Origin of the sequence: Streptomyces sp. NPDC005962 (assembly GCF_040629205.1) — a bacterium.
In the GTDB taxonomy this organism is placed as follows: domain Bacteria; phylum Actinomycetota; class Actinomycetes; order Streptomycetales; family Streptomycetaceae; genus Streptomyces.
On record NZ_JBEXVE010000014.1, the window covers coordinates 1 to 57,671 of the forward strand.

Below are 57,671 nucleotides of genomic sequence, written 5' to 3' on the forward strand. Positions count from 1 at the left end.
TTTCTTGTCATATCACGACCAGCTACACCCCCCGGCCGGCCGCGACCCGGTCGCGGCCCCGCCCCCCCGCGGGGGGGGGGGGGCCCGCCCCCCCCCCCCCCCGACCCGGCGTCGCCGCGTTCGCATGCTCCTGGACGTGAATGGCTGACGTCTCCTGCGGTCCGTGCACGTTATGAACGGAACTCCCCGCTCAATGGTGTTGAGCGAACAGGCGTCCATAACATCGCAACGCCTGGCGCGAGGGAGCGCCACTTAAGGTCAGGAGCGTTGCTTTGAACAGCTCGGATCGGAACGCACCGTCCCCTCTGCGAAGCCTGGCGCGTGTGCGGCGCAGCGTGGCATCGGCCGTCGGTATCGCGGGCATCGTCGCGGGGACCCTGAGCTATGCCGGCCCGGTCCAGGCGGCCCAGGCGCGCCCCGCACCGGTCCCGTGCCCGGCGAGCGTGGGCGACAGGGCCACGTGCTACAGCGGCCAGGACAGCAACGGGGCGTACTACGCGATCGCCGTTCCCAAGAAGTGGAACGGATCGCTGGTCGTCCACGCTCACGGCGGTCCCGACCTGGGCGACGGGTCCGATCCCGAGCGGAGCGTCAGCGACCTGGACCGCTGGTCGGTGATGGTGTCCGAGGGCTATGCCTGGGCGGGGTCGTCCTACCGGCGGGGTGGCTACGGAACGCGCATGGCGGCTGCCGACACGGAGAATCTGCGCCGTCTGTTCGTGGATGACTTCGGCAAGCCCGAACGGACCTACGTACACGGCCAGTCCTGGGGCGGAAACGTCGCTGCCAAGGTGGTGGAGACGTACGGGAAGGAGAGCAACGGTCCCTACGACGGCGCCCTCCTCACCAGCGGTGTCCTGGGCGGCGGCTCCCGGGGCTATGACTACCGCGTCGATCTGAGGGTGGTCTACCAGTACTACTGCCGGAACCTGCCACGCCCCAGTGAGCCTCAGTACCCGCTGTGGCAGGGGCTGCGTCCCGGGTCGACCCTGACGACGACCGGGCTGCGCGCCCGCCTGCAGGAGTGCACCGGCTTCGCCTCCGCCCCTCAGGAACGCACCGCGCCGCAGCAGCGCAACCTCGATGACATCCTCGCCGTCACCCGCATTCCGGAGCGGACACTGGAGTCCCACCTGCGCTTCTCGGTGTTCACCTTCCGCGACATCGTGCACAGCCGGCTCGGCGACCGTAATCCCTTCGGCAACCGGGGCGTGTGGTACTCCGGTTCACACGACGACACCGCACTGAACGCGGGCGTCGAGCGTTTCTCCGCCACCCCCGACGCCCGGCGTGACCTCTCCTACGACAGCGACCTCACCGGGAGCGTTTCCCTCCCGGTGCTGACGATGCACGCCATCGACGACCCCACGGCGTTCGTCGAGCACGAGGCGGCGTACCGGGCGACCGTCGATGGCGCGCATCGCGGGAAGAACCTCGTGCAGACGTTCACCAAGGAGCGTGAACACAGCGAGCTGAGCAATGCGGAGTACGCCGATTCCATCGCCGCGCTGGACTCCTGGGTGCGCACAGGAAGCAAGCCCACACCGCGGTCCGTCGCATCCTCCTGCGCCACGTTCGACCGCGTCTATGGCACCGGGTGTTTCTACGACTCCGGCTTCCACCCCAAGCCCTACGCCTCTCATGTCCGGCCCCGGCCGGGAGGGCTGACCTGGCCGGTCATGACGTCCGCTCAGGAGAGGGCCTGGAGCCGGATCGACGGCGTGGGCATCGCCCCCTGAACACGGCGGCCACCCTCAGCGCTCCGGGACGGTGGGTGGCCGGGCCTCGGTGACCGTGGCGGAGCGGTGTGCGGATGTCGGGAGGGTGAGGGTCACCGAGAAGGCGCCGCCGTCGGCGGTGCTGTGGTCCAGGGTGCCGCTCATCGCCTCCGCGAGGTCGCGGGAGAGCCGCAGTGGCAGGCTGTCGGCCCGGGCGCCGGGCGGTCCCAGGGCGGTGCCGTCCGAGATGCGGACGTGCAGGCGGTCCGACTGGGCTTCGGCGGTGAGGGTCGGCGGTTCGCCGACCGGGCTGTGGCGCAGCGCGTCGGCGCCGAGCGCGGTGAGGATGCGGGTGAGGAGGGCGGCGTCGGCGATGACGTACGGCAGTTCTTCCGGCAGGCGCAAGGTGATGGCGCGCCCGCCGGTGCCGAGGTCGTCGAGGGCCGCGGTCAGCGCGTCGTCGAGGGCGACCGGGCGCAGGTAGAGGTCCAGGGCTCCGGCGTGCAGGCGGCTGAAATCGTCGAGGTCGGCGAGGAGCTGGGTGGCGCGGCGCACCGCCATGCGGGCTGTCGCGAGGCGCCGGGACCCGTTGGGCGGCATGGGAGGCAGGTCTGTGAGCGCGTCTTCGACCGTACGCAGTGGCGCCCGCAGATCGTGGCTCGCGGTGAGGAGCAGGGAGGCGCGGGTGCGTTCGGCGGCGACGAGGGTGTCGGTTTCGGCGGCGTGCCGGGTGAGTTCGCCGTGGGTGTGTGCGATGCCGATCTGTGCGGCGCACGCGGCGAGGATGCGCTGGTCGTCGTCGCTGAGCCGGTGGCCGCGGGCGGCCAGGGTGAGACGGTCGCCGAGGGGGGCCTCCACGTCGCCCTCGTGGGGGTGCTCGGGTGGACGTTCGCCGGTGCTGGCGATGATGTACCAGCGTGGTTCGGGGGCGTGGTCCGGCTCGTGTTCCAGCAGGCTGACGGAGGTCAGGGAGAAGTTCTCGCGTACCTGTTCGAGGAGGGTCGGCAGGTCCTGGCCGCGCATCATGGCAGCCGCCAGCCGGCTCAGTATCCGGGCTTCGGAGGTGGCCCGCCGGGCCTGACCGGTACGGCGGGCCGCGGCGCCGGCCAGGGTGCCGACCAGCCATGCGACGGCGAGGAAGACGGCCAGCGCGACGACGTCGATGGTCTGCACGACGGCCAGTGAACGCAGGGGCTGCGTGAAGTAGTAGTCGGCGAGGAGCCCCGCCGCGGCGGCGGTGACCAGCGCGGGCAGGGTTCCGCCGACGAGGGCGGTCATCACGACGGCGAGCATGTAGATCACCAGGGCGCCGGGGAGGCCCACCTGGTCACGCAGGGCGATCAGGAGCAGCGTCAGCAGGGGCAGCAGCACCGCGGCTCCGGCCACCGCGGACCACAGCCGCGCCTGGCCTGTGCCACGGGCCGGCTGCGGCAGCCGGAGGGTGGGGCCCTTCGCCGCCTGTTCATGGGTGACGATGTGCACGTCGATGGGCCCGGACCGGTGGATGGTCCGCTGCCCCACGCCCGCCCGCAGGAAGAGGGAGAACCGGCCGCGCCTGCTGGCGCCCAGCACGATCTGGGTGACGTTCTCGTCCTCGGCGAACCGCAGCAGCGCCTTGGGGATGTCCTCCCCGATCGTCTGGTGGTAGCTGCCGCCCAGCGACTCCACGAGGGCTCGCTGTCCGGTCATGACGGCCGGGCTGGCCGGTGGGGCGAGCCCGTCGCCGGGGATGACGTGCAGGGCCAGCAGCTCGCTGCCCGGTGTGCGTGCGGTGATGCGGGCGGCGCGGCGGATCAGCGTCTCGCCCTCGGGGCCGCCGGTGAGGCCGACCATGATGCGTTCCCGGGTCTCCCAGGGGGCGGTGATGCCGTGCTCGGCGCGGTAGCGCTGAAGCCCCTCCTCGACGCGGTCGGCGAGCCACAGCAGGGCCAGCTCACGCAGCGCGGTCAGATTGCCGAGCCGGAAGTAGTGGGTGAGGGCGCCCTCGACGCGGTCCTGCGGATAGACGTCGCCGTGCACCAGGCGGCGGCGCAGTGTCTCGGGCAGCAGGTCGACCAGTTCGATCTGGTCGGCGCGGCGTGCGACCTCATCGGGCAGGGTCTCGTGCTGGGTGACGCCGGTGATCTGCCGCACGACGTCGTTCAGCGACTCCAGGTGCTGGATGTTGAGCGTGGTGACGACGTCGATCCCGGCGTCGAGGAGTTCGTTCACGTCTTGCCAGCGCTTGGTGTTGCGCGACCCCGGGATGTTGGTGTGGGCCAGCTCGTCGACGAGGGCGATCTGAGGATGGCGGACCAGAACGGCGTCGAGGTCCATCTCGGGGAAGGACGCTCCGCGGTGGACCAGGGTGTGCCGGGGGACGGTCTCCAGCCCTTCGGCCAGGGCCGCGGTCAGCCGTCGCCCGTGCGCCTCGACCAGGCCGATCACCACGTCGGCGCCCTGTGTGCGCAGCCGCTGCCCCTCCTGCAGCATGACGTAGGTCTTCCCGACCCCGGGCGCCGCCCCGAGGTGGATTCGCAGCCGTCCACGTGCCATCGACGGCCTCCTCTGCGCACACTGCCCCGAGCATGCCGATCTCGCCTTTCGCCCTTCCATGGTGCGCCCCGCGGCGCGGAACGGGCGGCCGGACGGCGGCAGTGCCAGGGGCGGCGTCAATACTTGCCGTCCTCACGTCAGCGTCGTGTCAGGGACGGGGCTTCCTGCACCTCCTGGAGGAACGACATGACCGGTCGTCTGTACGGAGACGACCCCGAGCCCGAAGAACCCTTCCCGGCCGGGCGAACGCTGTACGTTCCCGTACACCGCGTGGCGGCCGTACCGCCGTGGGCTTTTCCACCCTCCGTCGGCTGATCGCTGCCCTCGGCGCCCGGCGGACGGCGGAAGCCGCGGCCCTTCCCGCAGACCACCGGCTCGACGTGCGCTCGGCCGGAGAATCCCCGGCCCGCGCTGTACGGAGTGCGCTACGCACCCCGTCTCGTCGGCCGCCGCTCCACGGCGCAGCTCAGCTCCGCCACGGTGGCCGGACGTCACTGCGAGGCCGGGGACGTGCTGGCGGGCGAGGCGGAGCCGCCCGGCGACATCCGCCGCCGCGACGTGGGGCTGTAGCCGCCCAGTGCCCTGCCCCCGCGGAGGGGCGCGTGAGCGCCCGCCCCTCCGCGGGGAGTCCGTGGCGTGCGGCGGAGAGAGCGGGGAGGGCGGAACGCGGTGTCCCCACGGGGACCGACGCGCACTCAGGTTGCGGTGCCGGGCACCGCGAACGCGCCGGACCGCGGTGTCAGCGGCGACGGTGCTGGTCATCGCGCTGATACCCCGCACCGCTGAGCGGCCGTTCCGCGGCTCTCTCCGCCGCGAGATCTCACTGTGGCACCGCGTCGGCCCCCGGGCCATGGCCGTTGTCGCGCTCCTGACGCCGCGCCGCCGGGGATTGACGTGGTCCTGACGGGGACCTGGGAGCGGCGTCAGAGGGGCGTCAAAACCACGGCGTGCGGTGCCAGGAATCCGATAAGGAGGCTCGGCCCCGCCCGGTGCACGGCCTGAAGCTGAGGACTCCGATGTGTTCCACCTGGAGGCGCGACGACATGACGAAGGTATTCCGTGGCGAGGACCCGGCCGCGGCCACGACCGGGGCCGATGAGGAGCCGCCTGATACCGGCGTACGCCCCGACGGCCCCGGCGAGCGGCACAAGCTCACCGCCACCCAGGGCCTGGCGGCGCTGTCGCTGGACGCGATGGCGTCCGTGGCGTACGGCCCGGAGGCCATCGTCCTGGTGCTGGCCGCAGCGGGGGCGCGCGGGCTCGGGTTCACGCTGCCGGTCACGCTCGCCATCGCCGGGCTGCTGGCGGTGCTGGTCGCCTCCTACCGGCAGGTCATCGCCGCCTTCCCGAACGGCGGCGGGGCGTACGCGGTGGCCAAGGCGCATCTGGGCAGACGGCCCGCGCTGGTGGCGGCCGCGTCGCTGGTCCTGGACTACGTCCTGAACGTGGCCGTGTCCGTGACCGCCGGAGTCGCCGCGCTCACCTCGGCCTTCCCGGCCCTGTACGCGGACCGGGTAGGGATCTGCCTGGCCGTGCTCGCACTGGTGACGGCCGTCAACCTGCGCGGCATCGTGGAGTCGGCTCGTGTGTTCATCGTCCCCACCGTGATCTTCGTGGGCTCCATCCTCACCATCATCGCCGTGGGTCTGTTCCGCTCCGCGCCGCTCAGCACCGCCACCGCCGACGGACATGCCACCGCACTTGGCCACAGCGCGACCACGGTCGGGGCGCTGCTCCTGCTGAAGGCGTTCGCGTCCGGCTGCTCGGCGCTGACCGGGGTCGAGGCCGTCGCCAACGCCGTACCGTCCTTCCGCGCCCCCGCCGCACGCCGCGCCCAGCGCACCGAGGTCGCCCTCGGCGCGCTGCTGGGCGTCATGCTGATCGGGCTGTCGGTGCTGATCGGCCGCTTCCATCTCCAGCCGGTCGAGGGCGTGACCGTCCTGGCCCAGCTCGCCGACGCTTCCCTCGGCCACAACTGGGCCTTCTACGTCGTGCAGTTCGCGACCATGGTGCTGCTCGCCCTGGCCGCCAACACCTCGTTCGGTGGGCTGCCCGTCCTGATGAGCCTGCTCGCCCGAGACAACCACCTGCCGCATGTCTTCGCTCTGAAGGCCGACCGCCAGGTACACCGTCATGGCGTGCTCGCCCTGGCCGCAGCCTCCGCCGTCCTGCTGATCGCGTCCGGCGGGGACACCAACACCCTCGTACCGCTCTTCGCCATCGGGGTCTTCGTCGGTTTCACCCTGTGCCAGACCGGCATGGTCCGCCACTGGCGCGAGCAGCGCACCCCCGGCTGGCAGGGCAAGGCCGTACTGAACGGCTTCGGCGCCCTGCTCAGCGGCGTCGCAGCGATCGTCGTCACCGCCACCAAGTTCACCGAGGGCGCCTGGCTCATCGTCATCGCCCTGCCGCTGCTCGTCCTCGTCTTCGGACGTATCCATCGCGCGTACGACCGGATCGGCCAGGCCCTGGAACTCGGCCGCATCCCCGACGCACCGCATCCCGGCCACTCGCTGGTCGTCGTCCCGGTCGCCGGGCTGTCCCGGCTCACCCGCGAGGCGCTGGGCGCCGCCGCCTCCCTCGGCGACCAGATCCACGCCGTCACCGTCGTCCATCCCGATCCGGAGGACCGGCGGGCCGCCGAAACGCTGCGCCGCGACTGGGAACTGTGGAACCCCGGCACCGACCTGATCGACGTACCCTCCACCAGCCGCTCGCTGGGCCGCCCGCTCGCCGCGTACGTACGCGAGCTGACCGCCCGGCACCCCGAGTCCCGGATCACCGTCCTCATCCCCGAAACCGAGCCCGCCCACCTGTGGCAGCGGCTCCTCCAGAACCAGCGAGGCGCCGTTGTCGCGCACGCGGTGCGCCGCGACACCGACGCGGTGATCTGCCGCCTGCGCTTCCGGCTGCCGATGATCTGACGACGTCCGCCGCTCAGGGTCTCGCCAAGCCCGGCCTCCTCGTGCTGGGCGTGGGCGTCGGTGAGCTGGTGTCCGGTGCTGCTGAGGATGACGCCGGTGACCACCACCGCGGTGACTCCCGAGGTGTGTGACCAGGGGGATCACCGTCTCCAGCACCGGATCGCGCGTGCGGCGGCGGATCAGGACCACGATGCTGGCGACCGAGATCGCCAGGCGGAACAGCACCAGCGAGGTCGCGTCGTTGAACAGGCTCTCGGCCTGTACGAGTGTCCGCACGCGCGGCGGCAGCGCGAGCCGCCGTCCCAGCGCGGTGACCGCGACCGGATCAGTGCTGGCCAGCACGGCGCCCAGAACGAAGGCCATGGCCAGCGGCAGCGGGGCGACGGCCGCAACTCCCGCCAGGACAGCTCCTCGGCGGAGGCGTACAGCAGCGGGGGCCCGATCGTCTACGGGACGCATTCGTCCCGTGCCGACCAGACTTCCCGGCGCACCTCTTTCACTCTATCGGCCCGATTCGCGTCAAGGCGTCGTCAACGTCTTCGTCCGACACGTCAGGGCCGCGCTAACAAGGGTCGTCGGCGGCCGTGTACCGCGCTTCGCTACGAAGGCCGGTCATGTGCCGACACCGCCCGCTCCAACGGGAGCGGGGACGTTCGTACGACTCGACGGGGTCCCGTTATGTCAGACGTGGTCTTCATCGTGGTGACCATCGCCACGTTCGCCCTCATCGGCCTGGCGGCCAAGGGGGTGGAACGGCTGTGAGCGTGGACAACGTCGTCGGACTCATCGTCGCCGTGGCCCTTCTGGGCTATCTGGTTCTGGCGCTGATTTTCCCGGAGAAGTTCTAGTGAACGACACTCTCGCGGGCTGGCTCCAGGTCCTTGCCTTGGTCGGCGCGCTGGCGCTGTCCTACCGCCCCCTGGGCGACTACATCGCCCACGTCCTCACCACGCCCAAGCACCTGCGCGCCGAGCGGCTGATCTACCGGCTGGGCGGGGTGGACGGCAACGCCGACCAGCGGTGGCCGGCGTATCTGCGCAGCGTGCTCGCGTTCGCCGTGGTGTCGGTCCTCTTCCTGTACGGATTCCTGCGGCTGCAGAACCATCTGCTGCTGTCGATCGGCATGAAGCCAGTGTCGCCGGACCAGTCCTTCAACACGGCGGCGTCCTTCGTCACCAACACCAACTGGCAGTCGTACTCGGGCGAGGCGACGATGGGCCATCTGGTGCAGATGGCCGGTCTCGCCGTGCAGAACTTCGTCTCCGCGGCGGTGGGCATCGCGGTCGTCGCCGCGCTGATCCGTGGCTTCACGCGCAAGAAGACCGACCGGGTCGGCAACTTCTGGGTGGACCTCACCCGCATCGTGCTGCGGGTGCTGCTGCCGATCGCGTTCGTCTTCGCGATCGTGCTCGTGGCGGGCGGTGTGATCCAGAACTTCCACGGCATCGAGTCGATCTCGACCATCGCCGGGGACCACCAGAGCCTCACCGGAGGCCCGGTGGCGTCCCAGGAGGTCATCAAGGAGTTGGGCACCAACGGTGGTGGCTTCTACAACGCCAACTCCGCCCACCCCTTCGAGAACCCCAACGCCTTCACCAACTGGCTGGAGATCTACCTGCTGCTGGTGATCGCGTTCGCGCTGCCGCGCACCTTCGGCCGGATGGTCGGGGACAACCGCCAGGGCTACGCGATCGTCGCCGTCATGGCCCTGATCTGGGCAGCATCGGTCGCCGTCGTGACGGTCAACGAACTCCACAGCGTCAGCAGCCAGGCAGGCCACGCGGCGGGCGGGATGATGGAGGGCAAGGAGCAGCGGTTCGGCATCTGGGCCTCGGCCCTGTTCGCCGTGTCCACCACGCTCACCTCCACCGGCGCGGTGAACTCATTCCACGATTCGTTCTCGCCGTTCGGCGGCGGTATGACGATCTTCAACATGATGCTGGGCGAGATCGCGCCCGGCGGCACCGGCTCCGGCCTGTACGGCATTCTCATCCTGGCGATCATCGCGGTCTTCGTGGCCGGGCTCATGGTCGGGCGTACGCCCGAGTACCTGGGGAAGAAGCTCGGCGGCCGGGAGATGAAGTTCGCCTCCCTGTACATCCTCACCACGCCCGCCGTCGTGCTGGCCGGTGCGGGTCTTGCGATGGCGCTGCCCGGTGAGCGCGCCGGGATGCTGAACAGCGGTCCGCACGGCTTCTCCGAGGTGCTGTACGCCTTCACCTCGGCCGCCAACAACAACGGCTCCGCGTTCGCCGGGCTGAGCGTGAACACCGAGTGGTACAACACCGCGCTCGGGATCGCCATGATCCTGGGCCGTTTCCTGCCGATGGTGTTCGTGCTGGCGTTGGCCGGTTCGCTCGCCAAGCAGGCGCCGGTGCCGGTCACGGCCGGGACGCTGCCCACGCACCGGCCTCAGTTCGTCGGTCTTCTGACCGCCGTGGTCGTCATCGTCGTCGGTCTCACGTACTTCCCCGCGCTGTCGCTGGGGCCGCTCGCGGAAGGTCTTCAGTGATGTCCTCCACCACCCTCGACCCCCGGGGCGTGCCCGGGGACGACCCGAACACCTCGCATCGCGTCTCCGGCGGGCTGCTGGATCCCAAGCAGCTCTGGGTGTCCCTGCCCGACGCGGTCAAAAAGCTCGATCCCCGGACCATGGTCAAGAACCCGGTCATGTTCGTCGTGGAGGTCGGCGCGGTCCTCACCACCCTCTCGGCGATCAAGGACCCGAGCGTCTTCGCCTGGGTGATCACCGTGTGGCTGTGGCTGACCGCGGTCTTCGCCAACCTCTCCGAGGCCGTGGCCGAGGGCCGTGGCAAGGCGCAGGCCGACACGCTGCGCAAGGCCAAGACCGAGACGGTCGCGCGCCGTCTGACGCAGGGGGCCGAGGAGCAGGTGCCGGGCACCATGCTCCGCGTCGGCGATCTGGTGGTCTGCGAGGCGGGGGACATCATCCCGGGCGACGGTGATGTCGTCGAGGGTGTGGCGTCGGTCGACGAGTCGGCCATCACCGGGGAATCGGCGCCGGTCATCCGCGAGTCCGGTGGTGACCGGTCGGCGGTGACCGGCGGTACGAAGGTGCTCTCGGACCGGATCGTCGTAAAGATCACCTCCAAGCCGGGGGAGACCTTCATCGACCGGATGATCGCCCTGGTCGAGGGCGCCGCCCGGCAGAAGACACCGAACGAGATCGCGTTGAACATCCTCCTGGCGTCGCTGACCATCGTCTTCCTGCTGGCGGTCGTCACGCTTCAGCCGTTCGCGATCTACGCGGGCGCCGAGCAGACCATCGTCGTCCTGGTCGCCCTCGTGGTCGCGCTCATCCCGACGACCATCGGGGCGCTGCTGTCCGCGATCGGCATCGCGGGCATGGACCGGCTCGTGCAGCGCAATGTCCTGGCGATGTCGGGGCGGGCGGTCGAGGCCGCGGGAGACGTCAACACCCTGCTGCTGGACAAGACCGGCACCATCACCTTCGGCAACCGTCAGGCCGCCGAGTTCCTGCCGGTCGGCGGGGTGGACGTCGATGAGCTCGCGGACGCCGCCCAGTTGTCGTCGCTGGCCGACGAGACCCCCGAGGGCCGCTCCGTCGTCGTCCTGGCGAAGGAGGAGTATGGGCTGCGGGCCCGGGACGAGGGCGAGCTGGGACACGCCGAGTTCGTGCCGTTCACCGCCCAGACCCGGATGAGCGGGGTGAACATCGACGGCTGGGAGGTCCGCAAGGGCGCCGCGACGGCGGTCGCCACCTGGGTGACCGAACACGGCGGGCAGTCGGACACCGAGGTCCAGTCGGTCGTGGACCGGATTTCGGAGGCGGGCGGCACCCCGCTCGTGGTCGCCGAGCGCAAGAACGCATCGGCTCGGGTGCTGGGCGTGATCCACCTCAAGGACGTCGTCAAGCACGGGATGCGGGAGCGGTTCGACGAGCTGCGCCGGATGGGCATCAAGACCGTGATGATCACGGGTGACAACCCGCTGACCGCCCGGGCCATCGCCGATGAGGCGGGGGTGGACGACTTCCTGGCGGAGGCCACGCCCGAGGACAAGATGGCGCTCATCAAGCGCGAGCAGGCGGGCGGCAAGCTGGTGGCGATGACCGGCGACGGCACGAACGACGCCCCGGCGCTCGCCCAGGCCGATGTCGGCGTGGCCATGAACACCGGCACCTCGGCCGCCAAGGAGGCCGGGAACATGGTCGACCTGGACTCCAACCCGACCAAGCTCATCGAGATCGTGGAGATCGGCAAACAGCTGCTGATCACCCGTGGCGCGCTGACCACCTTCTCGATCGCCAACGATGTCGCGAAGTACTTCGCGATCATCCCGGCCATGTTCACCGCCGCCTATCCGGGCCTGGACAAGCTCAACATCATGCAGCTGCACAGCCCGACCTCGGCCATCGCCTCGGCGATCGTGTTCAACGCGCTGATCATCGTCGCGCTGATCCCGCTCGCCCTGCGCGGGGTGCGCTACCGGCCCTCCTCGGCCGCGGCCCTGCTGAGCCGCAACATCTGGATCTACGGTCTCGGCGGGCTCGTCCTGCCGTTCATCGGCATCAAACTGATCGACCTGGTCGTCCAGTTCATCCCCGGACTCCGCTGACCCACGACACCGAAGAAGGCCCTCATCATGCCCAGCCACCTTCCCCCCGTGGTCCGGAGCCATCTGTCGGCGCTGCGGATGCTGCTCGTGTTCACCGCGCTTACCGGGGTCATCTATCCGCTCGCCGTCACCGGCGTGGCGCAGGCGGCGTTCTCGGACCAGGCGAACGGCTCGAAGATCGAGCGGCACGGCAAAACCGTCGGCTCCAGCCTGCTCGGCCAGAACTTCAACCTGCCCAAGAAGCACCCCGACGACCCGAACGAGGCGCCCAGGCCCGACCCGAAGTGGTTCCAGCCGCGCCCGTCCGCCGGCGGCTACGACCCGCTGGCCTCCGGCGCGTCCAACCTCGGCCCGAACGACAAGAGCCTCGTCAAGACGGTCAAGGAGCGGCGCGGCGCGGTCGCGAAGTTCGACGGCGTCAAGCCCGAGGACGTACCCGTCGACGCCGTCACCGCCTCCGGTTCCGGGCTCGACCCGCACATCTCCAAGGCGTACGCGTACGAGCAGGTCAACCGCGTCGCCAAGGCCCGCGGCCTGACGGCGGCGACGGTTCGCCACCTGGTCGCCGACCACGTCCAGGGCCGTGTTGTCGGCTTCCTGGGTGCGGAACGCGTGAACGTCGTCGAACTCAACGCCGCACTGGCCGACCGCTCGTGACGTCGAACAGCCCCGCCGGAATGCCGGGCAGACGGCCCGGCACGCTGAAGGTGTTTCTCGGGGCCGCGCCCGGGGTCGGCAAGACCTACCGGATGCTGGACGAAGGGCGGCGCCGGGCCCGCCGGGGCATGGACGTGGTGGTGGGCTTCGTCGAATGCCACAAGCGCCGGTACACCGAGGAGATGCTCGACGGCTTGGAGACCGTTCCCCGGGCCGCACGCGAATACCGCGGCACCACCTTCACCGACATGGACGTCGACGCGATCCTGGCCCGCGCACCGCGGGTGGCGCTCATCGACGAACTCGCCCACACCAACGTCCCCGGCGGCCGCAACACCAAGCGGTGGCGGGACATCGAGGAACTGCTCAAGGCCGGGATCGACGTCGTCACCACCGTCAACATCCAGCACCTCGAATCGCTCAACGACGTCGTGGAGAAGATCACCGGCGTACCGCAGCGCGAGACCGTGCCGGACGAGATCGTGCGCCGCGCCGACCAGATCGAGCTGGTCGACATGGCCGGTGAAGCGCTGCGCCGCCGCATGGCGCACGGAAACATCTACGCACCCGAGAAGGTGGACGCCGCGCTGGCCAACTACTTCCGCCTCGGCAACCTCACCGCCCTGCGCGAGCTGGCGCTGCTGTGGGTCGCGGGGCGGGTGGACGAGGCCCTGCAGAAGTACCGCTTCGAGCACGGGATAGGGGGCGTGTGGGAAACCCGCGAGCGGGTGGTCGTCGCCGTCACCGGCGGTCCGGAGGGCGAGACGCTGATCCGCCGCGCCGCCCGGATCGTCGACCGCTCGGCCGGCGGCGACCTGCTGGCCGTCCACATCGCCCGCAGCGACGGCCTGATGGACGCCTCCCCGGCAGCACTCACCAAGCAGCGGGAACTCGTGGAGTCCCTGGGCGGCAGCTTCCACTCCGTCGTCGGCGACCACATCCCCACCGCACTGCTGGACTTCGCCCGCGCCGAGGACGCCACCCAACTGGTCATGGGCACCAGCCGCCGCGGCCACCTGCTGCGCTTCCTCACCGGGCGCGGTGTCGGGGAGACCACCGTCGAACTCTCCGGCGACATCGACGTCCACATGATCACCCACGAACGGGCCGGGCGCGGCCGACTCCTGCCCACCCGCAGAAGCAGCCTGTCACGCGTCCGCAAGGTGGCCGGGCCGATCGCCGGGCTCGTCCTCCCGCCGCTCCTGACCGCCGTCCTCGCCACCAACCGCGGCGCACTCAACCTCACCAGCGAGGCACTGCTCTTCCTGCTCACCGTCGTCGGCGTCGCCTGCATCGGCGGCGTGGTCTCCGCGCTGCTCGCCTCGATCACGGCGTCGCTGCTGCTCAACTACTACTTCATCCCGCCCATCGGCCAGTTCACCATCAGCACGCTGAACAACGCGCTGGCGCTCGCCGCCTTCGCGGGGGTCGCTGTGACCGTCGCGACCATCGTCGACCGCTCCCTGCGGCTGTCCCGCCGCGCGGCTACCGCCACCGCCGAAGCGGAAACCCTCTCCTCCCTGGCGGGCGACGTGCTGCGAGGCGACCAGACGGTGCAGGGCCTCCTGGACCATACGCGGGAGGCGTTCGGCATGGACTCCGCCGAACTCACCTCCCGTACCGGCCCGGAGGGGGAAGCGGCGGCCGGAGAAGGCGCCCGGTCCGTCGCCGTTCCTGTGGGCCCCGACGACCTCCTCGTTCTGACCGGCCGCCGCCTCGACGCCTCCGAACGCCGGGTGCTCACCGCCTTCGCCGGACACGTGGCCGCCGCCCTGGAACGCGCCCGGCTGGCCGAGGCCGCCGCCGAGGTCGAGCCGGTCAAGGCCGCCGACCGGATGCGCACCGCCCTCCTCGCCGCCGTCAGCCACGACCTGCGCACCCCGATCGCCAGCGGCTGGGCCGCCATCAGCTCGCTGCGCAGCCGCGACGTGGAGTTCTCCGAAGAGGACCGCGACGAACTCCTGACCACCGCCGAAGAGTCGATGGCCAAGCTCAACCGGCTGGTGGACAACCTCCTCGACATGAGCCGCCTCCAGGCCGGTGCCCTCACCCTGCGCCTCCAGCCCACGGCCCTGTCCGAAATCACCCCGCTGGCACTGGACACGCTGCCCGACAGCCCCGTCCACATCACCACCCAGGGCCTGGAGGACGTCCCCGACATCCTCGCCGACCCTCCCCTCCTGGAGCGCGTCATCGCGAACCTGGTCACCAACGCCGTACGGCACACCCCCGAAGGCGCACAAGTACTGATCAACGCCAGCGTCCTGGCCTCCCGCGTCGAACTGCGGATCGTCGACCGAGGCCCCGGCCTGCCCCCATCCGACCGGGAGCGGATTTTCGAACCGTTCCAGCGGCTCGGGGACACCGACAACACCACCGGCCTCGGTCTCGGGCTCGCCCTCTCCCGTGGCCTGACCGAGGCCATGGACGGCCTCCTCATCCCCGAGGACACCCCCGGCGGCGGCCTGACGATGGTCGTATCCCTGCCCGTCGCCCCGTCCCTGGAAGCGAGGGCCGTGGCATGAGGAGCGCCCTCGTGGCCGAGGACGACCCGCAGCTCCTGCGGGCGCTGGCCATGATCCTGCGGGCCCAGCACTACGCCGTCACCACGGCACCGGACGGCAACACCGCCCTGCTGCGCGTCTCCCGTCGGCGCGCCGCGCTGCGCCGCCCGCCGGTCCTCCAGCAGCCGGAGACGGCGGACATCGCCTCCTGGCGGATCGGCCTCGGCGCGTATCTCATCGAGCCCAGATCGGGGGAGGACGACGTGGATCACTCCAGCCCGGACGCCTTGAGTACGGCGTGGGCCGTTCCGCCGTCGATCTGCTCGCCCAGCTGCCGCAGTGTGTCCTCTCCATGCCGCCAGATGCCGCGCTCGAGGGAGCGCCGGGCGCCGGTCTCCAGCTCGTGCCACAGCAAGGGGTCGGCGAGCAGGACGCGGGGGTCGAGCGCCACCGAGCAGCCGTACGCGTCCCGCAGCACGAGCCGGGTGGCGATCTTGCCGTCCTGCCGTATCGAGACCAGGGCGTCGGTGCGTACGCGGCGCTCGCAGAGCCATCCGCACACCGTCAGCCATCCCTCCTCCGCGGTCACGCGCGGTGGCCGCAATGTGGCGAAGACGAGGATCGCCAGCAGGGCCCATAGATCGGCGCGCGCGATGGTGAGCCCTCCCGAACCCCAGTCGAGCAGGGTCGTCAGCCCGGCGAAGGCCAGCGCGAGGAAACCCGCACACCGTACGTCCGCACGCCATCGGCGCCGGCCGGCGGAGTGTCTCGTCGGACGTCCGATGGGCCGGCCGTTTCGCCGTTCCATGCTCTCGACGCTAGACGGATGGCGTCGGGGGTGACATCGGGCCTGACGTCCCTCATACGCTGCCCGTGCGCATTTTTAGCGGTTTGCCTACGCTCAGCCGACGTGGACGTGGGGGCGGCGCGCCCGGTCGGGTTCGGCCTCGCGGAGGACTTCGCGGGTGACGGGGGCGACCTCGCCCTGGCCGAACAGGAAGAACCGCAGGAACTGGGCGAAGGGGCTGCCCTCGGTCCACTCGAAGTAGATGTGCGGCCTGCATCCGGTCTCGTCGCGTACGTGCAGCAGCAGGGCGGCCAGCGAGTTGGGGATGCTGGAGCCGTCGAGGGTCAGGACGCGGTAGCGGCCGTGCAGCACTTCGCCCCGTACCCGCACCGCGGATTCGAAGTCGGAGGGGTCGCGGACGGTGACCTCGACGAAGATGAGGTCTTCTTCCGCCGGGATGTCGTTGTCGGCCCGCATCTGCTGGATCTTGTCGCGGTACTCGGCCGCGTCTCGGTTGTCGGGCTCGTTGGCGATGAACCGTATCCGGCGGGTGGCACTGTCGCGGACGAAGCGCGCGGCCATGTCGTCCAGCTCCATGTCGGTGACCCGCAGCTCGAAGGCGCGGGCGAGGCGGGAGAGCAGGGACACGGCGATGATGCCCGCGATGAAACACGCGCCGATCTTGACGCCGTCGGGGCGCTCCACGACGTTGACCGCCGTGGTGTAGACGAAGACCACGGAGATGGTCCCGAAGGCGATGGTCCAGCCGCGCTGCCCGGCGCGGCGGGCGGCGATGGTGACGGCGACGGCGGCGGAGGTCATCAGGACCAGCACCCCGGTGGCGTAGGCGCCGCCCTGGGCGTCCACATCGGCGTCGAAGATCCAGGTGACCAGGAAGCCGATCAGGGTGAAGACGAGCACCATGGGGCGGACCGCGCGGGCCCAGTGCGGTGCCATGCCGTACCGGGGCAGATAGCGCGGCATGAGGTTGAGCAGGCCGGCCATGGCGGAGGCGCCCGCGAACCACAGGATGCCGATGGTCGCGGCGTCGTAGACGGTGCCGAATGCCGAGCCCAGGTACTGATGGGAGAGATAGGCAAGGGCGCGTCCGTTGGCCGGGCCGCCCGCCTTGAACGCGTCCTGCGGTATGAGCAGGGTGGTGATGAAGCTGGTGCAGATCAGGAAGCCGCTCATGATCACCGCGGCGGTGGTGAGGAGCTTGCGGGTATCCCTGATACGGCCGGTGGGCCGCTCCTCGGTGTCGCCGGGGTCGCCCTGGACGTGGGGCATGACCGCCACACCGGTCTCGAACCCGGACAGGCCGAGGGCGAGCTTGGGGAAGACCACCAGCGCCAGACCGACCATGATCAGCGGATTGCTGTGCTGGGCGGTCAGCGCCTGCGACCAGTCGGTGACCACGTGGGAGGCGGTGGCCACATGCCACAGCCCGACGATCACCACGACCACGTTGAGCGCCAGATACACACCCACCAGGACCACCGCCACACCGATGGCCTCGGTGAACCCCTTGAGGAAGACCGCTCCCAGCAGCGCGACCAGGCCCATGGTGATGGCGACCTCATGGCCGTGCAGGACGCTGGTGAAGTGCGGGTTCTCCACCAGGTGGGTGGAGGCGTCGGCCGCCGAGAGGGTGATCGTGATCAGGAAGTCCGTCGCGGCGAAGCCCAGCAGCGTCAGTACGAAGAGCTTGCCCTGCCAGAACGACAGCAGCCGCTCCAGCATCGCGATCGACCCCTCGCCGTGCGGGCTCTCCTTCGCCACCCGCCGGTACACCGGCAGCGCCCCGGCCAGGGTGACGGCCACCAGGACGAGCGTGGCGATGGGGGAGAGCAGCCCGGCGGCGAGGGCGGCGATACCGGGCTGGTAGCCGAGCGTGGAGAAGTAGTCCACACCGGTCAGACACATCACCCGCCACCAGCGCTGTCCCCGGTGCTCCGGGGAGGGCTGGGCGTGCGGCCCCGGCTGGCGCTTGGCCATGTCGGACAGGCCCTCCAGCATCCAGGACCGCAGGCGGCCACCGGAACGGTTCTCCGGAGGGGTCTCCACATCGGCGGAGGTGGCCATCGTGCACTCCTGTCACATCACGGACAAACGTCGCTGAACGAGCGACCGGGCCAGCGTAAGCGCCGATGCCCGGCCCTCTGGAGGCCAGGGGGCCGGGAGCCCCGCCGTGACAATCGCCGAAGGGGAGTGCGGGCCGGGTGACCGGCTGCCCCCGGCACGGGACCTCGCCCGGGCATTGGGGGTGAACGCCGACACGGTCTTGCGAGGACTTCGGGCCCTTCGCGACGAGGGGGCGCTGGAGTTCCGGCGGGGGCGGGGGCGTGACGGTGGCCGACGGGGCGGAACAGCGCTCCGTACTGCTGGACCGTGTCCGCGATCTGGTAGCCGACGCCGCGCATCTGGGTTACAGCAAGAGCGACCTCATCGACATGATCAGGGAGATGCCGTGCCATGGCCGCACGTTCAGCCGCACGCTTCAGGCCGACCAGGCCACCGGTCGGGCGCTGTCCGGCTGTGGGCCGGGCAGCCGCGGCCAGGTCAGGGCCTGGGTGGGTTCGGTTGGACGAGGCCGGTCTGGTAGGCGATGACGACGAGTTGGGCGCGGTCGCGGGCGTGGAGTTTGGCCATGGCGTGGTGGATGTGGGTGCGTACGGTCAGAGGGCTGATGTACAGCTTCTCCGCGATCTGGGCGTTGGTGAGTCCGTCGGCGGCCAGAGCCATGACTTCGCGTTCGCGGTCGGTGAGGTCGGCCAGGCTTTTCCTGGCCGCGGGGTGGGTGCCGGGCTGGGGCGCGGTGAGGAAGCGGGTGATGAGGTTGCGCGTGGCCTGGGGGGAGAGCAGGGCGTCGCCGGCGACGACGGTGCGGATACCGGCGACGAGGCCCTCGGCGCCGACGTCCTTGCCCAGGAATCCGCTGGCTCCGGCGTGCAGGGCTTTGGCGACGTGTTCCTCGGTCTCGAACGTGGTGAGGATGAGGACACGGGTGGTGGCGAGGTCGGGGTCGGCGCAGATCGAGGCGGTGGCGGTGAGGCCGTCGGTGCCGGGCATGCGGATGTCCATGACGACGATGTCCGGGTGATGGGCACGGGTGAGGGCGATGGCTTCGTCGCCGTCGGCGGCTTCGCCTACCGCTTCCATGTCGGGGCGGGAGTCGATGAGGATCCGGAAGGTCTCGCGCAGCAGGGCCTGGTCGTCGGCGAGCAGCACGCGAATGGTCATGGGGCGCTGTCCTTGTCGGGAGTGTAGGGGCGGAGGGGGAGTTCGGTGTTGACTTCGAAGCCGCCGGTGGGGCGGTGCCCGGCGCGTAGTTGTCCGCCGATGGACAGGGCGCGTTCGCGCATGCCTACGAGGCCGTAGCCGCTGCCGGGGGTCGGGTTGGCGGAGGGGCCGGTTCCGTGGTCGGTGACACTGATGGCCAGCCGGTCGTGGTGATAGGTGAGGTCCACTTTCGCGGCGCTGGTGTGGGCGTGCTTGGTGACGTTGGTCAGGGCTTCCTGCACGATGCGGTAGGCGGTGAGGTCCGCTCCGGGGGAGAGCGGCCGCGGCTGCCCGTGGGTGGTGAGGGTGACGGTGAGTCCGGCGGAGGTGTGCGCGGCGACCAGTTCGGGGAGCCGGGCGAGACCCGGTGCGGGCTGCAGCGAGTCCTCGGTCGCGTCGCTCCGGCGCAGCAGTCCGACGGTGGCTTTCATCTCGCGCAGGGCCGCGGCGGTGGCGTCGCCGAGGGCGTTGACCATCTTCTCGGCCTGGGCGGGATGGCTGCGGATGAGCAGTGCGGCGGTGGTGGCCTGGGCGTTGGCCAGCGCGAGGTGGTGAGCGGCGACGTCGTGGAGTTCACGGGCGAAGCGCATGCGTTCCTCGGCGACCCGGTGCCGGGCTTCCTCGTCCCGGGTCCGCTCGGCGTATTCGGCGCGGGCCTGCACGGAGTCCAGGTACGCCCTGCGGAACCGGGCCGTGGAACCCAGGGCGGCCGGCAGCAGCAGCCAGGCAATGGGGCCGATCACGTTGAGCGCCACCGAATCCCCGGCGGAGTCGGCGATCAGGGCGGCGCCGACGACGAGGATCACGGCGGCGAGGGTGAAGTTCCAGGCCGTCGTACGTTCGGTGCGCGCGGCCAGCGAGTACAGCGCCACCATGAGCGGCGCCAGCAGCAGAACGGTCATCACATAGCCGGTCAGGGCCATGCCGGTGGCACACGGAAGCACGACGGCGGTGGCGAGGCCGGGCCGGGTGCGGCGCCACAGCAGCGCGGCGCAGGAGATGCCGGCCAGCAGCACGCCGGGCCACCAGCGGGCGGGGGCAGCCACGTCGGAGACGCTGTACTGGCTGCCGGGGAAGGCCAGGACGAAGAGCAGCAGCGCCACCGCGGAGTCAACCGTACGGGGATGACTGTGCGGGTAACGCTGCCAGGTTGTGATCATCGTGCTTCCTGTCGAGTGTGGTGATCGTGGTGGATGGCGGCCGGCACAACGCTCGCGGGGCCGCCCGCCTCCAGCACACGGGCGGCTCCAGGCTGCCACTAGTGGACGGCGAGGCCCCGTTGCTCCGCCTCGTTGGTCGTTGCGGCAGCGATGGCCGCATCGCGGGTCAGGGCGTGGCCCTCGACGTCGACATGGGGCACGACCCGCTCCAGCCGGCGGGGCATCGTCCAGGCACGCTCACCCAGCAGCGCGAGGACGGCGGGCACGATCGTCATCCGCACGATGAACGCGTCGAACAGCACGGCGATGGCCATACCGAACCCGATCATCTTGATCAGCGTTTCGCTGACCCCGATGAATCCGGAGAACACCGAGATCATGATCACGGCGGCGGCGACCACCACGCGAGCGCTGTGGCGGAAACCTGAGACGATCGCCTGCCCGGGACGTTCTCCCTGGAGGTGGGCCTCCCGGATGCGCGTGACGAGGAAGACCTCGTAGTCCATGGCGAGGCCGAAGACGATACCGACCATGACGATCGGCATGGTGTTCATGATCGGGCCGGTCTGGTTCACGCCCAACAGGCCGGCGAGCCATCCCCACTGGAAGACGGCGACGACCGCACCGAGGGCTGCCAGCACTGAGAGCAGGAATCCCAGGGCCGCCTTGAGCGGAACCAGCACGGAGCGGAACACGATCAGCAGCAACAGGAACGCCAGGCCCACCACGAGCCCGAGGTAGGGCACCAAAGCGCCCTGGATCTTCTGGTCACTGTCGATGTTGCCCGCAGTGCTGCCGCTGACCATGAACGTCGCGTCGGTGGCCTTCTCAATTGCCGGGCGGCCGCCGCGCAGAGTGTGGATCAGATCAATGGTCCGCTCATCATCGGGAGCGGTGGTCGGCGTGGCGGAGAAGATCGCGGTATCTCCCACGGTGTTGAAGCGCGCCGCTGATACGGACACGACACCGTCGACGGCGCCGATCCTCCGGGCGGTCGCGTTCACGGCAGCCTTGGGGTCCCGGGCCGTTTTGGCGTCCACGACGATGGTCAGCGGACCGTTGAACCCGGGGCCGAAGCCCTCGGCCAGCGCGTCGTACGCGCGGCGCTCGGTGGTCGAGGTCGGCTTGGATTCGTCCCCGGCCGTGCCCAGGTGCAACTTCGCCGCGGGCAGGGCGATCACGCCCAGGGCCGCCACCGCCACGAGCATCGCGGCCAGCGGTCGACGGACAATTAGGCGGGCCCACCGGCTGCCCATATTCGGCTTGTCTCCGTCGGCACCGACGCGTGCGGCTCGGCGTGCCGAGCGCGCCAGGACGGCCCGGGGAAAGATCCCGAGCATGGCCGGGATCAGGGTCACCGCGACCAGCACCGACAGGGCCACGGTGCCGGCCGCGGCCAGTCCCATCTGGGTCAGCGTCGGTATCCCCACGACCGACAGGCCGGCCAGACCGATCACGACGGTCAGGCCCGCGAACACCACCGACGACCCGGCGGTGCCCACGGCCACTCCCGCCGCGGCCTGCGGCGCAAGGCCCCGGGCGCATTCCTCCCGGTAGCGGGAGACGATGAACATCGCGTAGTCGATACCGACCGCCAGCCCCAGCATCAGCGCCAGCGTGCTGGTGGCGCTGGACAGGCCCAGCGCGCTGCTCAGGGCGAGGATCGTCGCGGTGCCGATCCCGACACCGACCAGCGCGGTCAGCAGCGGCAGCCCGGCAGCGGCCAGCGAACCGAACGTGATCAGCAGGACGACGGCGGCCACCACGACGCCGACCATCTCGGTCACGCCGCCCGACGGCTGGGACGCCAGGACCGAACCGCTCACCTCGACCGTCAGCCCCGCGCCCCGGCCCTCTTCAACGGCCTCTTCCAGGTCCTGCTTCGCGGCGTCGCCGACATCCTTGGCCTTCACCTCGAACGTGACCGTCGCATACGCCGTCGATCCGTCCTCACTCACCGCGTCCGCCTGGAACGGACCGGTCGCCCGGCCGACCTGATCGACCTTGCCGACCTGGTCCACGACCTCGTCGACGACCGTCCGGTTCCGCCGCTCGGTGACCTGCTGCCCGTCGGGCGCCACGAACACGATCTTCGCGCTCGCGCCCTCAGAGCTTGCGCTCCCGATGCTGTTGCCGGGGAAGCGCTGCTCGATGAGATCGAACGCCCGCTGCGATTCCGTACCCGGCATCGAGTAGGTGCCGTCCGGTGCGGCCGGCGCCATCGCCGATGCCGTTCCCGCGGCGACGAGCGCCACCACCCACATCAACAGGACGCGCCAGCGCCGCCGGAAGGCCAACCGGCCCAGTCGATCAAGAAAGACAGCCACAGGAATGGTCTCCACATCCGAACTCGGGGAACCCGTCCAGCCTGTCCGGGCAGCCCCCGCCCGTCTTCGTGTGGCCGCCGATAGGGCCCTACTGCATGTGCAGTAGACGCTCCTTCGCGAAAGCAAGCCGTGCGGGGCGGGTCCTGGGGCCGAAGATTGCCAGGGCGATCGCCCCCAATATCCAGGTGCCGGCGATGAAGAAGAAGACGACCTGGTAGCCCGTCTTGTTGTAGAGGGCCGCGATGATCAGGGGGCCTGCGGCGTTCGACAGCCGGCCCAGACCGTAGGAGATACCGGTCCCCAGTGAACGGCTACGGGTGTCGAAGAGCTCGGGGGAGTAGGCGTAGGCCAAGGCCGTATAACCGCGTTCGAACAGGTTCACGAGGAAGCCGAAGACGACGATCAGGACCGGTTCGAAGGTGAGTCCGTAGAAGAGGCCGCACAGCGCGATGGCCGAGCCGAAGGCCACCAGGCACCACTTGCGCTCGAACCGGTCGGTGACCAGGGAGGCCAGGAAGGAGCCGAGTGGTGCGCCGACCGTCGTGAGAGCAACGTAGAAGACCGACTTCTCGACGCTGAAGCCTTCCTTGGCCAGCAGAGTGGGTGCCCAGCTCGAATAGCCGAAGAAGCCGATGGTCTGCGTCACCCACAGAACCGTGAGCAGGAGTGTCGGCGCGAGGTACTTCTTCTGGAGCAGGAGGCGCAGCGGGGCCTTGGTGGACGGTGCCTCGTCGACCGGAGGCGCGGGCTCGGGAAGGGGGCCCATTTCGGCGGCGACTTGGAATTCGATCTCGTTGAGGACCGCGTCCGCCTTGACGTAGTCGCCTCTGCTTTCGTGCCAGCGGGGCGACTCTTTGATGTGGCGTGCGAAGAAGACGAAGACAATGCCGAGGGAACCAAAGAGGAATACCAGCCGCCACGACCAGTCGGTGAGCGGCACGACCGCGCTGGCGATGAGGTTGGTGGCCGGCGTGCCGCAGATGCCGATGGCGATGGCGTACGCCTGGAACTTGCCACGGACGGCGGCGGGGTAGATCTCGTTGACATAGATGACCGCCACGACGGTCATGGCAGACAGCCCGGCTGAGGTGAGGACCCGGAACACGCCGAGCGAGACGACGTCCCAGGAGAAGACTGAGGCGAAGGAGAAGACCCCGAAAAACAGCGTGGTCAGGGTCAGCGCTCTCTTGCGTCCCCACCGGTCGGCGATGCCGCCGGCGATCACGGACCCGAAGAACATTCCGACGAACGACAGCGAGGTGACATAGGCCACCTGGTCGATCGTGACTCCCCACACGTCGATGAGCTTGGGGGCGGTGGTGGCGAAAGTGTTGATGTCCGCGAACTCGAAGAAGTAGGCGAAAGACACGGTCAGCAGGGTGATCTTGTGGAATCGGGAGATCGGCAGTCGGTCAAGCCGGTTCACCGCATTGGAGTGCCGCATGGAATGGCTACCTTGTCCGAGAAGTGCAATGGGGACGTGGGTCAGACCGCTTCGCCTGGCCAATAGAGCCGCATCGGGTTGCCGACGAGCAGCTTGTGCTGTTGCTCCGTGGTGACCGCCACCTGTGGGACGTGGTCGACCAGAAGCCCGTCGTCGGGCATGTGGTCGGTGAGGTTGGGATGGGGCCAGTCGGTACCCCACAGCACGAGATCCGGGAATTCTTCGACGGCTCGGCGAGCGAAGGGCACGACGTCGGCGTAGGCGTGCCGTTGGCCGTCGAGAGCCGGCGGTCCGGTGACGCTGAGGCGCTCGGGGCAGGTCACCTTCACCCATACGTCGTTGCGTTCGACGAATCGCAGGAAGTGGGCGAACTGAGGTCCGTCCACCGGTTCGGTGACGTCCGGCCGCCCCATGTGGTCCACCACCAGTGGGGTGGGCAGCGAGCCGAAATAGCCTTCCAGCTCTGGCAGGTCGGCGCTTTCGAAGTAGAGAACGACGTGCCAGCCCAGTGGCGCGACCTTCTCCGCGATGGTGGTCAGATCGTCCTTGGGCGTGGTGTTGACCAAGCGCCTCAGGAAGTTGAAGCGCACACCGCGCACGCCCGCCGCGTCGAGCCTGCGCAACTCGGCGCTGGTGATGTCCGGACGGACGGTGGCGATCCCCCGTGCCCTGCCGCCGGATGCCTCGACGGCATCGACCATGGCGCTGTTGTCCGCTCCGTGGCACGTGGCCTGGACGACGACATTGCGGCTGATGCCCAGGTGGTCGCGGAGCGTGAAAAGTTGCTCCCTGCCTCCGTCACAGGGCGTGTACTTCCGTTCCGGAGCGAAGGGGAACTCGGCCTGTGGGCCGAATACGTGGCAATGGGTGTCGATGGTCCCCGGCGGTAGCCTGAAGGCGGGCTCGGACGGGTTCTGGTACCAGTCCAGCCAGCCTGGGGACTTGGGGGAGTGTGCGCTCATGGGATCTCCTCAGGGGCCGACCGCACGCCCCGTTGCGTGGCCTTGCGGCGGCAAGGAGGGCGGCTTTCTGGTCGAGCGGCAGCCACATGGTGCACGGTCGACGACGGGCGGTGCGCCACCGCCTGGGCGTTGCGGGCGGACCGGTCTGACAGGGTCGGCCTTGCGTCATCGACGTGTGCGTGTTGCTCAGTACTCAGTCGATGTATCGCAGGCCGGCGGTCTTGAGCGGTTCGCGCATCGCGTACATGTCGAGGCCGAGTTCCCCCGCGGCGAACCGCCGGCGCTTGTCCTCTTCGTTGGTCTCACGGCGATGGGCCGCTTCCGCGATTGCGCCGACGCGCTCGGCGGGTACGACGACCACGCCGTCAGTGTCCGCGGCTATCACATCACCAGGGCGGACCATCGCGTTGGCGCAGACAACGGGAACGTTGACCGATCCCAGGGTGGCCTTGACGGTCCCCTTGGAGTTGATCGCTCGGCTGAAGACGGGGAAGTCCATCTCCTCGAGGGCTGCCACGTCGCGGCAGCCACCGTCGATGACCAGGCCTACGCCGCCACGGGCGCGTATCGACGTGGCCAGGAGTTCACCGAAGAATCCGTCCTCGCACTCAGTGGTGCAGGCTGCCACGAGGACGTCGCCCGGCTGCAGCTGTTCCGCCGCCACGTGCAGCATCCAGTTGTCCCCCGGCTGCAGCAGCACGGTGACTGCTGAACCGCAGAGCTTCGCGCCGGGGTAGACGGGCCGGATGTAGGGGCGCATCAAACCGCAGCGTCCCATGGCCTCGTGGAGGGTACTGACGCCGAAGGGTGCGAGCGCCTCGACGTCCGGGCGGGGTGGGCGGGTGATGTTGCGGTAGACGACTCCGAGTTCGTGCATGGTCTTGCCGTTCCTTCCGAGAGGTCAGCGTCCCTGCTGTTTCAGTAGTGCGTTCAGGCGTGGGTAGACGGTGCGGGCGTTGCGCTCGTGAATGTCGGCCAGATCGTCGGCGGACAGCCCGGCGTTCTCCGCATAGCGACGGGTGTCGTCGAAGTGGTGGCCGGTTCGCGGATCGATGTCGCGGACGGCGCCGACCATCTCCGATGCGAAGAGGATGTTCCGGGCAGGTATGACATCGAACAAGAGATCTATGCCTGGCTGGTGGTAGACACACGTGTCGAAGAAGACGTTGCCCAGCACATGCTCTTCCAGCGGCGGCTTCTCAAGGGCCATCGCCAGGCCACGGAAGCGGCCCCAGTGATAGGGAACGGCGCCACCGCCGTGGGGGATGATCAGGCGCAAGGTGGGGAAGTCGGCGAACAGGTCACCCTGTATGAGCTGCATGAACACCGTGGTGTCGGCGTTGAGATAGTGCGCGCCGGTGGTGTGGAAGGCCGGGTTGACGCTGGTACTCACGTGGACCATCGCCGGGATGTCGTACTCGACCATCTTCTCGTAGACGGGATACCACGACCGGTCGGTCAGTGGCGGGGCCGTCCAGTGACCGCCCGATGGATCGGGATTCAGGTTCAGTGCGACAGCCCCGAGGTCCTCGACGCACCTGGTGAGTTCCGGGATGCAGGTGGCCGGGTCGACGCCCGGTGACTGAGGAAGCATCGCAGCGGGAACGAAGCGCTCCGGGTACAGCTCGCTGACGCGGAAGCAGAGCTCGTTGCAGATGGCGGACCATCGGGAGGAGGTACTGAAGTCACCGATGTGGTGGGCCATGAAGGACGCCCGGGGCGAGAAGAGCGTCACGTCGATGCCGCGTTCGTCCATCAGGCGCAACTGGTTCGCCTCGATGCTCTGGCGCAGGTCGTCATCGCTGATGCGCAGATCGGCGCGGCTGGGTGCGACGGCCGGGTCGGTGAGCCCGGCGATCTGCTGGTCGCGCCATGTCCCCAGGGCCGGCGGTGCGGTGGTGTAGTGGCCGTGGCAGTCGATGATCACCGCTGTCCCTCCTCGCGCCAGACGGGGAGGGGAACCAAAACGTCGCCAGCCATGATCAGCCGTGCGGTGCGGACCAGGGCCGACTTCGTGACGTGCGGGGCGCCGGTCGGGCTCAGGCCGAGTGCGACGGTGAACTCACCGGCCGGGTGCTCCACCGAGACAGTGACGTCACTACCGTCGGCAACGGTGGCCATCTCGTGGGCGACCGTGCCGTCGAGCACACAGGCCGTGGCCGCGGTGACGGCGGCGAGGACGCCGATCGACTCGTGGCAGACATGCGGGATGAAGCTGCGGGTGTTGATCGTGCCGCCGCGGGCCGGCGGGGAGACGAGCGTCATCTTGGGATAGTTCTTCGCGGTCACGTCGCCGAGCCCCATCAGCTCGCCGCAGATGAGGCGTAGCGCTTCCACCTGGTCCCTGAGTTCCTTGTCGATGTTCAGAGCGGCAACGGACTCGTGGCCAGTGCGGTTGAGGTCGGAAGCGTCGACGATCACCAGTGGCTGCCCGTTGTCGATGCAGGTGACTTCGATGGGCCCGATGCCCGCGACCTCGACGCGGTCGCGGGTGTGGCCGGTGGGCAGCAGGGCCGAGCAGACGGAGCCCGCGGTGTCGAGGAAGTTGATCGTGATGGGCGCCGCCGTACCGCGAACGCCGTCGATATGGGTGTCGCCCGCGTAGTCGACGTAACGGCCCGACTCGCCTTCCGGCGTACGGACGGTGATCTCGGCGACCAGGCCGGTGGTGAGGGTGAGTACGCGTGCCGTGGTCGTGTCGCTTTCCGGGACGAGCAGACCGGACTCGATGGCGAAGGGCACGACGGCCGCCAGCATGTTGCCGCAGTTGGGCGTGGTGTCGACGATATCGCTGTCGGGCTGAAGCTGCGCGAACTGGAACTCGAGATCCGTGTCCGCTCGACTGCTGGGTCCGACGATGCCGGCCTTGCTGGTCAACGGGGTCGCGCCGCCCAGGCCGTCAAGCTGGCGAGGATCGGGTGATCCCATGGCCGCCAACAGCACCGCGTCACGCGCGGTGCGATCCGACGGCATGTCGCCGGCGCGGAAGAACGGCCCTCGAGAAGTGCCGCCACGCATGAACCAGCAAGGAACGGCCACCTGGCTGCCTCGCAGTCGCGGAGGCGGACTCCCGACCGGCGTCGCCGTCGTGGGCTGCACGATTGCTCTCCTCTCGGTGGGATGTTGCCCGTCAACTTAACTGTCGGCGAAATTGTTAACAATATGGCTGACGAAAAAATTTTGGTCGCAGAGCCAGCCGGAGGCGATGCGGCCAGGGCAGACATGGTGATGGCCGGTGACCGGTGATCGGAATCCGCGGCCGACTCCCGCGAAGCCGGGCCAGCCGTGCGTCGGTGAAGGGAAGTGCGTCGCCTGGCTGAGCGCCTCCGCCAGCCGTACCTCTCTCTGAGGATGTCTACCCCCTCGGGGTATATTGGCCGCGGATTCACAGGAGGTGAAGGTGGTAGCGGTGACGGCGCGGGACGCCCGGTGTGCCCACGCCCGCAGCGGGGCCGGCCGCTGGGCGTGCACAGTCGTCATCGCCCTGTGCGCCACCCTGGCTCTGCTGGTCCACCACGAGACCGCAGCGGCCGGCCTCGGTTCGATGTCCTCGCACGCCATGCGGGGGATGTCCGGTGAGGCCATGGGCTCGGCCCATGCGCCGAGTGAAGTGGCCGCGCGTTCGACGCATGGGCAAGCGGTGCGTCCGGCCGCGTACGACGTGGATGACACCGCGTGCTCCGGTAGCGGCATGGCTCACTGCTCCACCGCGAGCGTCGATACGGTGAAGCTCGCCCCGCCGCCCGCGTCCTTCGTCGGGCGTGACCGTCGCCCGTACGAGACAGCCACTGCCAGGCCGGAAGCCGCTGGAACGGTGCCCAGAGCACCGCCAGACCTGTCTGTTCTCTCTCGACTCCGCATTTAGGCCGTGCCCAACGGCGCCCCTCGCGTTCACGTGAGGAGCGGCCGTACCGCACCGACCTCATGGGCACATCGAGAAGAGGACCATTCGTGAACAGCATCAACCGCCGCTCCCTGCTTCTTGCCGGGCTCGGCGCCGCGGGCGCCGGCGCGCTCGCTGCCTGCAGCGGCAACTCCAACGGCAATGCCGCCGCCCTCGTCAGCCCCTCCGGCTCCGAGGTCGTCCGAACAGAGAAGAAGCGCACCGGCACCGGCAAGGTGCACGGTCTCACCCTGACCGCCGCGCCCGTCACGCTCGGACTGGGCGGCGGCATCACGGCGAAGACCTGGGGCTTCAACGGCCAGGCCCCCGGCAAGGAGATCAGGGTCTCCGCCGGGGACACGCTGGCCGCCGAGCTGTCCAACCAGCTCCCGGACAAGACCGCGACGTCCATCCACTGGCACGGCCTGGCCCTGCGCAACGACATGGACGGCGTGCCGCCGACCACCCAGCGAGCGGTGCGGGCCGGCAGCAACTTCACCTACCGCTTCATCGCCGACACTCCCGGAACGTACTTCTTCCACCCGCATGTCGGTGTCCAGCTCGACCGCGGCCTGTACGCCCCGTTGATCATCGAGGACCCCAAGGAGCCGCTGTCCTACGACGACGAGTGGGTCGTCGTGCTCGACGACTGGGTCGACGGCGTCACCGGCACCCCTGATGAGGTCTTCGCAGAGCTCAAGCAGGGCATGGCGGGCATGGGCGGCGGCGCCGGTCATGGCGGGTCGTCCGGCCACGACATGGAGGGCATGGGCGGCATGGACATGAGCGGCGGAAACAAGCACGGGATGCACGACTCGCCTTCCCCGTCGGAGTCCTCCGGTGGCATGTCGATGAAGTTCATGATGATGAATGCCACCAGCAAGCTGCTCGGGGGCGACGCCGGGGATGTGAAGTACCCGCACCACCTGGTCAACGGCAAGGTGGCGGCCGACCCGGACGTCTTCAAGAGCAAGCCGGGCAAACGAGTGCGGCTGCGGATCATCAATGCCGGTTCCGATACCGCGTACCGGGTGGCGCTCGGCGGCCACAAGCTCACCATCACCCACACCGACGGCTACCCCGTCGAGCACGAGCAGGCCGACGCCCTGCTGATCGGCATGGGCGAGCGCTACGACGTGCTGGTCACCCTCGGCGATGGTGTCTTTCAGTTGGTCGCGCTCGCCGAGGGGAAGGGACAGGCCGGTATGGCGTTGGTGCGTACCGGATCGGGGGACGCGCCCGCGCGGACCGTCCGGCCGAAGGAACTGAGCGGGAGGATCATGACCGCGTCCCAGCTGCGTGCCTCCGATGACGTACGGCTGCCGTCGAAGAAGGCGGACCGGGTGCACCGCGTCACGCTGACAGGCGGCATGGGTGCGTACGACTGGGGCATCAACGGCAAGAGGCTCGACATGAACGAGCTGGCGGCGAACCCGTTGCGGGTCGAGGCGGGGCAGCGGGTGCGGCTGGACTTCGTCAACGACACCGAGATGTGGCACCCGATGCATCTGCACGGCCACACCTACCAACTCGGCGGCGCGGGCCCGCGCAAGGACACCGCGATCGTGCTGCCCAGGAAGAAGCTGTCCGTCTTCTTCGACGCGGACAATCCGGGCCAGTGGCTGCTGCACTGCCACAACGCCTACCACGGTGAGGCGGGAATGATGGCGCTCGTGGCCTACCAGCGCTGACACATCGCGAGTTCCAAGCCCGGAACGGGCCGTTGTCATCCGAGGCCGAGCCCACGGGTTCGGCGCGGCCTCCATCTGGGTGTGGGCTGGGCGTGGGCTTGCCCCGTGGGGTTCTTCTTTCCGCGTTGGTGAACGGTCGCCGGGCCCGCCACGTACTAAGGACTCTAGTAGCCAGTGGGCGGCCCGGATGGCGCTGTCCGGCGCGTCGGCACGTGGCCGCGCCACGCCAACAGGACCGTTGATTCGAGAGGGTGGCAGCGAGTGGCAATGGGAAATACGGCATTGAGTACGGCCATAGCGGTGATCGCGGTGTTTGTGGCCGCCGTCAGCCTGGTCCGGCTGGCCACGTCCAGCGGTGGGACACGGTTCGCGGCCTCCGGCGATCTGCTGATGGGTCTGTGCATGGCCTTCATGGCCCTTCCCGCGACGGCGGCTTGGTATGGGGCGCACGGCATGTGGTGGGCCTTCCTGTTCGCCGTCCTCGGACTGGGAGGCACGGTGATGGCCGTCCGCCACACGAGGACAGGCGGCTGGAAGCACGGCCGCCATTGGACGCATCTCATCATCGGCAGCGCCGGCATGGTGATCATGACCCTCGCCATGACGAGTACTCCTTCCGGCCCTGTGGTCGCCCTGGGCAGCTCCATGGCAGGCATGCCCGGCATGGAGAACACGCACGGCACGGAGGCGATGCCTGGGATGGAAGGAATGGGAGGGATGGAAGGGATGAGCATGCCGGACATGACGGGTGCCTCAGTCGACGCCGCCTCCTCGGCGGGATCCTCTTCCGTGTGGCGGGGCGTTGTCATGGCGCTCGCCGTGTACTTCCTGCTGTCCATCGCCGCGTCCGTGTGGACGCGAGTCCACGGCACCGAACGGTCGACGCACGCGGCGGGCCGCGAAGCCGGCCGGCCTCGCTCCTGGACCCGCTGGTTGCTGGCCATGCCGGACGCGATTGTCGTCTTCCTCGCTTCACTGACCCTCTCCGTCTGGGACAAGGCACGGCTCGCCCGCAGGACCGGCTCTGCCGCAGACGATGAAAGCCGGCACCGACCCCAGCGCCGACGCCGCCGTATCGGCGCCTCACCGGATGCGGCGCTGGCCGCTCACCTCGGCATGGGAGCGACCATGTCGGCCATGCTGCTGATGATGGCCGTATGACGGGGGCGCGCGTGATCAGGGCGATGAGCCGGGTCTGGAATTGGCACCCGGACCGCCCTCGCGGGCGGCCAACGATGACGGCACCTTCGCATCGGAAGAGGCGCTGTCGAGCGTCGGTGCGCCCCGGCCGACCGCATCGCGGCGGGGCAGCAACCGCAGACGCCAGTCCTAGGTATGGCTTAGCCGTCCGTGGCGCGCCGCGTGCACCCGCGGCATCGATGCCCCCGATTGGCCCGGCGCCACGCCTGCGTCGCAGGAGTGCCCGGGCGATGGCCACACGTTGGCGTTCGCCGTCGGACAGGGTCGTGCCACGGTGACCGACGGGCGTATTCAGCCCCCTCGGCAGCCGGTCGAGGAGCGGGCTACGTGGCGCGATCACCAAAGTCTCCTGCAGCGACGATGGCGGGGGCGGGCTTCACCTTTGGGTCAGCGGCTGTGTCCGCCTGCTGCCTTCGGTATCAAGGAGATGCGGCACCGCTTGGTGGTGATGGTGTAGGCGGTCTCGCTGGTGGGGCAGTCGGTCGAGGATGCCGGCGATGACTCGAGAATCGTTGCGGGCCGGCGTGCCCTTGTCTGATCTGTCGGCGGCGATTGCGGTCTTGAGGGCGCGGTGGTTGGAGGGGGCGTAGGTACGGGGCTTTGGGAGGGGTGGTTGCGGGGCATTGTTGGGGTGGGGTGTCGGGGTGCGGATACTGGGGCGTATGCGTATCGACTTTGATCCTGAGACCCTCGGCCGGAACCCCTTCTACAAGCTGCTGACCTCGGTCATCGTGCCTCGGCCCATCGCTTGGGTGTCCACCATCAACCCGGACACGCAGTCCGCGAACCTGGCGCCGCACTCCTTCTTCACGGTCGCCTGCGTGTCGCCGCCCGTCGTGCAGTTCACCTCCGTCGGGCGGAAGGACTCGCTGCGGAATGTGGAGGAGACCGGGGAGTTCGTGGTGAACCTCGCGTCGGAGCGGATGTTCGAGACGATCAATGGGACGGCCACGGACTTTCCGCGCGGAGTGAGCGAGTTCGAGGCCGTGGGGGTGGCGCGGGAGGACAGTGTGCGGGTGAGGCCGCCGCGGGTGGCGGAGTCGCCGGTGGCGTTGGAGTGTGAGCTGCACAGCACCGTGCTGTTGGGGGACTCGACCGTGGTGTTCGGGCGGGTCGTGCATGCCGCCGTCGACGACGCGGTGATGGTCGACGGGCATCCCGAGGTGGGGCGGCTGCGGCCGCTGGCGCGGCTGGGGAAGAACGAGTGGGGGACGGTCGGCGAGGTGCTGGAGATCGAGCGGGTGCGGTACGCGGACTGGGCGGGGGAGAAGGGGTAGCGGCGTGATCGATGTGGTGGCCTTCGACGTCGGGTCCACACTGGTGCGGGAGGACCGCTACTGGGCGGCGTGGGCCGACTGGCTCGGCGTGCCACGGCATACGCTGTCCGCCCTGGTGGGGGCCGTGGTCGCGCGGGGGCGGGCCGACTGGGAGGCCATCCGGCTGGTCAAGCCGGGGGTCGATGTCGCCGCGGAGCTGCGGGCGTGGGACGCGTCGGCGCGGGCGGAGTGGCTGGAGGAGCGCGATCTGTATCCGGACGTGCGGCCCGCGCTCGGGGCGCTGCGTGCGCTGGGGGTACGGATCGTGGTGGCCGGGAACCAGCCGGTGCGCACGGGGGAGCGCCTGCGCGGGCTGGGGCTGCCGGTGGACGCCGTCGCGACGTCCGGTGAGTGGGGGGTGGCCAAGCCCGATCCGGGGTTCTTCGAGCGGGTCGTCGCGCTGGGCGGGGCCGCGCCGGACCGGACGGTGTACGTGGGCGACCATCCGGTGTTCGACGTCCGGGCGGCGCGGGCTGCCGGGCTGCGGGCCGCGCACATCCGCCGGGGGCCGTGGGGGCACCTGTGGGCTGCCACTGACGACGTGGCGCGGGCGGACTGGCGGATCTCGGAGCTGGGGGAGCTGGTCGAGCTGATGGGAGAGGGAGGGCCCAGTTCGGGGGTGAGGTCGTACGGAGTGTGATGCGTTCACACCCCGTGTGATGAGAGTGCTTGCATATATCTATCGCACACCCTCCCGCGGCGCGCCCTGAAGCGGTTGACTCTTCCCATACCGCTCAGGGGGCGCCAGACCTGGGCGAAGGGGCCGCCGGACCTCCTCCCTCCTCGGCCGGCGGCCCATCTCTCATCCGCCCGCCGACTCCGCCGCGTGTGCGCTCAGCACACCGAAGCCGATCAGGGCGAACAGGACCAGGCCCAGCACGATCCGGTAGATCACGAACGGCATGAAGCTCTTGCTGGAGATGAATTTCATGAACCAGGCGATGACGGCATAGCCGACGACGAAGGCGATGACGGTCGCGAAGATCGTCGGCCCCCACTCGGTGTGCCCCTCGGACGCGTCCTTCAGCTCGAAGGCCCCGGAGGCCAGCACCGCCGGGACGGCGAGGAGGAAGGAGTAGCGGGCCGCGGCCTCGCGGGTGTAGCCCATGAGCAGACCACCGCTGATGGTCGCGCCGGACCGGGAGACACCGGGGACGAGCGCCATCGCCTGGCATATACCGAAGATCAGGCCGTCCCGGACGCTCAGCTCCTGCAGCGACTTGCGCTGCTTGGCGACGCGGTGCTTGCCGCCGGTCTCGTCGCGCGAGGCCCGCAGGTCCGCGTAGCCGAGGACGACGCCCATGACGACGAGGGTGGTGGCGATGAGCCGCAGATCGCGGAACGGGCCCTCGATCGCGTCTTGAAGGGTCAGGCCGAGCACGCCGATCGGGATCGAGCCGACGATCACCAGCCAGCCCATCTGGGCATCGTGGTCGCCGCGCCACTCCTTGTTGAACAGGGAGCGGAACCAGGCGCTCACGATCCGGGCTATGTCCTTGCGGAAGTAGATGAGCACCGCCAGCTCGGTGCCTATCTGGGTGATCGCGGTGAAGGCGGGACCAGGGTCGCTCCAACCCGCGAAGGCGGCGGTGAGGCGCAGATGGGCGCTGGAGGAAATCGGAAGAAACTCGGTCAGCCCCTGGACCAGCCCGAGGATGAATGATTCAAACCACGACATTGCGTCTACGCTATCCAAAGGCTGATCATGCGCTGCTCCGGGGCATGCCGGAACAGGCGGGCGGCGGAGGAGAACGCCGATGGCCGGGGAACCGGCAACCGGTTGTGGTGGCAGCGTAGCGCCCCCGGGCGAACGGCCTGCCAAGGGCCCGGTCCGAAGGCCGGTTTACCCATATGAACAGGGGTACTCGGCGGTCCTTCCGCATGTGTTCGCCGAGCAGCCGCCGAGGAGCCTCATGACCGCCAGCGGGCCCCGCAGCAACCCCGGGCCGGACGCGCCGCGGCCACCCCGGGCAGGGGACGCCCCGCTCGTCACCACCAAGGTCCCGGCCCGGCTGGACCGGCTGCCCTGGTCCGGCTGGCACTGGATGATCGTCGTCGGTCTGGGCACCGTATGGATTCTGGACGGCCTGGAAGTGACCGTCGTCGGCAACATCGCCAGTCGCCTCTCCGAGCCCGGCAGCGGGCTGCCCATCACCGACGCCCAGGTGACCGGCATGGCGGCGGCGCTGTACGTCACCGGAGCCTGCGCCGGGGCGCTGTTCTTCGGCTGGCTCACCGACCGGTACGGCCGCAAGAAGCTCTTCCTCATCACCCTCGGCGTCTATCTCGTCGCCACCGCGCTGACCGCCGTGTCCTTCTCCGTCTGGTGGTTCTTCCTCTTCCGCTTCCTCACCGGCTTCGGCATCGGCGGGGAGTACGCGGCCATCAACTCCGCGATCGACGAGCTGATTCCCAGCCGCTACCGGGGCCGCGTCGACATCGTCATCAACGGAAGCTTCTGGCTCGGCGCCGTGGGCGGCTCGCTGTTGTCCGTGCTGATGCTCAACACCCGTTTCTTCCCGGCGGACATCGGCTGGCGGCTCACCTTCGCGTTCGGCGTCGTCCTCGGGCTCGCGATCCTCCTGGTGCGCCGCCATGTCCCCGAGAGCCCGCGCTGGATGTTCATCCACGGCCGGGCGGAGGGCGCCGAGGAACTGGTCGGGGCGATCGAGCGGCGGGTCGAGGAGGAGCGGGGCGTGACGCTTCCGGAACCGTCCGAGGCCATCACCATCCGGCCCCGGAAGAGCACCGGCTTCGTGGACATCGCCCGTACGCTCTTCCGCGCGTACCCCCGGCGCGCCGTGCTGGGCCTCGCCCTCTTCATCGGGCAGGCGTTCCTGTACAACGCCATCACCTTCGGCTTCGGCTCGATCCTGGTGACATTCTTCGCTGTGCCCAGCGGCAACACCGGCTACTACTTCGCCGTCATCGCGGGCGGCAACTTCCTCGGGCCGCTGTTGCTCTGCCGGCTCTTCGACACCCTGGGACGGCGGCCGATGATCGCGGGGACGTATGTGCTCTCCGGTGTGCTGCTCTTCGTCACCGCCTGGATGTTCGACCGGGGCTGGCTCAACGCGGCGACCATGACGGCCTGTTGGTGCGTGGTCCTCTTCTTCGCCTCGGCGGGCGCGAGTTCCGCCTATCTGACGGCCAGCGAGGTCTTCCCGATGGAGACGCGCGCCCTGGCCATCGCCTTCTTCTACGCCATCGGCACGGCGGCCGGGGGGATCAGCGGCCCGCTGATCTTCGCCGAGCTGACGCGGAGCGGGGTCGTCGGCGATACGGCCCTGGCCTTCTGTATCGGGGCGTCGCTCATGGTCGCGTCCGGGCTGGTGGCCGCGTTCCTGGCCGTACCGGCGGAACGGCGCTCGCTGGAGGACATCGCCGAACCGCTGTCCGCACGCGCCGCGGTGGACGCGCCCTGACGGCCCGGCGGCGGCCCGCTCACGCCCCGGCTGAAGCCCGCGCCCCCGGCTGCGGGCCGCTCACGCGCCGCGCAGCCGTCCGCGCTTGCGCCAGGCCATGACGAGCCCGGCGAGGGCGGGTACGGCGATACAGGCCAGCGCGATGAGGAAGACGGGCGAGGTGGGCGTGGCGGCGTGGCCGCCCGCCACCACGTACGCCGCCGTGTTCGGCACACAGCCGAGCCCGGTCGCCAGCAGGAACGCGGGCCAGCCCATCCGCGACACCGCCGCGCAGTAGTTCGCAGCGGCGAACGGAATGCCCGGGAAGAGCCGGATCGCCAGCATCGAGCGGAAGCCGTGATGGCTCAGCTGCCGGTCGGCCGCGCCCAGCCAGCGGCCGCGCAGCAGCGGGCGCAGCGCGTCCTGCCCCAGCAGTCTGCCCAGGCCGAACGAGACCCCGGCGCCGAGCACCGTACCGGCGACGGCCGCGGCGAGACCGGCCTGGGCACCGAGGAGCACGCCCGCCGCCAGGTTCAGCAGCGGCCGGGGCACCAGCGCGGCGGTGCACAGCCCGTACGCGGCCGCGAACAGCACCACGGCCGCCGCGCCCGGCACCTGCGGCGGCCAGCCGTCGGCCAGCAGCCGGTGCGGCTGCCACACCCACACCGCGGTCGCGGCCCCGGCCAGCAGCGCGGCGAGCAGCCCCAGCCGTGACCACGGCGAGAGCAGCGCGGTGCGGGCACGGCCCACGGCCGGTTCCGGGGAGGGGTCCACGGCCGGTTCCGGGGACGGGTCCACGGCCGGTTTCGGGGAGGGGACGGCGACGTCGAGCATCGGGGGAGCGTAACCGACCGGGACGCGGGCACGCTGTGATGTCGCCCGCCCGTCGGCTGGTTGTCGTCCGGCCGATACGTGGGACGGCCCGGACGATCGCCTCCCGGACACCAGGGGTTCGTCCGCGCCGCACCGGCCCCGCGCACCCCGAAAACCATTCGACGGAGACCGAAGGGTGCGCAATGATCACGGCATGTTCCGGTATGCCTTCCCGATGACGGCGTCCGCGGTCGCGGACGCTTCGAAGGCTGCCTTTTTCTTCTTCGATGCCACCACCGCCGCCGCGCTCGCCGCCGCCGTGGCCGTGACAGCAGCCCACCTCGACGGCGCCCGACGCTGACCCTCCTCGGACCACTCCGACGGACCCCGCCAGGGGAGGGTCGGCCCGGCTCCGGGGTCCGCGCTTCCCTTGTCGTTCCGAGGAGGAACAGCCGCATGTCCGCCACGTCCAAGATGCCCAAGGTCCTTTCCAAGCAGGCCTACGTGCGCACCAAGCCGCATCTGAACATCGGCACCATGGGCCACGTCGACCACGGCAAGACCACGCTCACCGCCGCCATCACCAAAGTGCTCAGCGAGCGCGGCTCCGGCGGCACCTATGTGCCGTTCGACCGCATCGACCGGGCGCCGGAGGAGGCCGCGCGCGGCATCACCATCAACATCGCGCACGTCGAGTACGAGACCGACACCCGGCACTACGCCCACGTCGACATGCCCGGCCACGCCGACTTCATCAAGAACATGGTGACCGGCGCGGCCCAGCTCGACGGCGCCATCCTCGTCGTCTCCGCGCTCGACGGCGTCATGCCGCAGACCGCCGAACACGTGCTGCTCGCCCGTCAGGTGGGGGTCGACCACATCGTCGTCGCCCTCAACAAGGCCGACGCGGGCGACCCCGAACTCACCGACCTGGTCGAACTGGAGGTGCGCGAGCTGCTGTCCGCGCACGGCTACCCCGGCGAGACCACGCCCGTCGTACGGGTCTCCGGGCTGCGCGCGCTGGACGGCGACCCGCGCTGGACCGGCGCGATCGAGGCGCTGCTCGACGCCGTCGACATCTACGTACCGACGCCGGTGCGCTACACCGACGCCCCGTTCCTGCTGCCGGTGGAGAACGTGCTGACCATCACCGGCCGCGGCACGGTCGTCACCGGCGCCATCGAGCGCGGCACGGTGCGCGTCGGCGACCGCGTCGAGGTGCTCGGCGCGGATGTGACGACGGTCGTCACGGGCGTCGAGACCTTCGGCAAACCCATGGAGTCCGCCGAGGCGGGCGACAACGTGGCGCTGCTGCTGCGCGGGGTGGCCCGGGACGCGGTGCGCCGCGGCGATGTGGCCGCGGCGCCCGGCAGCGTCGTACCCCGGCGGCGCTTCACCGCGAGGGTGTACGTGCTGTCGGCGGCCGAGGGCGGCCGTCGTACCCCGGTGGTCACCGGCTACCGGCCGCAGTTCTACCTCCGCACGGCCGATGTGGCCGGCGAGGTGGACCTCGGGGCCGCCGGGGTGGCCCGCCCCGGTGACACCGTGACCCTGACGGTGGAACTGGGCCGCGCGGTGCCGCTGGAGCCGGGGCTCGGCTTCGCGATCCGCGAGGGCGGTCGCACGGTGGGCGCGGGCACGGTGCTCACCGTCGAGCCGTAGGCGCCTTTGACCGAGTGCGGGCTCCCGCTCGCCCACCCCACCGGGGGCGAGCGGGAGCCGCTGCCTGTCCGGGACGGCGCAAGGGGACGGAACAACGGGACGGTGTGATGGGACGGCACAATGGGACGGTGAACGAGCCGATACCCGTGACCCGGACCGTGGACCACGGCACCGCCAAGCTGATGCCGGACGTGGACCGTCCGCGCGCCTGGCTGCTCACGGTGGACGGCGCGCCCCAGTCGTACGTCGACCTGGACGACCCCGGCCACCTGGAGTTCGAGTACGCGCGACGGCTCGCCCACGTCCTCGACGAGACCGGCGAGCCCGGCGCGCCGCTGGACGTCCTGCACCTGGGCGGCGGGGCGCTGACCCTGCCCCGCTATCTGGCCGCCACCCGGCCCGGCTCTCGGCAGCAGGTCGTCGAGGCCGACGGCGGGCTGCTGGAGCTGGTCGCCGAGCAGCTGCCGCTGCCGCCGGGCGGCGCGGGCATCGCGGTGCGCCGGGCGGACGCCCGCGCCGCGCTGGAGGCCGCGCCCGAGGCGTCCGCCGATGTCATCGTGGCCGATGTGTTCGGCGGTTCGCGGGTGCCCGCGCATCTGACGTCGGTCGCCTACGCGCGCGCCGCGGCCCGGGTGCTGCGCCCCGGGGGCACGTACGCGGCCAACCTCGCCGACGGCGCGCCGTTCACCTTCCTCCGCTCCCAACTGGCTACGTTCCGCACGGCGTTCGCGCACCTGTGCCTGATCGCGGAACCCGCTGTGCTGCGCGGCCGCCGGTTCGGCAACACGGTGCTGGTGGCCTCCCAGGGCGAGCTGCCGGTCGGGGCGCTGGCGCGGCGTACCGCGGCCGACGCGTTCCCGGCGCGGGTGGAGCACGGGGCGGCGCTGGAGCGGTTCACCGGCCACGCGGCGCCGGTGCGGGACGAGGACGCGGTGCCGTCGCCGGAGCCGCCGGGCGGCGCGTTCAGCATCGGCTGACGGCACGGCACGCCACGTACGGCGGCGGCTCTCAGAGCTTTTCCGGGGCCGCCACCGGCTCGGTCACGGGCGTCCCCTTCGCGACCGGTTCCGATTCGCGGCGCCGCAGCCTCCGTACGTCCGGTACGCACAGCACGGCCACGGTCAGCAGCAGGATCAGCGACGAGCTGCCCCACAGCGCGGCCGACCGCCCGAAGGCGTTCTCGGCCGGGCCCGCGAGGGCGGTGGCGAGGGGGACCATGGCGATGGAGCCCATCCAGTCGTACGCCGCCACCCGGGACAGCTTGTCCTCGGGGATCTCCTGGTGCAGCGCGGTCATCCAGGACACCCCGAACACCTCGACCGACGCCCCGGCGACGAACATCACCGCGCACAGCACGGGCGCGGACACCGGAACGGCGAGCGCCGCCGTCGGCAGGGCGAACGGCAGCACGCACAGGGAGCCCGCGAACAGCAGCCGACGGGGTCTCCAGCGCGTCATCGTCAGCCCGCCGACGACCGTGCCCGCGCCGAACGCCGCGAGCGCGAACCCCCAGGGCCGCGCCCCGCCCAACTGCTCCTCGGAGACCAGCGGCCCGTACACCGCCTCGGCCGCGGCCACCACCGCGTTGACGACCGAGAACTGCAGCACGATGGTCCACAGCCAGGGCCGCCCCGTGAACTCGCGCCAGCCCTCGCGCAGATCGCGCAGCATGCCGCCGCCGGGTTCGCGCGGTGCGATGTGGCTGACGTCGAGCAGCGCGCGCAGCGCCCCGGCGGCCGCGAACGCGGCGGCGTCGATGGCCAGCACCCAGCCCGGGCCGACGATCGCCACCAGCGCGCCGCCCAGCGCGGCACCGCAGATCTGTGCGCCGTTGGTGCCGACGCGGAACAACGCGAAGGCGCGGGCGGACTGTTCGGCGTCCACGCTGGAGAGCAGCATGCCCTCGGCGGCGGGGCCGAAGAACGCCTGCCCGGTGCCGCTGAGCGCGGCGAGCACGGCCATCTGCCACAGCCGCGCCTCACCCGTGAGCACGAGCACCGCGAAGAGGCCTTGCGAGGCGCAGTTGAGGGCGTTGGCCGCGACCATCACCCGGTGCCGCGGCAGCCGGTCCGCCAACGCGCCGCCGATCAGCAGGAAGGCGACGAGCGGGAGGGTACGGGCCGCGGCCACGAGCCCGACGTCACCGCCGTCCCCGCCCGCGTCCAGGACCGCGAACGCCGCCGCGATGAGGGCCCCGGCGTTTCCGAGACCCGTCACCACCGCGGCGGCGGTCAGCAGTGTGTAGTTGCGGCCCGCCCAGGCGGGGCGGGGTGATCGGGGACGCGGGGCCGGGGGAGTGGTCACGCAGCGGACTATCCCCGGGGGCGGGCCCCGGCGTCCAACCCGATTCCGGCCGCTTCGGTCAGCTGGTCAGGAGCCCTCGGATGGTCAGGAGCCCTCGGCTTGCACCGGACGCAGCGAACTCATGATCTTCTTGATGGTGGCGTCCGGGACCTCGTCCTTGACGCCCTTGGCGGAGTAGAGCACCCAGGTCGCGAAGTCGCCGTTGACGTCCGTGTAGGTGACGGTGACCGCCTTGCCGTCCGTGACGCACTTGTCGGTCTTCTTGACGCCGGTGACCGTCGCCGTGGAGGTGTAACCCTTGAGCCCGTGGTCGCTCTTGAACGGCTTGGCGTCGGTGACCTTGCGGGTGCCGGTCTGCTTCTGGTCGAAGGCGGCGTAGACCCAGTTCTCGGCCTCGATCTTGGCGGCGGAGGCCTCGGTCTTGGCGCCCTGCGCGCCCTTGGTGCCGGTCCCGGCGATGCCGCTGGTCTCCTCCTCGCCGTCCTTGCCCTTGACCGAGCAGGCGTTTTCCTTGAACTTGGCCGGGGCGGACATGATGACGAGCGGGTTGCCCTTGTCGTCCTCGAAGCCGATGCTCAGGTCCGGCTTCTTCACCGACCAGTTCGCGGGCACGTCGAACGCGTCGTGTCGCTTGGGGCTGACGACCGTCTGCCAGCCCGGGATCACCGGCTTCACCTGGGCCGTGTCACCCCCGGCGCGCGGGTTGTCCTCGCCGCCCGCGGAGGGGGCCCCGGCCGGGGCCGAGGTGGTGGCGGAGGGTGAGGGGGCGGTGGACTTCTTCTCGTGCTTCGCCTGCTCGTCCTTGCTGTCGTCCTGGTTCAAGACGACGACGCCGGTGATCACGGCCGCCGCGACGACCGCCACCGCGGCGACGATCGCGATGGTCGCCGTGCGCTTCTTCTTGTCCTGCGGCGACTGGGGTGCCCCGGCCGGTCCGGAGGGCGAATTCCAGCCGTGTGCGGGCTGGTTCTGCGGATGCCCGTAACCCGGCTGCTGCCCCGGCTGCTGTCCCGGCTGGCCGGGGTAGCCCTGCTGTGGCTGCTGATACGGATTCGGTTGCTGATAACCCGGCTGCTGGTACGGGTTCGGCTGTTGGTATCCCGGTTGCTGATAGGGATTCTGATCCTGCGGGTTCTGCTCGCCCCCGGGCGGCTGCTGTCCTGGCCACATGGCCGGTAACGATAGATGGGGCCACCGACGGCGGCTACGGCCGCCCCTTCCCCGAAATTGCTACCCGGTGGTAACTTCCCCGGTATGTCAGAGACACTGCCGTCCATCGGCGACACGCTCGCGGCCACCGTGCCCATGGTGCGCACCCTGAACCTGGAGTTCGTCGAGACGTCGGCGGAACGTGCCGTGGTGCGGCTGCCCGACCAGTCCGACTTCCACAACCACGTCGGCGGACCGCACGCGGGGGCGATGTTCACTCTGGCCGAGTCCGCGTCCGGCGCGGTCGTGCTCGCGGCCTTCGGCGACCAGCTCGGGCGGGCCGTGCCGCTGGCCGTGCGTGCCGAGATCGACTACAAGAAGCTCGCCAAGGGCCCGGTCACCGCGACCGCCCGGCTCGGCCGCCCGGTGGCCGATGTGGTGGCCGGACTCGACGCGGGCGAGCGGCCCGAATTCCCCGTCCGGATCGAGATCACGCGCGAGGACGGAGCGGTCACCGGGGAGATGTCCATCACCTGGACGCTGCGGCCCCAGGGCTGAGAAGCGGTCCCCGCCCCCCTGAACGGCGCCCTCCCCCCTCGTACGGGGCCGTCCGGCGAGCCGATGTGGCCGGGAGCCCGCATCGTGGAATGTGGTGGCCGCGCCGATTGAGTACGCTTCCCGAGTGCGCTCGATCGGGCGCGCGCCGACACAGGGATCGGCATACGGGAGGGAACCGGCGTTGCACATCGAGGAATGGCTCGAGACCGTACCCGCGATCAGTGTCTATCTGCTCGTCGGCCTGGTCATCGGCCTCGAAAGCCTGGGCATCCCGCTCCCCGGAGAGATCGTTCTCGTCAGCGCCTCGCTGCTGGCGGCGTCCCAGGACCACATCAACCCCTACGTCCTGGGCGCCAGCGCCATCGCGGGCGCCGTGATCGGCGATTCGATCGGCTATCTGATCGGCCGCAGGGGCGGTAAGCCCCTGCTCGCCTGGCTGGGCCGTAAATTCCCCAAGCACTTCGGCGCCGAGCATGTGGCGTCCGCCGAGCGGTCCTTCCAGAAGTGGGGCATGTGGGCGGTCTTCGTGGGCCGCTTCATTGCGCTGCTGCGCATCTTCGCGGGCCCGCTCGCCGGGGTGCTGCGCATGCCGTACTGGAAGTTCGCCATCGCCAACGTGCTCGGCGGCATCGTCTGGGCGGGCGGCACCACCGCGGTCATCTACTCGGTCGGGAAGGTCGCCGAGGACTGGCTCAAGCGCTTCTCCTGGCTCGGGCTCGTCCTCGCCCTGTGCTTCGGCCTGGGCTCGATGCTGGTGATGAAGTGGCGCACGAAGAAGGCCGGCCAGCAGAAGGCGGCCCGGCAGGAGGCGGCCGCCCGGCAGGGGACCGCCACCCAGCAGGAGGCGGCCGAGCCGGAGCCCGTCCCGGCCGCCGAGTAGTCCGTACGGCTCAGGCCTGGCTGGCCCGCTCCTCCGCCGCCGCGCGGTGGTGGCGGGCCAGTTCCACATAGCCCTCGGCGTTGAGCCGGACGTGCTCCCGCTCCTCCTCGGTCAGCTCGCGCCTGACCTTCCCCGGAACCCCCGCGACCAGCGAGCCCGGCGGCACCCGCATCCCCTGCGGGACCAGCGCCTGGGCCGCGATCAGCGAGCCCGCGCCGATGTGCGCGCCGTTCAGCACGGTGGCACCCATGCCGACCAGGACGTCGTCCTCGACGGTGCAGCCGTGCAGCACCGCGTTGTGGCCCACCGTGACCCGCTCGCCGACGGTGGCCGGGAAACCGGGGTCGGCGTGCACGGTGCAGTTGTCCTGGATGTTGCTGTGCGCGCCCACGCTGATCGACGCGGCGTCTCCGCGCAGCACGGCGTGGTACCAGACGCTCGCCCCCGCGGCCACCGACACATCGCCGATCACCACGGAGGTCGGGGCGGTGAACGCCTCCGGATCGACCTTCGGCTCCTTGCCGCCCACTCCCGCGATCAGTGCCCGCTCCGCCACTGCCGTCTCCTTCGGTCCGTCGTTGCCGGTCCCGGGCACGTTAGCCCGTCGTCAGCAGCACGCTGCCCACCAGGGCGAGCCCGGCGCCGGTCGCCTGCACCGCGCGCAGCCGCTCGCCCAGAACCACGCGGGCGGCGAGCGAGGTCACCACCGGGTACAGCGAGGCGAGGACGGCGGCGATGGTGACCGGGCCGTGGTGGGCGGCCAGGTTGTAGGTGCCGTTGGCGGCGACGTCGGCCAGCCCCACGCAGGCGAGCGCGGGCAGCGACGCCGCGACGACGCGCAGGCCGCCCTCGGGCAGCGCGCGGGCGCCGCGCCGCACGGAGATCAGCAGCGCGCTGCCGCCGACCGCCACATTGCACACCCGCTGCACGAACAGCGCCAGGAAGAGCCCGGTCAGCGTGCTGGAGGCCTCGGCGATCAGCGCCATCACGGACCCGAAGCCCAGCGCGGCGACCAGGGTGAGCAGCAGGGTCTGCCGCTGGACGGGGTTTCCGCCGGTCTGCGGCCCGCCCGCGAGCACCACCCCGGCCACCGCGACCACGATCCCGGCCAGCTGGAGCAGCCCGGGCCGCTCGCCGAGCACGACCGCGACCGCGAGCGGCACCATGACCCCGCCCAGCGCGCCGAGCGGGGAGACGACGCCCATCGGGCCGAGCGCGAGAGCCCGGTAGAAGCTGAGCATGGCGGCCGGGCCCACCACGCCCGCGGCCGCCGCGAACCACAGCTGCGGCCCGGCCTCGGACCATCCGCCGGTGGCCACGACGATCGCGCCGAGCACGGTCACCGCGATGATCTGCGAGACGACGACCACCGTGAGCGCGGGGGTGCGCCGGGTGAGCAGCCCTCCGCCGAAGTCGGCCAGCCCCCACATGAGGCTGGTGGCAAGAGCGAAGAGTGCGGACATGGAAGAACCTCGCCGTACAGTGTGATGGACGCTGGAGTACACCCCACCGTAGTTCAATTTGTTTGACTCTGCCATTCACGATAGTGGACGGCCCAGGATTTTGGACGGGATGCCCGTGACGGACCTCGATCAGCTCACGCAGTCGCTCGCCCGCAACCTCAAGCGCTGGCGCAACGAACGCGGGTACACCCTCGACGCGCTCGCCGCCCGCGCCGGGGTCAGCCGGGGGATGATCATCCAGATCGAGCAGGCCCGTACGAACCCCAGCGTCGGCACCACCGTGAAGCTCGCCGACGCCCTCGGGGTGAGCATCACCACGCTGCTCGACTACGAGCAGGGACCGCAGGTGACCTTCGTCCCCGCCGACCAGGCCGTGCGGATGTGGTCCACCGAGGCGGGCAGCTACACCGCGCTGCTGGTGGGCACCGAGGCGAACGGGCCGCTGGAGATGTGGGAGTGGCGGCTGATGCCGGGCGACGGCAGCGCGTCCGATCCGCACCCGGCCGGGACGTACGAGCTGCTGCGGGTGACGGCGGGCGAGCTGACCCTGGTCATCGGGGGCCGGACGCACACCGTACCGACCGGCACCTCGGCCGCCTTCGAGGCCAACACCCCGCACGTCTACCGCAACGACGGCGCGGTACCGGTGGAGATGACCATGGCGGTTTCGGTGCCCCCCGCCCGCTGAAACCGGGTCTGTACACCCCGCCCGGCCTGCTAGTTTGAGCGTATGAGTACCCCGATGGACGCCTTCGACGAGGTCCGTCCCGCCGTGGAATGCCTGGACCTGCTGACCGCGCCGGTCGCCGGCGCGCTGCGCGACTGGCGCGGCGCCGGGCCGGTGGAGCAGGTGCTGTACGTGGACACCGACCCGGACAAGGCCGACACCGCCGTGCTCGTCGAGAACTACGGCTCCTCGCTGCTGGAGCAGTCCGCCAACTGCGTGGTGGTGGCCGGGAAGCGGGGCGGCGAGACCACGCTCGCCGCGTGCCTGGTCCTCGCCCACACCCGCGCGGACGTCAACGGGGTCGTGCGCCGCCATCTGGGCGCCCGCAAGGCGTCGTTCGCGCCGATCGACACGGCGACCGGCGAGAGCGGCATGTAGTTCGGCGGCATCACCCCGATCGGGCTGCCCGACGGCTGGCCGCTGCTGCTGGACGCCGCCGTCGCCGACATCCCGTACGCACTCATCGGCAGCGGCGGCCGCCGGGGCAAGCTCATCGTGCCGGGCAAGGTGCTCGCCGGGCTGCCGGGCGCGGTCGTGCTGGAGGGGCTCGCCGCGTAGCGGTCAGCCCCGGCGCCCGGACAGATCCAGCGACAGCGCGGTGGAGTGCTCGGCGAAGCCCAGGCTCCGGTACAGCCGCTCGGCGTCGTCCGTGGCGTGCAGATCGACCCGGGTGACGCCCTGCCCGGCGAACCAGTCGAGCAGCGCCTCCGTCGTGGCGCGCCCGTAACCGCGGCCCTGGTAGCGGGAGTCGGTGCACACGCTGAAGATGAACCCGAAGCGCCCCGCGGGGTGGACGGGCGCGGGCAGCCGCTCCTCCAGCCGCCCCACCGCGCACGCCGCCAGATGCGGGGCGCCCGGCTCGTCCCCGTCCACGACGAACGCGCCGAACACCCGCTCCGGCTCGGCCAGTTGCCGCCGCGCCATCTCCTCGGCCCGCGCCTCCCACGGGCCCGGCTCGTCCTTGCCGCGCATGGCCTGGAACATCAGCCGGCGCAGCCGGACCAGCTCGGCGGCGTCGTCGGGGCGGGCGGCACGTATCGGGACCATGGGGCGACGCTAACCGGTGGGCCGCTCCGGGCCCAAGGTGTTTCTCCCCGCCCGGCCGGCCCGGCCCGCTCGGCCCGGCCGCCCGTTCAGCCCAGGCGCGGGATCTCGATGGCCGGGCAGCGGTCCATGACCATCTCCAGGCCCGCCGCGCGGGTCCGCTCGTACGCCGCCGGGTCGATGACGCCGAGCTGGAACCACACCGCCCTGGCGCCGATGGCCACCGCCTGGTCGGCGATCGGCCCGGCCAGGTCGGAGTTGACGAACACGTCGACCACGTCGACCGGGAACGGGATCTCGGCGAGGGTGGCGTAGCCGGGCTCGCCCAGGACCGTCTCGGCCTTGGGGTGGACGGGCACAATGCGCTTGCCGTGGCGCTGGAGCACTCCGGCCACGCCGTAGGCCGCGCGGGCCTGGTTGGCGGACAGGCCGACGACCGCCCAGGTGTCTCCCAGCTCGCCCAGGATGGTGCGGACCGTCGTGGTGTCGCCGTACATGGGTGCCTCCTGCGGGTGCGGTGTCCGGCCTGCTCTTGGGCGGAAACGGACACCGCGCCCCGGAGATTCCCCGGCGGGTGCCGGGGCCTGTTGACGAGGGGAGGGGTCAGGAGGCCATGCGCTCGCGCAGGCTGCGGGGCCTCATGTCGGTCCACACCTCGTCGACGTAGGCCGAGCACTCGTCCTTGGTGCCCTCCTTGCCGACGCTCTGCCATCCGTCGGGGACGTCGAGGTCGGCGGGCCACAGGGAGTACTGGTCCTCGTCGTTGCGGAGCACCTGGTAGCGGGCGTTGTCGTCCATGAGCTGTTTCTCCTGTCGTTACGGAACTCTTCGTGGAGGTGGTTCTCAGTCCCCCGGCCGGGAACCGGCCGGGGTGTTCGGGGACAGCCCGCGCAGGGTCGGGCTGGCGGTGGCGAGTACGGCCGCGACGGCCATCCCGGCGGAGCACACCAGGATCGCCCGGTCGCCGGGCAGGGCCTGGGCGAGCAGGCCGCCCAGCGCGGGGCCCGCCGCGCCCGCGGCGCCGCAGGCCAGGGCGAGGACGCTGGTGAGCCTGCCGCGCAGCCGGTCGGGGGTGCGCAGCAGCTGTTCCGTCATGATCGCGGTGTTCGCGGTGGGCGGGAACAGCGCCATCAGGGCGAACAGCACCCCGGTCAGATAGCCGCTGTGCACGAAGGCGGCGGCCGGGGTGAGCACGGTCAGCGCCCAGAACACCGCCACGATGGCGCGGTAGGGGCCGAGGCGGCTGTGGAGTACGGGTGCGGCGAGCGCGCCGAGGACGCCGCCCACGCCGAGCATGGCCGCCATCACCCCGACCTCCCCGGAGGGCACCCCCCTGGTTCCGGCGAGCACGATGACGACGAGGTAGAAGGCGCTGAAGAACAGGTTCAGCACGACCGCGCACAGGATGGTGACCCGGATGCGGCGCTCCTGCCACACCCACCGCAGACCGGTCAGTATCTCGTGGCCGAGCCTGCCGGGCGGGGTGGCGGGGCGCTCCTGCCGCGGCAGCCGCAGGAAGAGCAGCGCCACGAAGGAGAGGGTGTGCATGACGGCGTCGGCCAGGAAGGGGACGAAGCGCCCCACGGCGAACAGGAATCCGCCGGTCGCGGTGCCCGAGAGCTGTCCCATCGACGCCCGCGCCGTGTTCATGGAGACGGCCGCGGGCAGCTGGGTGGTGTCCACGAGCAGCGGCAGCGCGGCGTTCTCCGCCGGTTCGAAGAGGGCGGCGGAGGCCCCGAACACCGCCGCGACGGCCACCATATGGGGCACGGTGGCCGCGTCGCTCCACACCGCGACGACCAGGGTGATGGCGGACACCGCCTGGGCCGCTTCACAGCCGAGCATGAGCCTTTTGCGGTCGTACCGGTCCACCAGGACCCCGGCCGGAAGCCCGGCCACCATCTGCGCGGCGGCGATCGTGCCCATCACCAGACCCGAGGCGGCACCCGAACCGGTGAGCGCCAGGACCAGCAGCGGGAACGCGATCATCGACGCGTGGAACCCGAACTCCGAGAGCGCCTGGCTGCCCCACAAGATCCGGTAGCCGCGGTTGCGCGACAGGGCCACCGGCGGGTCCGTGGACGGGGGCGCCTCCACCGGGCCCGACGGCACCGCGCTGTCCCCGGTCATACGGCACCCCGGCAGTCCTGGGCGATGCGGCGCAGCGCGTCCGCGAAGTCCTCGGCCACCGCCGCCACCGTCGACTCCTCGTGGACACCGGGACGGTAGTACCAGGTGAAGCCGAGGCGCCCGTTCTGCACCGCGCCCACGACCTCCAGCAGATGCGATCCGCCCTCGCGGGGGTCGTGGTCCTGGCCGAACGAGCCGTGCTCGGCGTGGACGAGACCGTCCTTGGCCTCGGCGGACCGGGCGTCCCACTGGCCGAGGTAGTTGAAGACGACCTGGGGTCCGGCGCCGGTGCCGGCCAGCCGCTCCCGTACGGCCGCCGAACCGAACGTCCGCAGCGCCCCGAAGCCGAAGCCGTTGCCGGGGACGGCCCGCAGATGACGCCTCACCGACTTGACCAGACCGCGCCAGTCGGGGGACGCGGCATCCCGGGTGGCCGGCACGTCGAAGGAGACCGGATACATCGTGGTGAACCAGCCCACCGTGCGGGAGAGATCGGCGTCCTCCAGGACGTCCTCGCGCCCGTGACCTTCCAGTTCGACGGAGATCCGGTCCCGGCCGGTCCAACGCGCCAGCGCCAGCGCGAGGGCGGCGAGCAGCACGTCGTTGATGCGGGTGCGGTAGGCGGTGGGGGCGGCGCGCAGCAGCGCCTCGGTGTCCGCCTCGTCGATCTCCACCGGAACGGCCCGGCTCTCGGCTCCCGGGGCGGGCGTCTCGTGGTCGACCGGCAGCGGTCGCGCGTCCAGGGCCGAGGCCCAGTGGTCGGCCTCGTGGTCCAGGGCGCCGTCGGCGACCTGCTCGGCTAGCTGCCGGGCCCAGTCCCGGAACGAGGTCGTCTTGGGGCCGAGGTCGACCGCCTCACCCCGCGCGCTCTGCTGGTAGGCGGTGTCCAGGTCGTCCAGCACGATCCGCCAGGACACCCCGTCGATGACCAGGTGGTGGGCGGTCAGGAAGAGGAACGGCCGCCGGGCGTCGCCGAACCGGAAGAGCGCGGCCTTCAGCAGCGGACCGCTGCCCAGGTCGAAGCCCGCGTGCAGGGCGTCGGCGGTCTTCTCCATCGCCGCGTCCGCCTCGTGCGGCGGCAGCCCGGACAGGTCGTACCGGGCGAGCACGGCCGCCGGTTCCGGCTCCGGGTTGTACTGCCGCCACTCGCCGCCGTCCTCGGCGAACCGCATCCGCAGCGCGTCGTGGTGGGCGAGAAGGGCGGTCAGCGCCCGTTCCAGCGCGGACTCGTCCAGCTCCTGGTCCAGCTCCAGCAGGGTGGACTGGTTGAAGTGGTGCGGGTTGACGGTGTGGGTGGCGAAGAACCAGCGCTGGATCGGGGTGAGCGGAAGGGCTCCGGTCACCGGCTCCGCGCCGCCCTCGTCCTGTTCGGTGGTGGCCACGGCGGCCAGGGCGGCCACCGACTGATGGGAGAACAGGTCCTTGGTGGTCAGCCGCAGCCCCGACTGGCGGGCCCGGGAGACGACCTGGATGCTCAGGATGGAATCCCCGCCGAGGTCGAAGAAGTTGTCCTCCACGCCGACCCGGTCCAGCCCGAGGACGTCCGCCCAGATCGCCGCGATCCGGCTCTCCATCGGGGTGCGCGGCGCGACGTGATCCGCGCCCGGGGCCGGTGCGGGCTCCGGGTCGGGCAGGGCGCGGCGGTCGACCTTTCCGTTGGGGGTGAGCGGCAGCTCCGCCACGGTGGCGAACGCCGAGGGCACCATGTGGGGCGGCAGAATCCGGCCCAGGAAGTCGCGCAGCGACCCGGCGGTCGGCGCGGCCTCCTCCGCCGGGACCACATAGCCGACCAGGCGCTTCAGCCCGGACGGATGCTCGGCCGTGGGCCCGGTGTCCCGTACGGCCACCACCGCCTCGCGCACCTCCGGGCTGCGCCGCAGCGCGTTCTCCACCTCGCCCGGCTCGATCCGGAAGCCCCGGACCTTCACCTGGTCGTCGGCGCGGCCGACGAACCGCAGTTCGCCGTCGGCGGTCCAGCGCACCACATCGCCCGTGCGGTACATCCGGCCACCCGCCGGGCCGAACGGATCGGCCAGGAAGCGGGAGGCGGTCAGCCCCGGCCGCCGCAGATAGCCGCGGGCCAGACCGGCCCCGGCCACGTACAGCTCCCCGGCCACGCCCACCGGAACCGGGCGCAGCGCGGAGTCCAGCACATAGGCCCGGGTGTTCGGGATCGGCCCGCCGATCGGCGGCGCCCCCGAACCGGCGGCCAGCGGCCCGGACCAGGTGCTCACCACGGTCGACTCGGTCGGACCGTAGGAGTTGATCATCCGGCGTCCCGGGGCCCAGCGGTCCACCAGTTCGGCGGAGCAGGCGTCACCGCCGACGATCAGGGTGCGCAAGTCCGGCAGGCCCGCCTCCCGCGCCGCCTCCGGCACGGTGGCCAGCGCCGCCGGGGGAATCAGCGTGTGGGTGATCCGGTGCTCGGCCAGCACCTCGGCCAGCCGCTCGCCGAGCAGCGGCCCCTCCTCCGCGACCACGAGCGCCGCCCCGCTGGGCAGGGATACGCACAGCTCCAGTACGGAGGCGTCGAAGCTGGGCGAGGCGAACTGCAGGACGCGGTCCCCGGCCCGGACGCCGTAGTGTCCGGCGGCGGCGGACGAGAAGCTCGCGAGACCCGCGTGGGTGACCACGACCGCCTTCGGCACCCCGGTGGACCCGGAGGTGTAGATGACGTACGCCGGATGGTCCGGGGTCAGCCCCCGGACGGCCGGGGCATGGTCCGGGCCGTCCCCGGCCCACACCGACGCCGAGTCGTCGAGCACCACCAGCGGCTCGGCGTCCCGCAGCATGAACGCCACCCGCTCCGCCGGGTAGTTGGGGTCGACCGGCAGGAACGCGCCGCCCGCCTTCGCCACCGCCAGCTGCGCCACCACCATCTCCACCGACCGTGGCAGCACCAGCGCCACCAGCTTCTCCGGCCCCACGCCGCGCCCGGTCAGCCGGTGCGCCAACCGGTTCGCCGCCGTGTCCAGCTCGGCGAAGGTGAGCGCGCCCGCCCCGTACCGTACGGCCGTGGCGTCCGGGGACACCGCGGCCTGCCGCGCGAACAGCTCGGCCAGCGTGGCCGGGGGGACGGGGCGGGCGGTGGCGTTCCACTCCACGAGGGTGCGCCGCAGCTCGGCCGGGGTGGCGAGCGGCAGCGCGCCCACCGCCCGGTCGGGGTCGTCGGCGATGCCGGTGAGGAGCGTGACGAGGGCCGCGCCCATCCGCTCGGCCGTCGGCGCGTCGAACAGGTCGGTGCTGTAGCTGATCAGCCCGCGCAGGACGCCCCCGTCGGCCTCGGCGAACTCCAGCGTGAGGTCGAAGCTCGCGGTGCTGGTCTCGGGGGCGATGTCCTCCAGGGCGAGACCGGGCAGGTCCAGCGGCCCGCCGGGGAGGTTCTGCAGCACCACCATCGCCTGGAACAGCGGTGTCCGGCTGGTGTCCCGGGCGGGCTGCACCTCGTCCACCACCCGCTCGAACGGCACGCTCTGGTGGGCGAAGGCGTCCAGGACGGTGCCGCGCACATCGGCCAGGAAGTCGGTGAAGCCGCGCTCGGCGTCGACCGAGGAGCGCAGCACCAGGGTGTTGACGAAGAAGCCGATCAGATGCTCCGCCTCGGCGCGCTCCCGCCCCGAGGTGACCGTCCCCACGGCGATGTCGTCCTGGCCCGACAGCCGGGCCAGCAGCACCTGGGCCGCCGCCACCAGCGTCATGAAGAGGGTGGTGCCACGGGCCTGTCCGTACTCCTTGAGGCGCCGGTTCACCGCGGCCGGTACGTCGAACTCCACCGTCGCGCCGTGTCCGCTGCGCACCGCCGGACGCGGCCGGTCGGTGGGCAGCTCCAGCGGCTCGGCACCCCTCAACTGCTGTGTCCAGTACGCCAGTTGCTCATCGGTGGACGGGCCGTCCAGCTCGGCCCGCTGCCAGGCCGCGAAGTCGGCGTAACCCACCGGAAGTGGTGGCAGCGCCGCCGCGTCGCCACGTGAGCCCGCCCGGTACAGCTCGCGCAGATCGCCCATGAGGACGCCGGTGGACCAGCCGTCGGTGATGATGTGATGCAGCGTCAGCGTCAGGGCGTGGTCCTCGGCGTCCAGCCGGATCAGCCCGGCCCGCAGCAGCGGGCCGCGCCGCAGGTCGAACGGGCGCTCCCGCTCCCTCGCCAGCAGCTCCGTCAGCTCCGCCTCCCGCCGCTCGGCGGGAAGCTCCGACAGATCGTGCCGGGTGAGGTGGATGGCGGACGGCTCGTGCACGATCTGCACCCCGCGTCCGTCCACCGCGTCGAAGGTGGTGCGCAGGGACTCGTGCCGGGCCACCAGCGCGGTCAGCGCCTCCTCCAGCGCCCGGACGTCGAGGGCGCCGCGCATCCGCAGCGCCAGCGGGGTGATGTATTCGGTGCTGTCCGGGGCGAAGGAGTCCAGGAACCACAGGCGCTGCTGTGGATACGACAGCGGCAGCTCCCCGTCCCGGGGCACCGGGGCGATCGGCGCGGACACCCCGCCCGTGGCGCCGCTCGCCTCGGTGAGGGCCGTGGCCAGGGCGGCCACGGTGGAGTGGCTGAACACCAGCCGGGGCGACACCTCCGCCCCGAACGCCTCCCGCAGCCGCGAGGTGAGCCGGATGCTGAGGATGGAGTCACCGCCGAGGACGAAGAAGTCGTCCTCGGCGCCGACCTGTTCGACGCCCAGCACCTCGGCCAGAATCCGCGCGGTGCGCCGTTCGGCCTCATCCCGCGGGGCGACGTAGGCCGCGCGGTCCGGGGTGTGATCGGGCGCGGGCAGCGCCGCCCGGTCCAGCTTGCCGTTGCGGCTCAGCGGCAGCGCGTCCAACAGGACGATCGCCGACGGCACCATGTAGTCGGGGAGGGCGGCCGCCGCGTGGGTACGCAGCTCCGCGCCGTCCACGGCCCGGTGGCCGCCCGGCACCACATAGGCCACCAGCCGCTTCACCCCGGGCCGGTCCTCGCGGGCCACCACCGCGGCGTCCGCCACCGAGGGGTGCGCGGTCAGTACGTTCTCCACCTCGCCCGGCTCGATCCGGAAGCCCCGGACCTTCACCTGATGGTCGGCGCGGCCGACGAACTCCACCGTGCCGTCCGCCCTGCGCCGCGCCAGGTCCCCGGTGCGGTACATCCGCTCCCCGGCGGGTCCGTACGGATCGGCGAGGAAGGCCGCCGCCGTCGCGCCGGACCGGCCCAGATAGCCACGGGCCACGCCCTCACCGGCGACGAAGAGTTCACCGACGACACCGGGCGGTACGGTCCGCAGCCGCGCGTCCAGGACGTACACCCGCATGTTGTCCAGCGGCCCGCCGATCGGCACCACATCGGGCACCTCGTCGGCGCGGGACATCGGGAAGGCGGTGGCGAACGTCGTCGTCTCGGTCGGCCCGTAGCCGTCGACGACGGTCAGCCCGGGGCAGGCCGCCAGCACCCGGCGCACGGCCGCCGCCGGAACCACGTCGCCGCCGGTCCACACCTCGCGCAGCCCCGCGAAACACTCCGGGGCGTCCTGCGCCAGCAGCCGGAACAGCCCGGCCGTCAGCCACAGGCCCGTCACCCCGTGTCCGGCCACCAGCCGCCGCAGGCCCGCCGCGTCCAGCTCGCCCGGCGGGGCCACCACCACCTGACCGCCGCGCAGCAGCGGCACCCACACCTCGTAGGTGGCGGCGTCGAACGCCACCGGGGAATGCAACGGCACCCGTGCGTGTCCGCCGCCATCGAAGGCCCGGTGGAAGGCGAGCGCCGCCACATCGCGGTGGCGCACCCCCACGGCCTTCGGCACCCCGGTCGACCCGGAAGTGAACATCACATACGCCAGGTTGTCCCGGTCCACCGGCACGGCGGGCGGTGTCCGCCCGCCGCCGCGCACGGCCGTCACATCGTCCGCCGTCAGCACGGTCTTCGCGCCGGTCTGCTCCAGCAGCACCCGCTGCCGTGCGCCCGGCGCGCGGGCGTCCACCGGTACGTACACCCCGCCCGCCCTGACCACCGCGAGCTGCGCCACGACCAGCTCGGCCGACCGGTCCATGAGCAGCGCCACCCGCTCCTCGGCGCCCACCCCCGACTCGGCCAGTACGGCGGCCAGTTGACCCGCCCACGCGTCCAGGTCGCGGTAGCTCAGGCCCGTGCCGCCGTCCGTGACGGCGATCGCCTCCGGGGTCCGCGCCGCCTGCTCGGCGAACAGCTCCGCGAGCGAGCCCCGGGGCAGCGGGCGGGCGGTGTCGTTCCACTCCCGCACCGCCCGGCGCTCCTCGGCGCCGGTCAGCAGCCGCAGCTCGTCCAGGGTGCGCCCGGCGCCGTCGGCGATGCCGGTCAGCAGCGTCTCCAGATGGCGCGCCGCCCGCCTTGCCGTCGCCGCGTCGAACAGCGCCGGATCGTAGGCGATGTCGAAGCCGAGCCGGTCGCCGAGATAGGCGCGCAGGCACAGCGGGAAGTTCGTGGCGTCCTCGGCCCGCACCTCCCGGATGGCGATCCCCGCACCGGACGCCGACTCCTCGTCGAACGGATAGTTCTCGAAGACCACCATGGAGTCGAACAGCCCCTCGGCGGCAGGCAGTTCGCTCAAGGCCTGAATCCGGGCGAGGGAGACGAAGTCGAAGCGGCGCGACTCGCTCTGCTGCTCCTGGAGTTCCCGCAGCCACCCCGCCACCTCGCGGCCGCCGTCGGCCACGGCCCGGGTGGGAACCGTGTTGATGAACATGCCGACCATCGTCTCCACGCCCGGCAGCCCGTCCGGGCGGCCCGAGGCGGTGGTGCCGAACACCACGTCCCGCTCGCCGCCGTACCGGGACAGCAGCAGCGCCCAGGCGCCCTGCACCACCGTGTTGACGGTCAGCCCCCGGCCGCGGGCCGTCTCGCGCAGCCGCGCGGACACCTCGACGGTCAGCTCCAGCCGGGTCAGCGCGCCGGAGGTGGCGCGGTGCGCCTCCCGGGGCGGCCGGTCGTACGGCAGCGGGGTCCGGGCGCCGAAGCCCGCCAGGACGTCCCGCCAGTGCCGCTCGGCCCGCTCCTGGTCCTGCTCCCGCAGCCAGCGCAGGAAGTCCCGGAACGGGCGGCGCGCGGGCGGGCTCACGGTGCGGCCCTCGGTGAGCGCCGCGTAGTGCTCGCACACCTCGGCGAAGATCTGTCCGGTGGACCAGCCGTCGAGCATCAGATGGTGCGAGGTCCACACCAGCATGACCTCGTCGCCGGTCAGCCGCGCCACCGCGATCCGGCTCAGCGGGGCCTCGGTCAGCTCCATCCCGGCCGCCCGGTCCTCGGCGAGCAGCCGCTCCAGCGCGGCCTGTCGCCCGTCCGGGGAGAGGTCCCGCCAGTCGTGCCGCGCGGTGGGCAGCGCGACATGGCGGCGCACCACCTGGACGGGCTCCTCAAGCCCCTCCCAGCGGACCTCGCTGCGCAGCACCGGCGTACGGTCGGTGACCCGCTGCCAGGCGGCGGCGAAGGCGTCCGGGTCGCCGATGCCGCCGATGCGCAGCGCGATCTGGTCGAAGTAGGCGCCCTGGGTGTCGACCAGGCCGTGGAAGAGCATGCCCGCCTGCAACGGGGTCAGCGGATAGATGTCCTCCACGTCCCTGCCGTCGCCCGCGATCAGGTCCACCTGGCGCTGGTCGAGCCGGGCGAGCGGGAAGTCGGCGGGGCTGCGGCCGCCCGCGCCGGGCTCCGCGCAGTGCGCGACGATCTCCCGCAGCGCGGCGGCCACGTCCTCGGCGAGACGGCGCACGGTCGCCTCGTCGTACATCAGCGCCGGGTACGTCCAGCCCAGCTCCAGACGGCCGTCCTGGACCGCCCCGGTGACCTCCAGCAGATACGTACGGGTCTCACCGTCCGGCGCGTCCCTGCCGGTCGAGGGCAGCGCGCCCCGGATGAGCCCGGAGGCATCTTCCGCGGCGGCCACGTCCCACTGGCCGTGGTAGTTGAACCCGATCTGCGGCGCCGGGCCGCCCCGCAGCCGCTCGGCCGCGGTGGGGGAGAGGTGGCGCAGCGCGCCGTGACCCAGCCCGCGGTGCGGGACGGCGTGCAGCTGCTCCTTGACGGACCTCAGCGTCGTCCGCCAGTCCGCGCCGGGTGCGACGGTCAGCGCGAGCGGGAACTCGGCGGTGAACCAGCCGACCGTACGGGAGAGGTCCAGCTCGTCGAAGAGGTCCTCGCGGCCGTGGCCCTCCACGCCGATCAGCACGGTGTCGCCGCCGGTCCAGCGGGCCAGGCTGCGGCCGAGCGCGCTGAGCAGCACATCGTTGATCTGGGTGCGGTAGACGTCCGGGACGTCGCGGAGCAGCGCGTCGGTCTCGGCGCGGCCGAGGGTGACGGTCACTGTGGCCGCCGTCGCCTGGGTGTTGGCGCCCTCGCGGTCGACGGGGAGCGGGGCGGGCGCGGTGTGCGCGGCCCGCGTCCAGTACTCCAGGTCGCCGTCGAGTCCGCCGGAGCGCACATGCTCCGCCAGCCGCGCCGCCCAGTGCGCGTAGGCGCTGCTCGCCGGGGGCAGAGCGGGCGTGGCACCGGCGGTGGCCTGGTCGTACGCGGACTCCAGATCGCCGAGGAGGACGCGCCAGGAGACGCCGTCGACCA

General features: G+C 71.1%; 40 protein-coding genes and 5 pseudogenes (1 of these 45 running past the window's edge). 21 read left to right on the plus strand and 24 right to left on the minus strand.

Translation table 11 applies throughout. The features are described from left to right. Nucleotides 1-314: 314 nt before the first annotated feature. A complete protein-coding gene (locus ABZ370_RS23360; RefSeq protein WP_358624501.1) occupies nucleotides 315-1,739 on the plus strand; it encodes a hypothetical protein in 1,425 nt (474 codons plus the stop codon). 15 nt (nucleotides 1,740-1,754) lie between these two features. Here ABZ370_RS23360 and ABZ370_RS23365 read toward each other — a convergent pair whose 3' ends face one another. Further along, nucleotides 1,755-4,253, minus strand: coding sequence for a DUF4118 domain-containing protein (locus ABZ370_RS23365; protein ID WP_358624129.1), 2,499 nt, complete (start codon nucleotides 4,251-4,253; stop codon nucleotides 1,755-1,757). Nucleotides 4,254-4,646: 393 nt separating this feature from the next. On the opposite strand from ABZ370_RS23365, the pseudogene ABZ370_RS23370 reads away from it, so the two are divergent. Together ABZ370_RS23370 and ABZ370_RS23375 are read left to right on the plus strand one after the other, a co-directional pair. Continuing rightward, a pseudogene (locus ABZ370_RS23370) lies at nucleotides 4,647-4,814 on the plus strand (diaminopimelate decarboxylase); the annotation flags it as partial. A gap of 482 nt (nucleotides 4,815-5,296) precedes the next feature. Further along, nucleotides 5,297-7,177 carry an APC family permease gene (locus tag ABZ370_RS23375; protein ID WP_358624132.1) on the plus strand — a complete coding sequence of 627 codons (1,881 nt, stop codon included), beginning with the start codon at nucleotides 5,297-5,299 and terminating at the stop codon, nucleotides 7,175-7,177. Nucleotides 7,178-7,230: 53 nt separating this feature from the next. Here ABZ370_RS23375 and ABZ370_RS23380 read toward each other — a convergent pair. Continuing rightward, nucleotides 7,231-7,620: pseudogene (locus ABZ370_RS23380) on the minus strand (cation:proton antiporter); the annotation flags it as partial. 315 nt (nucleotides 7,621-7,935) lie between these two features. Here ABZ370_RS23380 and kdpF point away from each other — a divergent pair. From kdpF to ABZ370_RS23405, 5 genes are read left to right on the plus strand one after another with little or no spacing between them, the layout of a single operon-like run. Continuing rightward, nucleotides 7,936-8,025, plus strand: a complete 90-nt coding sequence (gene kdpF, locus ABZ370_RS23385) for a K(+)-transporting ATPase subunit F (RefSeq protein WP_358624135.1) — start codon at nucleotides 7,936-7,938, stop codon at nucleotides 8,023-8,025. Beyond that, the gene (gene kdpA, locus ABZ370_RS23390; RefSeq protein WP_358624137.1) at nucleotides 8,025-9,689 is read left to right on the plus strand and encodes a potassium-transporting ATPase subunit KdpA; all 1,665 of its coding nucleotides are present in this window, start codon (nucleotides 8,025-8,027) and stop codon (nucleotides 9,687-9,689) included. The genes kdpF and kdpA overlap by 1 nt, the downstream gene beginning before the upstream one ends. After that, complete coding sequence (kdpB, locus tag ABZ370_RS23395) at nucleotides 9,689-11,776, plus strand: potassium-transporting ATPase subunit KdpB (protein WP_358624139.1); 2,088 nt, start codon at nucleotides 9,689-9,691, stop codon at nucleotides 11,774-11,776. The genes kdpA and kdpB overlap by 1 nt, the downstream gene beginning before the upstream one ends. 27 nt (nucleotides 11,777-11,803) lie before the next feature. Further along, nucleotides 11,804-12,433, plus strand: a complete 630-nt coding sequence (gene kdpC / locus ABZ370_RS23400) for a potassium-transporting ATPase subunit KdpC (protein ID WP_358624141.1) — start codon at nucleotides 11,804-11,806, stop codon at nucleotides 12,431-12,433. A 20-nt stretch (nucleotides 12,434-12,453) separates the two neighbouring features. Next, nucleotides 12,454-14,958, plus strand: a complete 2,505-nt coding sequence (locus ABZ370_RS23405; RefSeq protein ID WP_358624504.1) for an ATP-binding protein — start codon at nucleotides 12,454-12,456, stop codon at nucleotides 14,956-14,958. 247 nt (nucleotides 14,959-15,205) lie between these two features. On the opposite strand, the gene ABZ370_RS23410 is transcribed toward ABZ370_RS23405, so the two are convergent. Continuing rightward, the gene (locus tag ABZ370_RS23410; RefSeq protein WP_358624144.1) at nucleotides 15,206-15,745 is read right to left on the minus strand and encodes a hypothetical protein; all 540 of its coding nucleotides are present in this window, start codon (nucleotides 15,743-15,745) and stop codon (nucleotides 15,206-15,208) included. A gap of 93 nt (nucleotides 15,746-15,838) precedes the next feature. Continuing rightward, nucleotides 15,839-17,809: an amino acid transporter gene (locus tag ABZ370_RS23415; RefSeq protein ID WP_358624146.1), complete on the minus strand. Its 1,971-nt coding sequence runs from the start codon at nucleotides 17,807-17,809 to the stop codon at nucleotides 15,839-15,841. A gap of 112 nt (nucleotides 17,810-17,921) precedes the next feature. Between ABZ370_RS23415 and ABZ370_RS23420 the strand changes: the two are divergent. Continuing rightward, nucleotides 17,922-18,195 (plus strand): annotated as a pseudogene (locus ABZ370_RS23420) (GntR family transcriptional regulator); the annotation flags it as partial. A 91-nt stretch (nucleotides 18,196-18,286) separates the two neighbouring features. Here ABZ370_RS23420 and ABZ370_RS23425 read toward each other — a convergent pair. The 8 genes from ABZ370_RS23425 to ABZ370_RS23460 form a co-directional block, all read right to left on the minus strand. After that, a complete protein-coding gene (locus ABZ370_RS23425; protein WP_358624149.1) occupies nucleotides 18,287-18,967 on the minus strand; it encodes a response regulator transcription factor in 681 nt (226 codons plus the stop codon). Continuing rightward, on the minus strand, nucleotides 18,964-20,166 hold the full coding sequence (locus ABZ370_RS23430; RefSeq protein WP_358624152.1) for a sensor histidine kinase: 1,203 nt from the start codon (nucleotides 20,164-20,166) through the stop codon (nucleotides 18,964-18,966). The genes ABZ370_RS23425 and ABZ370_RS23430 overlap by 4 nt, the downstream gene beginning before the upstream one ends. A gap of 98 nt (nucleotides 20,167-20,264) precedes the next feature. Beyond that, nucleotides 20,265-22,493, minus strand: coding sequence for an MMPL family transporter (locus ABZ370_RS23435; RefSeq protein WP_358624506.1), 2,229 nt, complete (start codon nucleotides 22,491-22,493; stop codon nucleotides 20,265-20,267). A gap of 88 nt (nucleotides 22,494-22,581) precedes the next feature. After that, nucleotides 22,582-23,937 carry an MFS transporter gene (locus ABZ370_RS23440; protein ID WP_358624154.1) on the minus strand — a complete coding sequence of 452 codons (1,356 nt, stop codon included), beginning with the start codon at nucleotides 23,935-23,937 and terminating at the stop codon, nucleotides 22,582-22,584. 41 nt (nucleotides 23,938-23,978) lie between these two features. Next, nucleotides 23,979-24,899 carry an amidohydrolase family protein gene (locus ABZ370_RS23445; RefSeq protein WP_358624156.1) on the minus strand — a complete coding sequence of 307 codons (921 nt, stop codon included), beginning with the start codon at nucleotides 24,897-24,899 and terminating at the stop codon, nucleotides 23,979-23,981. A gap of 193 nt (nucleotides 24,900-25,092) precedes the next feature. Further along, entirely contained in the window at nucleotides 25,093-25,776 is a 684-nt protein-coding gene (ligK, locus tag ABZ370_RS23450) for a 4-carboxy-4-hydroxy-2-oxoadipate aldolase/oxaloacetate decarboxylase (protein WP_358624159.1), read from the minus strand. 24 nt (nucleotides 25,777-25,800) lie between these two features. Next, entirely contained in the window at nucleotides 25,801-26,826 is a 1,026-nt protein-coding gene (locus ABZ370_RS23455; protein WP_358624161.1) for an amidohydrolase family protein, read from the minus strand. Continuing rightward, complete coding sequence (locus ABZ370_RS23460; RefSeq protein WP_358624163.1) at nucleotides 26,823-27,998, minus strand: 4-oxalomesaconate tautomerase; 1,176 nt, start codon at nucleotides 27,996-27,998, stop codon at nucleotides 26,823-26,825. Before ABZ370_RS23460 ends, ABZ370_RS23455 begins: the two co-directional genes overlap by 4 nt. 852 nt (nucleotides 27,999-28,850) lie before the next feature. On the opposite strand from ABZ370_RS23460, the gene ABZ370_RS23465 reads away from it, so the two are divergent. Both ABZ370_RS23465 and ABZ370_RS23470 read left to right on the plus strand, forming a co-directional pair. Further along, nucleotides 28,851-30,473 (plus strand): multicopper oxidase family protein, encoded by a 1,623-nt coding sequence (locus ABZ370_RS23465; protein WP_358624165.1) that lies wholly within the window; start codon nucleotides 28,851-28,853, stop codon nucleotides 30,471-30,473. A 300-nt stretch (nucleotides 30,474-30,773) separates the two neighbouring features. Next, nucleotides 30,774-31,634 (plus strand): DUF5134 domain-containing protein, encoded by an 861-nt coding sequence (locus ABZ370_RS23470; protein ID WP_358624167.1) that lies wholly within the window; start codon nucleotides 30,774-30,776, stop codon nucleotides 31,632-31,634. Between the two features lie 241 nt (nucleotides 31,635-31,875). On the opposite strand, the pseudogene ABZ370_RS23475 reads toward ABZ370_RS23470, so the two are convergent. Next, nucleotides 31,876-31,992, minus strand: a pseudogene (locus tag ABZ370_RS23475) (ATP-binding cassette domain-containing protein); the annotation flags it as partial. 343 nt (nucleotides 31,993-32,335) lie between these two features. On the opposite strand from ABZ370_RS23475, the gene ABZ370_RS23480 reads away from it, so the two are divergent. Beyond that, nucleotides 32,336-32,950: a flavin reductase family protein gene (locus ABZ370_RS23480; protein ID WP_358624170.1), complete on the plus strand. Its 615-nt coding sequence runs from the start codon at nucleotides 32,336-32,338 to the stop codon at nucleotides 32,948-32,950. 4 nt (nucleotides 32,951-32,954) lie between these two features. After that, the gene (locus tag ABZ370_RS23485; protein WP_358624172.1) at nucleotides 32,955-33,629 is read left to right on the plus strand and encodes an HAD family hydrolase; all 675 of its coding nucleotides are present in this window, start codon (nucleotides 32,955-32,957) and stop codon (nucleotides 33,627-33,629) included. Between the two features lie 162 nt (nucleotides 33,630-33,791). Here ABZ370_RS23485 and ABZ370_RS23490 read toward each other — a convergent pair whose 3' ends face one another. Beyond that, the gene (locus ABZ370_RS23490; protein WP_358624174.1) at nucleotides 33,792-34,667 is read right to left on the minus strand and encodes an undecaprenyl-diphosphate phosphatase; all 876 of its coding nucleotides are present in this window, start codon (nucleotides 34,665-34,667) and stop codon (nucleotides 33,792-33,794) included. Between the two features lie 235 nt (nucleotides 34,668-34,902). Here ABZ370_RS23490 and ABZ370_RS23495 point away from each other — a divergent pair, with 235 nt between their 5' ends. Beyond that, nucleotides 34,903-36,414 carry an MFS transporter gene (locus tag ABZ370_RS23495; RefSeq protein ID WP_358624176.1) on the plus strand — a complete coding sequence of 504 codons (1,512 nt, stop codon included), beginning with the start codon at nucleotides 34,903-34,905 and terminating at the stop codon, nucleotides 36,412-36,414. A 60-nt stretch (nucleotides 36,415-36,474) separates the two neighbouring features. Here the strand turns inward: ABZ370_RS23495 and ABZ370_RS23500 are convergent, their stop codons facing one another. After that, nucleotides 36,475-37,227: a VTT domain-containing protein gene (locus ABZ370_RS23500; protein WP_358624178.1), complete on the minus strand. Its 753-nt coding sequence runs from the start codon at nucleotides 37,225-37,227 to the stop codon at nucleotides 36,475-36,477. Between the two features lie 175 nt (nucleotides 37,228-37,402). Here ABZ370_RS23500 and ABZ370_RS23505 point away from each other — a divergent pair, with 175 nt between their 5' ends. From ABZ370_RS23505 to ABZ370_RS23515, 3 genes are all read left to right on the plus strand, one after another. Then, on the plus strand, nucleotides 37,403-37,567 hold the full coding sequence (locus ABZ370_RS23505; protein WP_358624180.1) for a hypothetical protein: 165 nt from the start codon (nucleotides 37,403-37,405) through the stop codon (nucleotides 37,565-37,567). A gap of 113 nt (nucleotides 37,568-37,680) precedes the next feature. Beyond that, on the plus strand, nucleotides 37,681-38,868 hold the full coding sequence (gene tuf / locus ABZ370_RS23510) for an elongation factor Tu (RefSeq protein WP_358624509.1): 1,188 nt from the start codon (nucleotides 37,681-37,683) through the stop codon (nucleotides 38,866-38,868). A 128-nt stretch (nucleotides 38,869-38,996) separates the two neighbouring features. After that, nucleotides 38,997-39,845, plus strand: coding sequence for a fused MFS/spermidine synthase (locus tag ABZ370_RS23515; RefSeq protein ID WP_358624183.1), 849 nt, complete (start codon nucleotides 38,997-38,999; stop codon nucleotides 39,843-39,845). Between the two features lie 31 nt (nucleotides 39,846-39,876). Here the strand turns inward: ABZ370_RS23515 and ABZ370_RS23520 are convergent, their stop codons facing one another. Together ABZ370_RS23520 and ABZ370_RS23525 are read right to left on the minus strand one after the other, a co-directional pair. Continuing rightward, the gene (locus tag ABZ370_RS23520) at nucleotides 39,877-41,172 is read right to left on the minus strand and encodes an MFS transporter (RefSeq protein WP_358624186.1); all 1,296 of its coding nucleotides are present in this window, start codon (nucleotides 41,170-41,172) and stop codon (nucleotides 39,877-39,879) included. A gap of 84 nt (nucleotides 41,173-41,256) precedes the next feature. After that, the gene (locus ABZ370_RS23525; RefSeq protein ID WP_358624188.1) at nucleotides 41,257-42,342 is read right to left on the minus strand and encodes a hypothetical protein; all 1,086 of its coding nucleotides are present in this window, start codon (nucleotides 42,340-42,342) and stop codon (nucleotides 41,257-41,259) included. An 84-nt stretch (nucleotides 42,343-42,426) separates the two neighbouring features. Here ABZ370_RS23525 and ABZ370_RS23530 point away from each other — a divergent pair, with 84 nt between their 5' ends. Together ABZ370_RS23530 and ABZ370_RS23535 are read left to right on the plus strand one after the other, a co-directional pair. After that, nucleotides 42,427-42,879 carry a DUF4442 domain-containing protein gene (locus ABZ370_RS23530; RefSeq protein WP_358624190.1) on the plus strand — a complete coding sequence of 151 codons (453 nt, stop codon included), beginning with the start codon at nucleotides 42,427-42,429 and terminating at the stop codon, nucleotides 42,877-42,879. A 181-nt stretch (nucleotides 42,880-43,060) separates the two neighbouring features. Next, complete coding sequence (locus tag ABZ370_RS23535) at nucleotides 43,061-43,759, plus strand: DedA family protein (protein WP_358624193.1); 699 nt, start codon at nucleotides 43,061-43,063, stop codon at nucleotides 43,757-43,759. A 10-nt stretch (nucleotides 43,760-43,769) separates the two neighbouring features. Here ABZ370_RS23535 and ABZ370_RS23540 read toward each other — a convergent pair whose 3' ends face one another. Both ABZ370_RS23540 and ABZ370_RS23545 read right to left on the minus strand, forming a co-directional pair. Then, nucleotides 43,770-44,315, minus strand: coding sequence for a gamma carbonic anhydrase family protein (locus tag ABZ370_RS23540; RefSeq protein ID WP_358624195.1), 546 nt, complete (start codon nucleotides 44,313-44,315; stop codon nucleotides 43,770-43,772). 40 nt (nucleotides 44,316-44,355) lie between these two features. Next, on the minus strand, nucleotides 44,356-45,222 hold the full coding sequence (locus ABZ370_RS23545; protein WP_358624198.1) for an EamA family transporter: 867 nt from the start codon (nucleotides 45,220-45,222) through the stop codon (nucleotides 44,356-44,358). Between the two features lie 115 nt (nucleotides 45,223-45,337). Here ABZ370_RS23545 and ABZ370_RS23550 point away from each other — a divergent pair, with 115 nt between their 5' ends. Then, on the plus strand, nucleotides 45,338-45,910 hold the full coding sequence (locus tag ABZ370_RS23550) for an XRE family transcriptional regulator (RefSeq protein ID WP_358624512.1): 573 nt from the start codon (nucleotides 45,338-45,340) through the stop codon (nucleotides 45,908-45,910). A 42-nt stretch (nucleotides 45,911-45,952) separates the two neighbouring features. Continuing rightward, nucleotides 45,953-46,507, plus strand: a pseudogene (locus ABZ370_RS23555) (YbaK/EbsC family protein). A 3-nt stretch (nucleotides 46,508-46,510) separates the two neighbouring features. Here ABZ370_RS23555 and ABZ370_RS23560 read toward each other — a convergent pair. From ABZ370_RS23560 to ABZ370_RS23580, 5 genes are all read right to left on the minus strand, one after another. After that, a complete protein-coding gene (locus tag ABZ370_RS23560; RefSeq protein ID WP_358624200.1) occupies nucleotides 46,511-46,996 on the minus strand; it encodes a GNAT family N-acetyltransferase in 486 nt (161 codons plus the stop codon). 86 nt (nucleotides 46,997-47,082) lie between these two features. Next, nucleotides 47,083-47,490 carry a CoA-binding protein gene (locus ABZ370_RS23565; protein ID WP_358624203.1) on the minus strand — a complete coding sequence of 136 codons (408 nt, stop codon included), beginning with the start codon at nucleotides 47,488-47,490 and terminating at the stop codon, nucleotides 47,083-47,085. 106 nt (nucleotides 47,491-47,596) lie between these two features. After that, on the minus strand, nucleotides 47,597-47,791 hold the full coding sequence (locus tag ABZ370_RS23570) for an MbtH family protein (RefSeq protein ID WP_358624205.1): 195 nt from the start codon (nucleotides 47,789-47,791) through the stop codon (nucleotides 47,597-47,599). A gap of 45 nt (nucleotides 47,792-47,836) precedes the next feature. Beyond that, nucleotides 47,837-49,123: an MFS transporter gene (locus ABZ370_RS23575; RefSeq protein WP_358624208.1), complete on the minus strand. Its 1,287-nt coding sequence runs from the start codon at nucleotides 49,121-49,123 to the stop codon at nucleotides 47,837-47,839. After that, on the minus strand, nucleotides 49,120-57,671 hold the final stretch of the coding sequence (locus tag ABZ370_RS23580) for a non-ribosomal peptide synthase/polyketide synthase (RefSeq protein WP_358624211.1). 11,437 nt of this gene lie beyond the right edge of the window; 8,552 of the gene's 19,989 nt are visible here — the last part of the coding sequence; the start codon falls outside the window, past its right edge; its stop codon occupies nucleotides 49,120-49,122. The genes ABZ370_RS23575 and ABZ370_RS23580 overlap by 4 nt, the downstream gene beginning before the upstream one ends.

What these genes read in the sequence shown, in the direction of transcription:
- ABZ370_RS23365 (WP_358624129.1), bottom strand. Translation starts at nt 4,253, where the DNA reads ATGGCACGTGGACGGCTGCGAATCCACCTCGGGGCGGCGCCCGGGGTC.
- ABZ370_RS23375 (WP_358624132.1), top strand. Translation starts at nt 5,297, where the DNA reads ATGACGAAGGTATTCCGTGGCGAGGACCCGGCCGCGGCCACGACCGGG.
- kdpB (WP_358624139.1), top strand. Translation starts at nt 9,689, where the DNA reads ATGTCCTCCACCACCCTCGACCCCCGGGGCGTGCCCGGGGACGACCCG.
- kdpC (WP_358624141.1), top strand. Translation starts at nt 11,804, where the DNA reads ATGCCCAGCCACCTTCCCCCCGTGGTCCGGAGCCATCTGTCGGCGCTG.
- ABZ370_RS23405 (WP_358624504.1), top strand. Translation starts at nt 12,454, where the DNA reads ATGCCGGGCAGACGGCCCGGCACGCTGAAGGTGTTTCTCGGGGCCGCG.
- ABZ370_RS23410 (WP_358624144.1), bottom strand. Translation starts at nt 15,745, where the DNA reads ATGGAACGGCGAAACGGCCGGCCCATCGGACGTCCGACGAGACACTCC.
- ABZ370_RS23415 (WP_358624146.1), bottom strand. Translation starts at nt 17,809, where the DNA reads ATGGCCACCTCCGCCGATGTGGAGACCCCTCCGGAGAACCGTTCCGGT.
- ABZ370_RS23425 (WP_358624149.1), bottom strand. Translation starts at nt 18,967, where the DNA reads ATGACCATTCGCGTGCTGCTCGCCGACGACCAGGCCCTGCTGCGCGAG.
- ABZ370_RS23430 (WP_358624152.1), bottom strand. Translation starts at nt 20,166, where the DNA reads ATGATCACAACCTGGCAGCGTTACCCGCACAGTCATCCCCGTACGGTT.
- ABZ370_RS23440 (WP_358624154.1), bottom strand. Translation starts at nt 23,937, where the DNA reads ATGCGGCACTCCAATGCGGTGAACCGGCTTGACCGACTGCCGATCTCC.
- ABZ370_RS23445 (WP_358624156.1), bottom strand. Translation starts at nt 24,899, where the DNA reads ATGAGCGCACACTCCCCCAAGTCCCCAGGCTGGCTGGACTGGTACCAG.
- ligK (WP_358624159.1), bottom strand. Translation starts at nt 25,776, where the DNA reads ATGCACGAACTCGGAGTCGTCTACCGCAACATCACCCGCCCACCCCGC.
- ABZ370_RS23480 (WP_358624170.1), top strand. Translation starts at nt 32,336, where the DNA reads ATGCGTATCGACTTTGATCCTGAGACCCTCGGCCGGAACCCCTTCTAC.
- ABZ370_RS23490 (WP_358624174.1), bottom strand. Translation starts at nt 34,667, where the DNA reads ATGTCGTGGTTTGAATCATTCATCCTCGGGCTGGTCCAGGGGCTGACC.
- ABZ370_RS23495 (WP_358624176.1), top strand. Translation starts at nt 34,903, where the DNA reads ATGACCGCCAGCGGGCCCCGCAGCAACCCCGGGCCGGACGCGCCGCGG.
- ABZ370_RS23500 (WP_358624178.1), bottom strand. Translation starts at nt 37,227, where the DNA reads ATGCTCGACGTCGCCGTCCCCTCCCCGAAACCGGCCGTGGACCCGTCC.
- tuf (WP_358624509.1), top strand. Translation starts at nt 37,681, where the DNA reads ATGCCCAAGGTCCTTTCCAAGCAGGCCTACGTGCGCACCAAGCCGCAT.
- ABZ370_RS23525 (WP_358624188.1), bottom strand. Translation starts at nt 42,342, where the DNA reads ATGTGGCCAGGACAGCAGCCGCCCGGGGGCGAGCAGAACCCGCAGGAT.
- ABZ370_RS23530 (WP_358624190.1), top strand. Translation starts at nt 42,427, where the DNA reads ATGTCAGAGACACTGCCGTCCATCGGCGACACGCTCGCGGCCACCGTG.
- ABZ370_RS23545 (WP_358624198.1), bottom strand. Translation starts at nt 45,222, where the DNA reads ATGTCCGCACTCTTCGCTCTTGCCACCAGCCTCATGTGGGGGCTGGCC.
- ABZ370_RS23560 (WP_358624200.1), bottom strand. Translation starts at nt 46,996, where the DNA reads ATGGTCCCGATACGTGCCGCCCGCCCCGACGACGCCGCCGAGCTGGTC.
- ABZ370_RS23565 (WP_358624203.1), bottom strand. Translation starts at nt 47,490, where the DNA reads ATGTACGGCGACACCACGACGGTCCGCACCATCCTGGGCGAGCTGGGA.
- ABZ370_RS23570 (WP_358624205.1), bottom strand. Translation starts at nt 47,791, where the DNA reads ATGGACGACAACGCCCGCTACCAGGTGCTCCGCAACGACGAGGACCAG.
- ABZ370_RS23575 (WP_358624208.1), bottom strand. Translation starts at nt 49,123, where the DNA reads ATGACCGGGGACAGCGCGGTGCCGTCGGGCCCGGTGGAGGCGCCCCCG.